Origin of the sequence: Paenibacillus sp. YPG26 (assembly GCF_023704175.1) — a bacterium.
Classification (GTDB): Bacteria; Bacillota; Bacilli; order Paenibacillales; family Paenibacillaceae; genus Fontibacillus.
On the sequence record NZ_CP084530.1, the window covers coordinates 297,843 to 355,513 of the forward strand.

45 protein-coding genes, 1 pseudogene and 1 riboswitch (2 of these 47 cut by a window edge) are annotated in these 57,671 nt (G+C 51.4%); of the genes and pseudogenes, 31 read left to right on the forward strand and 15 right to left on the reverse strand.

Annotated elements, in window-relative coordinates; all coding sequences use genetic code 11:
- The 6 genes from LDO05_RS01420 to LDO05_RS01445 all read left to right on the forward strand — a co-directional run.
- A protein-coding gene (locus LDO05_RS01420; protein WP_251377118.1) for an alpha-galactosidase crosses the window boundary here: on the forward strand, window positions 1–542 show its end. 1,633 nt of this gene lie to the left of the window's left edge; the window shows 542 of its 2,175 coding nt (coding positions 1,634–2,175); its start codon lies beyond the left edge, outside the window; its stop codon occupies window positions 540–542.
- 124 nt (window positions 543–666) lie between these two features.
- Window positions 667–2,457, forward strand: coding sequence for a sensor histidine kinase (locus LDO05_RS01425; RefSeq protein ID WP_251377119.1), 1,791 nt, complete (start codon window positions 667–669; stop codon window positions 2,455–2,457).
- Entirely contained in the window at window positions 2,445–4,001 is a 1,557-nt protein-coding gene (locus tag LDO05_RS01430) for a response regulator transcription factor (RefSeq protein WP_251377120.1), read from the forward strand. The genes LDO05_RS01425 and LDO05_RS01430 overlap by 13 nt, the downstream gene beginning before the upstream one ends.
- An 85-nt stretch (window positions 4,002–4,086) precedes the next feature.
- The gene (locus tag LDO05_RS01435; RefSeq protein WP_251377121.1) at window positions 4,087–5,043 is read left to right on the forward strand and encodes an ABC transporter permease; all 957 of its coding nucleotides are present in this window, start codon (window positions 4,087–4,089) and stop codon (window positions 5,041–5,043) included.
- A gap of 14 nt (window positions 5,044–5,057) precedes the next feature.
- Window positions 5,058–5,996, forward strand: a complete 939-nt coding sequence (locus LDO05_RS01440) for a carbohydrate ABC transporter permease (RefSeq protein WP_251377122.1) — start codon at window positions 5,058–5,060, stop codon at window positions 5,994–5,996.
- Window positions 5,997–6,069: 73 nt separating this feature from the next.
- Window positions 6,070–7,764: an ABC transporter substrate-binding protein gene (locus LDO05_RS01445; protein WP_251377123.1), complete on the forward strand. Its 1,695-nt coding sequence runs from the start codon at window positions 6,070–6,072 to the stop codon at window positions 7,762–7,764.
- Between the two features lie 415 nt (window positions 7,765–8,179).
- On the opposite strand, the gene LDO05_RS01450 is transcribed toward LDO05_RS01445, so the two are convergent.
- The 3 genes and pseudogenes from LDO05_RS01450 to LDO05_RS01460 form a co-directional block, all read right to left on the reverse strand.
- Window positions 8,180–10,351, reverse strand: coding sequence for a PAS domain-containing protein (locus tag LDO05_RS01450; RefSeq protein WP_251377124.1), 2,172 nt, complete (start codon window positions 10,349–10,351; stop codon window positions 8,180–8,182).
- A gap of 698 nt (window positions 10,352–11,049) precedes the next feature.
- Window positions 11,050–11,214 (reverse strand): annotated as a pseudogene (locus LDO05_RS01455) (VOC family protein); the annotation flags it as partial.
- Between the two features lie 21 nt (window positions 11,215–11,235).
- Window positions 11,236–12,624: a stalk domain-containing protein gene (locus LDO05_RS01460; RefSeq protein WP_251377125.1), complete on the reverse strand. Its 1,389-nt coding sequence runs from the start codon at window positions 12,622–12,624 to the stop codon at window positions 11,236–11,238.
- 168 nt (window positions 12,625–12,792) lie between these two features.
- Here LDO05_RS01460 and LDO05_RS01465 point away from each other — a divergent pair, with 168 nt between their 5' ends.
- The gene (locus tag LDO05_RS01465) at window positions 12,793–13,929 is read left to right on the forward strand and encodes an NAD(P)/FAD-dependent oxidoreductase (RefSeq protein WP_251378569.1); all 1,137 of its coding nucleotides are present in this window, start codon (window positions 12,793–12,795) and stop codon (window positions 13,927–13,929) included.
- Window positions 13,930–14,205: 276 nt separating this feature from the next.
- On the opposite strand, the gene LDO05_RS01470 is transcribed toward LDO05_RS01465, so the two are convergent.
- Both LDO05_RS01470 and LDO05_RS01475 read right to left on the reverse strand, forming a co-directional pair.
- Entirely contained in the window at window positions 14,206–14,655 is a 450-nt protein-coding gene (locus tag LDO05_RS01470) for a carboxymuconolactone decarboxylase family protein (protein ID WP_251377126.1), read from the reverse strand.
- A gap of 68 nt (window positions 14,656–14,723) precedes the next feature.
- Window positions 14,724–15,404, reverse strand: a complete 681-nt coding sequence (locus LDO05_RS01475) for a Crp/Fnr family transcriptional regulator (RefSeq protein WP_251377127.1) — start codon at window positions 15,402–15,404, stop codon at window positions 14,724–14,726.
- Window positions 15,405–15,698: 294 nt separating this feature from the next.
- Here LDO05_RS01475 and LDO05_RS01480 point away from each other — a divergent pair, with 294 nt between their 5' ends.
- The gene (locus LDO05_RS01480; RefSeq protein WP_251377128.1) at window positions 15,699–18,083 is read left to right on the forward strand and encodes a polyprenyl synthetase family protein; all 2,385 of its coding nucleotides are present in this window, start codon (window positions 15,699–15,701) and stop codon (window positions 18,081–18,083) included.
- Between the two features lie 67 nt (window positions 18,084–18,150).
- On the opposite strand, the gene LDO05_RS01485 is transcribed toward LDO05_RS01480, so the two are convergent.
- Together LDO05_RS01485 and LDO05_RS01490 are read right to left on the reverse strand one after the other, a co-directional pair.
- On the reverse strand, window positions 18,151–20,475 hold the full coding sequence (locus LDO05_RS01485) for an ABC transporter permease (RefSeq protein ID WP_251377129.1): 2,325 nt from the start codon (window positions 20,473–20,475) through the stop codon (window positions 18,151–18,153).
- Between the two features lie 2 nt (window positions 20,476–20,477).
- Complete coding sequence (locus tag LDO05_RS01490; RefSeq protein ID WP_251377130.1) at window positions 20,478–21,182, reverse strand: ABC transporter ATP-binding protein; 705 nt, start codon at window positions 21,180–21,182, stop codon at window positions 20,478–20,480.
- 371 nt (window positions 21,183–21,553) lie between these two features.
- Between LDO05_RS01490 and LDO05_RS01495 the strand changes: the two genes are divergently transcribed.
- Window positions 21,554–22,345 (forward strand): hypothetical protein, encoded by a 792-nt coding sequence (locus LDO05_RS01495; protein ID WP_251378570.1) that lies wholly within the window; start codon window positions 21,554–21,556, stop codon window positions 22,343–22,345.
- Window positions 22,346–22,462: 117 nt separating this feature from the next.
- Complete coding sequence (locus tag LDO05_RS01500) at window positions 22,463–24,127, forward strand: DUF6138 family protein (protein ID WP_251377131.1); 1,665 nt, start codon at window positions 22,463–22,465, stop codon at window positions 24,125–24,127.
- Window positions 24,128–24,452: 325 nt separating this feature from the next.
- Here LDO05_RS01500 and LDO05_RS01505 read toward each other — a convergent pair whose 3' ends face one another.
- Complete coding sequence (locus LDO05_RS01505; protein WP_251377132.1) at window positions 24,453–25,841, reverse strand: SMI1/KNR4 family protein; 1,389 nt, start codon at window positions 25,839–25,841, stop codon at window positions 24,453–24,455.
- A gap of 301 nt (window positions 25,842–26,142) precedes the next feature.
- On the opposite strand from LDO05_RS01505, the gene LDO05_RS01510 reads away from it, so the two are divergent.
- The 6 genes from LDO05_RS01510 (at window position 26,143) to LDO05_RS01535 (ending at window position 31,428) form a co-directional block, all read left to right on the forward strand.
- Complete coding sequence (locus tag LDO05_RS01510; protein ID WP_251377133.1) at window positions 26,143–26,589, forward strand: LytTR family DNA-binding domain-containing protein; 447 nt, start codon at window positions 26,143–26,145, stop codon at window positions 26,587–26,589.
- Window positions 26,586–26,996, forward strand: a complete 411-nt coding sequence (locus LDO05_RS01515) for a hypothetical protein (protein WP_251377134.1) — start codon at window positions 26,586–26,588, stop codon at window positions 26,994–26,996. Before LDO05_RS01510 ends, LDO05_RS01515 begins: the two co-directional genes overlap by 4 nt.
- A gap of 168 nt (window positions 26,997–27,164) precedes the next feature.
- Window positions 27,165–27,704 (forward strand): sigma-70 family RNA polymerase sigma factor, encoded by a 540-nt coding sequence (locus LDO05_RS01520; RefSeq protein WP_251377135.1) that lies wholly within the window; start codon window positions 27,165–27,167, stop codon window positions 27,702–27,704.
- 3 nt (window positions 27,705–27,707) lie between these two features.
- Window positions 27,708–28,691, forward strand: coding sequence for a DUF4179 domain-containing protein (locus LDO05_RS01525; RefSeq protein WP_251377136.1), 984 nt, complete (start codon window positions 27,708–27,710; stop codon window positions 28,689–28,691).
- A gap of 357 nt (window positions 28,692–29,048) precedes the next feature.
- Window positions 29,049–30,041, forward strand: coding sequence for a DUF3995 domain-containing protein (locus LDO05_RS01530; RefSeq protein WP_251377137.1), 993 nt, complete (start codon window positions 29,049–29,051; stop codon window positions 30,039–30,041).
- 220 nt (window positions 30,042–30,261) lie between these two features.
- A complete protein-coding gene (locus tag LDO05_RS01535) occupies window positions 30,262–31,428 on the forward strand; it encodes an acyl-CoA dehydrogenase family protein (protein WP_251378571.1) in 1,167 nt (388 codons plus the stop codon).
- A 236-nt stretch (window positions 31,429–31,664) separates the two neighbouring features.
- On the opposite strand, the gene LDO05_RS01540 is transcribed toward LDO05_RS01535, so the two are convergent.
- Entirely contained in the window at window positions 31,665–32,450 is a 786-nt protein-coding gene (locus tag LDO05_RS01540) for a YheC/YheD family protein (protein ID WP_251377138.1), read from the reverse strand.
- 183 nt (window positions 32,451–32,633) lie between these two features.
- Here LDO05_RS01540 and LDO05_RS01545 point away from each other — a divergent pair, with 183 nt between their 5' ends.
- From LDO05_RS01545 to LDO05_RS01570, 6 genes are all read left to right on the forward strand, one after another.
- On the forward strand, window positions 32,634–33,863 hold the full coding sequence (locus LDO05_RS01545) for a phenylacetate--CoA ligase family protein (RefSeq protein WP_251377139.1): 1,230 nt from the start codon (window positions 32,634–32,636) through the stop codon (window positions 33,861–33,863).
- 18 nt (window positions 33,864–33,881) lie between these two features.
- Window positions 33,882–34,877, forward strand: coding sequence for a 2,3-diaminopropionate biosynthesis protein SbnA (gene sbnA / locus LDO05_RS01550; RefSeq protein WP_251377140.1), 996 nt, complete (start codon window positions 33,882–33,884; stop codon window positions 34,875–34,877).
- Window positions 34,865–35,833: a 2,3-diaminopropionate biosynthesis protein SbnB gene (locus LDO05_RS01555; RefSeq protein WP_251377141.1), complete on the forward strand. Its 969-nt coding sequence runs from the start codon at window positions 34,865–34,867 to the stop codon at window positions 35,831–35,833. Before sbnA ends, LDO05_RS01555 begins: the two co-directional genes overlap by 13 nt.
- 121 nt (window positions 35,834–35,954) lie before the next feature.
- The gene (locus LDO05_RS01560) at window positions 35,955–36,182 is read left to right on the forward strand and encodes a helix-turn-helix domain-containing protein (protein ID WP_251377142.1); all 228 of its coding nucleotides are present in this window, start codon (window positions 35,955–35,957) and stop codon (window positions 36,180–36,182) included.
- A gap of 195 nt (window positions 36,183–36,377) precedes the next feature.
- On the forward strand, window positions 36,378–37,709 hold the full coding sequence (locus LDO05_RS01565; RefSeq protein ID WP_481857009.1) for a glycosyltransferase family 2 protein: 1,332 nt from the start codon (window positions 36,378–36,380) through the stop codon (window positions 37,707–37,709).
- 170 nt (window positions 37,710–37,879) lie between these two features.
- Window positions 37,880–38,818: a hypothetical protein gene (locus LDO05_RS01570; protein ID WP_251377144.1), complete on the forward strand. Its 939-nt coding sequence runs from the start codon at window positions 37,880–37,882 to the stop codon at window positions 38,816–38,818.
- Between the two features lie 210 nt (window positions 38,819–39,028).
- On the opposite strand, the gene udk is transcribed toward LDO05_RS01570, so the two are convergent.
- Window positions 39,029–39,664: a uridine kinase gene (udk, locus tag LDO05_RS01575; protein WP_251377145.1), complete on the reverse strand. Its 636-nt coding sequence runs from the start codon at window positions 39,662–39,664 to the stop codon at window positions 39,029–39,031.
- A gap of 209 nt (window positions 39,665–39,873) precedes the next feature.
- Here udk and LDO05_RS01580 point away from each other — a divergent pair, with 209 nt between their 5' ends.
- Both LDO05_RS01580 and LDO05_RS01585 read left to right on the forward strand, forming a co-directional pair.
- Complete coding sequence (locus LDO05_RS01580; RefSeq protein WP_251377146.1) at window positions 39,874–41,067, forward strand: cytochrome P450 family protein; 1,194 nt, start codon at window positions 39,874–39,876, stop codon at window positions 41,065–41,067.
- A gap of 83 nt (window positions 41,068–41,150) precedes the next feature.
- On the forward strand, window positions 41,151–42,086 hold the full coding sequence (locus LDO05_RS01585; protein WP_251377147.1) for a hypothetical protein: 936 nt from the start codon (window positions 41,151–41,153) through the stop codon (window positions 42,084–42,086).
- A gap of 131 nt (window positions 42,087–42,217) precedes the next feature.
- On the opposite strand, the gene LDO05_RS01590 is transcribed toward LDO05_RS01585, so the two are convergent.
- Window positions 42,218–43,237, reverse strand: coding sequence for a Gfo/Idh/MocA family protein (locus LDO05_RS01590; RefSeq protein WP_251377148.1), 1,020 nt, complete (start codon window positions 43,235–43,237; stop codon window positions 42,218–42,220).
- Between the two features lie 27 nt (window positions 43,238–43,264).
- Window positions 43,265–44,038, reverse strand: coding sequence for a sugar phosphate isomerase/epimerase family protein (locus LDO05_RS01595; RefSeq protein ID WP_251377149.1), 774 nt, complete (start codon window positions 44,036–44,038; stop codon window positions 43,265–43,267).
- A gap of 140 nt (window positions 44,039–44,178) precedes the next feature.
- Between LDO05_RS01595 and LDO05_RS01600 the strand changes: the two genes are divergently transcribed.
- The 4 genes from LDO05_RS01600 to LDO05_RS01615 all read left to right on the forward strand — a co-directional run bounded on the left by LDO05_RS01600 (window position 44,179) and on the right by LDO05_RS01615 (window position 47,719).
- Window positions 44,179–44,976, forward strand: coding sequence for a helix-turn-helix domain-containing protein (locus tag LDO05_RS01600; RefSeq protein ID WP_251377150.1), 798 nt, complete (start codon window positions 44,179–44,181; stop codon window positions 44,974–44,976).
- A 159-nt stretch (window positions 44,977–45,135) separates the two neighbouring features.
- Window positions 45,136–45,780, forward strand: a complete 645-nt coding sequence (msrA, locus tag LDO05_RS01605) for a peptide-methionine (S)-S-oxide reductase MsrA (RefSeq protein WP_251377151.1) — start codon at window positions 45,136–45,138, stop codon at window positions 45,778–45,780.
- A gap of 97 nt (window positions 45,781–45,877) precedes the next feature.
- Complete coding sequence (locus LDO05_RS01610; RefSeq protein ID WP_251377152.1) at window positions 45,878–46,066, forward strand: hypothetical protein; 189 nt, start codon at window positions 45,878–45,880, stop codon at window positions 46,064–46,066.
- 177 nt (window positions 46,067–46,243) lie between these two features.
- Window positions 46,244–47,719, forward strand: coding sequence for an HD-GYP domain-containing protein (locus LDO05_RS01615; RefSeq protein ID WP_251377153.1), 1,476 nt, complete (start codon window positions 46,244–46,246; stop codon window positions 47,717–47,719).
- Between the two features lie 132 nt (window positions 47,720–47,851).
- Here the strand turns inward: LDO05_RS01615 and LDO05_RS01620 are convergent, their stop codons facing one another.
- Complete coding sequence (locus tag LDO05_RS01620) at window positions 47,852–49,675, reverse strand: APC family permease (RefSeq protein ID WP_251377154.1); 1,824 nt, start codon at window positions 49,673–49,675, stop codon at window positions 47,852–47,854.
- 125 nt (window positions 49,676–49,800) lie between these two features.
- A riboswitch (cyclic di-AMP (ydaO/yuaA leader) is annotated at window positions 49,801–49,947 on the reverse strand.
- Window positions 49,948–50,260: 313 nt separating this feature from the next.
- Complete coding sequence (locus tag LDO05_RS01625) at window positions 50,261–51,388, reverse strand: hypothetical protein (protein ID WP_251377155.1); 1,128 nt, start codon at window positions 51,386–51,388, stop codon at window positions 50,261–50,263.
- A 139-nt stretch (window positions 51,389–51,527) separates the two neighbouring features.
- On the opposite strand from LDO05_RS01625, the gene LDO05_RS01630 reads away from it, so the two are divergent.
- Window positions 51,528–51,764: a DUF6953 family protein gene (locus LDO05_RS01630; RefSeq protein ID WP_251377156.1), complete on the forward strand. Its 237-nt coding sequence runs from the start codon at window positions 51,528–51,530 to the stop codon at window positions 51,762–51,764.
- A 52-nt stretch (window positions 51,765–51,816) separates the two neighbouring features.
- The gene (gene rnhA, locus LDO05_RS01635) at window positions 51,817–52,506 is read left to right on the forward strand and encodes a ribonuclease H (RefSeq protein ID WP_251377157.1); all 690 of its coding nucleotides are present in this window, start codon (window positions 51,817–51,819) and stop codon (window positions 52,504–52,506) included.
- Between the two features lie 121 nt (window positions 52,507–52,627).
- Here the strand turns inward: rnhA and LDO05_RS01640 are convergent, their stop codons facing one another.
- Window positions 52,628–54,130 carry an alpha/beta hydrolase family protein gene (locus tag LDO05_RS01640; protein WP_251377158.1) on the reverse strand — a complete coding sequence of 501 codons (1,503 nt, stop codon included), beginning with the start codon at window positions 54,128–54,130 and terminating at the stop codon, window positions 52,628–52,630.
- A gap of 258 nt (window positions 54,131–54,388) precedes the next feature.
- Between LDO05_RS01640 and LDO05_RS01645 the strand changes: the two genes are divergently transcribed.
- Window positions 54,389–57,671: the 5' portion of a copper amine oxidase N-terminal domain-containing protein gene (locus LDO05_RS01645; RefSeq protein WP_251377159.1), read on the forward strand. Its footprint extends 128 nt past the window's final position; 3,283 of the gene's 3,411 nt are visible here — the first part of the coding sequence; the start codon lies at window positions 54,389–54,391; its stop codon lies off the right edge, out of view.

Below are 57,671 nucleotides of genomic sequence, written 5' to 3' on the forward strand. Positions count from 1 at the left end.
GTCTCAAGATTCAATACGGCACCAGCCTGGTGTATCCGGTTAGCGCCATTGGGGCGCACGTGTCGGCTGTGCCGAACCACCAGGTTGGTCGGATAACCCCTCTGGAATTCCGGGGAGATGTCGCCATGTCCGGGAACTTTGGCTATGAGCTGGATCTGACGAAATTCACCGAGGAGGAGAAAGAAACGGTCAAGCGCCAGGTCTCTGCCTACAAGGAGATTCGCGGTTTGGTTCAGAAGGGGGACTTGTACCGGCTTAAGAGTCCGTTCGAGGGGAATGAGTCGGCCTGGATGATTGTGTCGGAGAATCAAGAGGAGGCGATCGCCTACTATTTCCAAGTGATGGCCGTGCCGAACGCGCCTAAGCGCAGCCTGCGCCTTGCGGGACTGAATCCGGAGCTTGAATACGAGGTTCAGTCGGGTCATAGTGGCGAGACCTCAATTCATGGAGGAGACAGACTCATGCAGCTGGGTCTGCCCCTTGCCTATGAGCAGAAAGACTATGAGAGCGGATGGTTCAGACTTCGGGCTGTAACGCATTAAGGTACCCGAGCCGAGGTCCAGGAACAGGCAGTTCCTGAACATTCAATTGATTGAGCTATACACGGCCCCTTTGCATTCAAAGGGGCTTTTGCGCGTAGCCGCTGACGGAAGGGGAGGGTCCACCATGTTTTTTGTCCGAATGATGAATGACATGAAAATGAAGAAGAAGCTTGCGTTCACATTCATTACAGTCGCCGTTCTACCCCTGCTACTGAGCGGTCTGTTCCTAATGGGGAAGCTTCGCGGGATCGTCATTAACGATGCATTCAAGCAGGTCTCGGCCAATGTGGAACGAGTTCAGAAGCGTACGGAGGAGCTGATTAATGTACCGCTTGATATTTCCTACCGGCTGACGAATGACAACCGGATGAAGCGGGTCGCCAGCCAGCATTACAGCGATTATACGGAGGTGATAAAGACCTACCGGGAGTATACGGATATCCGCGACTATCTGCAGTTATACAAAGAGATCTCGGGCATCCGTGTCTACGTGGATAATCCGGGTGCTCTTAACAACTGGGAGTTCATTCAGCCTGGCCCCAATATCACAACCGCCAAATGGTACAAGGAAGCCATCCAGCAGAAGGGTCTTGCAGGCTGGAACCTTATCGAGGACGAGCGCAGCGGCGCCGATCACCTAAGTCTGATTCGTTCTTTTTCAGTGGATTCCTTAGGACGGGAGGGAGTTCTCGTTATTAATGTAGCCAGGCAGCAGCTGAGTTCAATTCTGGATCAGGAGTCATTTCCCACCTTGCTTGTGGACACCCGGAACCGGATCGTCGCGGCTAATGAGCCCGGCTTGTACGGGAAGGATCTGTCTGAGATCCATGCTGACGAAAATATACTTTTCCGGAAGGAGGGAAGTTACGACACGCTGCTGGATGGCCGAGCGTCCAAGGTGGTGATCGCGGATCTGAATCCACAGAACAGCTGGAATGGGCTTCGCATCATCTCGATCTTCTCTGTGTCTGACATTACCCGCGATGCCAACCAGGTGATCCGGCTTGGCGTTGTCGTCATTACGGGCAGCTTGATCTTTGCCATCGTACTGATCTATGCATCTGCTTCGCTGTTATCCAGAAGGCTTCTTCGTCTAAGCCGGCATATGTCCAAAGTAGGGGCGGGCTCATGGGATACTTTCCTTCATATTGATGCCAAGGATGAGATCGGCGTGCTGTCCAGGCAGTTCAATGCGCTGGTCAGGAACGTGACCCAGCTGGTGGAGGAAGTTCAGGAGACCAATCGTCAGAAGAGCCTGGCCCAGCAAAGACAGAATGAGATGAAGTTCAAAATGCTGGTCAGCCAGATTAATCCCCATTTCCTCTTCAACTCGCTGGAATCGATCCGGATGGAGGCTCATATCCGCAGACAGGATGATATTGCGGAAGCGGTATGGCTGCTCAGCAAGCTGCTGCGCAGCAGTCTGGAGGCGGGCAACAGCAAGATTCCCTTACGCGAAGAGCTTGAGCTCGTGCGCTGTTATCTCGACATTCAGAAGTTCCGGTATGAAGAGCGCCTAAGGTACCATTTGGAGGTCGATCCGAAGCTTGCGGAGATGCTTGTTCCCTCCATGATCATTCAGCCTTTGGTGGAGAATGCCATCATTCACGGTCTGGATCACCGCGCGGAAGGAGGCCTGATTATCGTGGAGGTGAAGGAAGTGCAGGAAGGAGTCCGGATCAAGGTATGTGACAACGGTGCCGGCTTCCCGTCTGAACGCCTTGCCCAGGTGCGGAAGGAACTTGTCTCACCCGTTAGACAGCATGAAGACAGAAGTATCGGACTGCGGAACGTGAATGATCGGCTTGTTCTGCTCTACGGGGAACCGAGCGCCTTGGTTATCACAAGCGAGTTCGGTTCCGGAGCTTGTATTACGTTTGTTATTCCAGGAGGTGAGCTCCATTGCTCAAAGTAGTCATTGTCGACGACGAGCCTAAGCTCCGTCAAGGTCTTCAGACGCTGATTCCGTGGGGACAGCTTGGCTTCGCCGTTGCAGCTGCGGCAGCCAATGGACAAGAAGCGCTTACGGTGATTGAGGAAGAGGATCCCGATCTTGTTATTGCCGATATCCGTATGCCGGTCATGGATGGGCTGCAGTTGATTCAGCACCTGACAGCCGCCCGGCACCGGACCCAGTTCATCATACTCAGCGGTTATGCCGACTTCGAGTACGCCAAGCAGGCCATCAACTACGGGGTTGCCGGTTACCTGCTTAAGCCGGTGGACACCAAAGAGATGGTGGCAAGGGTAAAAGGAGTGCGCGAACGCATTGAAGCGGAGCAGCTTCAGCGGGAGCGGCATCAGGCAGAGATCAGGGACCGGGACTGGCTTCTACACCGTCTGCTCGTTCCTCAGGATAGAGCCGGCGACCCGGCAAGGCTCAGGAGCATGGCGGCAGAAGCAGGTCTGCTCTGGAGCAGCTATGAGGTCATTGCCGCTCTCCCGCAGGCAGCGGGACCGGGCCATTCTGATGTGCTGCGCCAGCTTGCAGATGCATGGAGGCCCATTATTGAGGGAGAGTACAGAGGAGTTATCACCCTACATCCCCCGTATGTGGTCCTGCTTCTACAGGAGCCGCTGCGAGGAAGGCAGCGCCGGGAGAAGCTGTATCTGGAGCTGAAGAGCGCCGCGAACGGGCTCAGGTTCACAGCAGCAACCGGAGGAGGGACCGCGGCTGCGCCTGACAAGCTTAGTCCTTGTTATCTGAAAGCCCGGGAGTCCATAGAACAAGCCTTCTTCGGCGAGAAGGGCCGGCTGCTGGGGCCGAACCCTCCGGTGTATCCGGTGCCGGATCCGGAATGGCTGTCTGGCGGCAGCAGTGCCGGAGAGAGAATGGAGCAGCTTATCTTCCGCCTGTATTACAGCCTGGATGCCGGCAATCATGCGGGGGTGCGCCCCTTGATAGGCGAGGCGGCAGCAACCTTTTTGCTCCAGGGACAGGATGAGAGGGGGGTGAAGGAGTCCTTCTTCTTTCTCTCGAATGCCGTTATTCACAAACAGATCGGGAACTCCTCCAGAAAAGGGATAGGGACAGAGGCGGTATCGCGCTTCTTGAATGGAATCTATCAATACGAATATTTGGTCGATCTGCTGGAGGAGACCCACCAGTTCCTGCTCGCCTTGGCAGAAGACGGCGAACCCGGAGGGAAGGAGCAGGAACTGAAGAAGATGATCAGCTTCATCCACAGGCATTATGCCGAGAATCTGCGACTTGATACGCTGGCTGGACTGCTTAATTACAGCACGGCGTATCTGGGACAGCTGTTCAAGAATAAGACAGGGGAGTACTTTAACACGTATCTGGACAAGGTCCGGATCGAGAAAGCCAAGGAGCTGCTGGGACAGGGAATGAAGGTATATGAGGTAGCTGAACGTGTCGGCTACGCGAACGTCAATTATTTTCACAGCAAGTTCAAGAAGTATGAGGGCCGTTCCCCGTCTGATTATAAGAATCCGTAATTTGTAGATGATTTTCTCCGAAATCTGTTGTATGGGCTGCGTGTGCTCCCTGATCTATGATGGAAACCAAGGGAGGGGAGAAATTATGAAAGCGATATCAGTTAGAAAGGAAGGCGCTTACAGAGAGAGAAAGAAGAAGGCCTGGAAGGTATTTAAAAATCAGAAGTACCTGTACTTCATGTCCGTTCCGTTCGTTCTCTGGGTCTTCGTCTTCCAGTACCTGCCCTTGTGGGGCTGGACCATGGCCTTCCAGAAGTATAAGCCTGGCGTAGGCTTTTTCGATCAGAAGTGGGTAGGATTCGAGCACTTTCGCGCCTTGTTCCAGGATGAGCATTTCTACCAGGTGTTAAGAAATACGCTTGCCATGAGCTTCATGGGCCTGATCGCCGGCTTCATAGTCCCTGTTGTCTTCGCGCTCCTGCTCAATGAGGTTCGGATTCAGGTGATGAAGCGGTTCGTACAGACCATTTCTTATTTGCCCCACTTCGTATCCTGGGTGGTTGCGGCAGGGATTGTCACCAAGATGCTCTCGACCGACGGCGGGGTTGTGAATGATATCCTCATGGGCCTGCACCTTATTGATCAGCCTATCCAGTTCATGGCACAGGGACATTGGTTCTGGGGCATAGTAACCGGCGCTGACATCTGGAAGGAGACAGGCTGGAACGCGATAATCTATCTGGCTGCGATCTCCGGAATTGGTCCTGAGCTGTACGAAGCCGCCCGGGTAGACGGGGCAAGCCGGCTTAGACAAATGTGGCATATCACCCTGCCGGGGATTCGTCCAACCATCATCGTTCTGTTAATTATGTCCATCGGCCATCTGCTTGGAACGGGCTTCGAGAAGCAGTTCCTGCTGGGCAATCATATGGTCATCGATTACTCCGAAGTGCTTGATTTGTATGCGCTTAACTATGGTCTGGGGATGGCACGCTACTCCTTCGGGACGGCGATCAATATCTTCAATTCGGTGATCAGCCTGATCCTGTTGTTCGCGGCTAACGGTATCTTTAAGCGCTTCACCAAAGAAAGCATTATGTAAGGAGGAAGGATGATATGGAGGCTGTCAAAAGCACCAAGCCTGTCGGCGGATTGAAGGCCAAGCTTCAGTCCAAATCACCGCAAGACCGCATCCTGGAAGTATTCGTGTATTTCTCCATGACGGTCGTCACTGTTCTAACCATCTATCCGTTCTTGAACGTGCTGGCCATTTCCTTTAACGATTCGGTGGATACCGTTCGAGGTGGAATCACCATCTGGCCAAGGGAATTCACGCTCAAGAATTACGAATTGATCTTCAACTACGGAGGACTCATCACCGGATTCAAAATATCTGTCCTGCGGACCCTCATTGGTACGGTGCTAGGCTTGATCAGCGGTTCGATGCTGGCTTATGTGCTTGCGCGAGCCGACTTTCAAGGAAGAAGATTCATCTCTGTCTTCCTGGCCATCACCATGTATGTGTCCGGGGGCCTTATTCCGGGATTCATCCTGATGAAGGATCTTCATTTGATTAACACATTTGCCGTGTATGTTCTGCCTGGACTCGTAAGCGCGTTCAACGTCTTCGTGATTCGATCCTTCATCGACGGTCTTCCCTATGCTCTGCAGGAATCAGCCAAGCTTGACGGGGCTAACGACTTTACCATCTATTGGCGAGTCATCCTGCCTCTGTGCAAGCCGGCGCTTGCCACCGTGGCGCTATTTCTGGCGGTAGGACAATGGAACTCCTGGTTCGACACCTATCTGTTCAACGGGTCTAATGAAGCGCTGACGACTCTGCAATATGAGCTGATGAAGATTCTGCAAAGTACAACCACGAGCGCGACCAACGCCCAGGATGCGGCCAATATGGCAGAGCGGATGGCACAGGTCTCGCCGGAATCGGTCAAAATGGCCATCACGATCATCGTAACGGTGCCGATCCTTATCGTGTATCCGTTCTTGCAGAAATATTTCGTTAAAGGTATGACGCTAGGCGCAGTCAAGAGTTAAACGAATGCAGGGCTGGTATTCATATGTACCGGCCTGTATTATACAAAATCAGCTATTATGGGAGGTTTTCTTCATGAAGTCTCGTAAAAAAAGAATGTTTACGTCTCTACTGGTGTCGCTGACTTTGGTGGGTGCTCTTGCTGGATGTAGTGGAAATGAGAGTTCGCCTGCGGCTGGGGGGACTACTACAAGCGGGGACAGTCTGGAGCCGATTACACTGACTTATTTCTCTGAAGATCCCAGCACCAACTGGAATAACATGAAGGACGAGGTCGGTAAGCTTATTACTCAAAAGACCGGCGTGACACTGGATGCCGAATTCGCGGTTGGGGACCCGGTTCAGAAAATCTCCCTTATTGCCGCAACAGGGAACTATCCGGATTTGATCGCCGCGAAGGCGGATGTCGGCAAGCTGGTGGACGCCGGGGCGGTCATCGACCTTACGGAGCTCATCGACAAGCATGCGCCAAACATCAAGAAGATGCTGGGGGACAAGATTGTAAGAACCAAATACAGCCTGGACGATCCGTCCATCTATGCGATTCCGACCTGGTCCGCTGTCGATGAGAAGAAGATCAAAGCGGATGAGGGCTTCGAGCTTCAGCACCGTGTTGTGAAGGAAGCGGGATACCCGGAGATCCGTACGGTACAGGATTATGAGAAAGTGATTAAGGATTATATCACGAAGCACCCGACCGATGAGAACGGGAACAAAAATATCGGCATGTCCCTGAACGCCGACGATTGGCATATGTATCAGGTAACGAACTCGGCATTTCTGACAACCGGAGGACCCAACGACGGGGAATACTTCATTGATCAGAACACACACCAGGCTACCTATCATTTCCGTCGTCCCGAAGAGAGAGAATACTTCCGCTGGCTGAACCACATGAACGCGGAAGGACTGCTCGATCCTGAGAGCTTCGTGCAGAAGACGGATCAGTTCAAGGCCAAGATCGCTTCAGGCAGAGTGCTCGGTCTGGCAGACCCTGAATGGGACTATGGCGACGGGCAGAATGCACTGAAGGCAGCTGGCAAATTCGATCAGACTTATGGTCATTATCCGGTTACTATGAGCAAGGAGTATAAGGACACCAGCTTCTGGCCAGCCGGCTTTGATGGCGGGTATGGTATATCGATCTCCAGCAAGTGTAAGGATCCGGTACGCGCGATCAAGTTCCTTGATTTTCTGGCATCAGAAGAAGGACAGATCCTGAACAACTGGGGAATTGAAGGCAAGCACTACACGGTGGAGAATGGCAAGCGCAAGATCATTCCTGCTGTACAGGAACGGATGGACAACGACAATGCAGCGTTCACCAAAGAGTCTGGTATGGGTCTGTACTGGAACATGATGGTCCACTACGGCGATGGTATCAAGGACTCAACTGGCAATTACTTCACCCGCAACTATCCGGAACTGCTGGCTACAACTTACAACAAGGCAGAGAAGGAGACTTTGAAGGCCTATAAGGCTGAGCATTGGAAGGACCTGTTCCCTAAAGAAGAAGAATTCACACCAAGAGCTTATGGAGCTGCTTACACCATGTCTCTGCCTAACGACGATCCTGCTGTTATTCTGGGCGCCAAGATGAAGGACATTACATGGAAGCGCATTCCTGAGGCGGTTATGGCCAAGCCGGAGAACTTCGACAAGATTTGGGACGCATATATGGCTGACCTCGAGAAGGCTGGAGTTAAAGAGATGGAAGAAGCCTATACCAAGCATATTCAGGACCGGATCAAGCTGTGGTCGACAAACTAAGATTGATTAGCGAGGGTAAGTAGAGTTGAGGGATAAGTTGTCTTAAAGCTCTAAGCACGCCGAAGATCGGTTAGATACCTGTATAGAGCCGGCCTGGCCATTTGTGAATTCCAGTTATATGTAAAATTGAACCGCTCTTTCCCTACGGGAAGAGCGGTTCTTGATGCTATGGCTATAAAATTTCCCATGCTTGGAGCGCTCGCTATTTCGCATTTTTATCCGGCTGAATATAAGTCAAACGTTAAGCCGCTATCGTTCGATTTTTGCCGCTTCTCTTTGCCTCGTACAGCAATTTGTCCGCTTGAATGAACAGCTCTTCCTTCGAAACCGCAAAATCATATGCCTTTAATCCAAGGCCTTCACTTTTTGGGCATATGAGGTGCTCATATTCAGCGGTACGAGTCGCAGTCCGCGGCTAATGAACGTTTATGCCAAACTGTTCATCTGCTCGCTCGATGGGGAAGGTGATTGTGACCGATGTGCCAACGTTGACTGTGCTGGTGACCGAGAAGGTGCCGCCGTGGCTTTGGATAATGCGGCGGCTGACCATAAGCCCGAGTCCGGTGCCTTTTTCTTTGGTGGTATAAAACGGCTCGCCGAGCCTTGCCAGCCGGTCCTTTGAGATCCCGCACCCCGTATCGCGAATCACGATCTCGACTGCCGCAGGGTCTAATCTGCGGACGCTGACTTCAATGACGCCTCCGCTTGTGGTCGCTTCGAGCGCATTTTTAATAAAATTGATCATCACTTGCTTGATTTGATTCTCGTCACACAAGAGCAGCGGCAGTTCGTTGTCAGTCAAAACCTTGACCTCGATGCTGTTCAAAATCGCCTGCGTACTGAGTAGAGTGACGGTTTGCTGGATTAATTGCCCGATATCCTTGGGCGTACGCTTTGAAATCTGCGGTTTAGCGAGCACAAGCAGCTCGGATAAAATCCCTTCGATCCGGCTCATTTCTTCCGAAATAATCTGGAGATACTCCTGCTTGGCTGGCTGCCCGGACTTCATGAGCTGCAAAAATCCTTTGATCGCGGCGAGCGGATTGCGGATTTCATGTGCGATCCCGGCAGCAAGCTGGCCCGAAACGGACAACTTCTCCGAGTTGATCAGCAGATCCTGTGTCTTTTTACGCTCTGTGATATCACGTATGACCGTGTAAATGGCAGCTTCTCCTTTAAAGACAGTCGGCATTGATTTCGATTCTACATGGATAACTTTCCCGTCCGCACGAATTAGATTATGTTCAATCAACTCGACGGTTTGGCCGCCGGCCACCTCAAGCAGTCTCGCTTCGATCAAATCCCGATACTTCGGGGCTATGTATTGGATGAACGGTTTTTGCATGACCTCGGACTTATCGTTGCAGCCAATCAGTGCTGTGCCGGCTTCATTAATAAACAGCCATTGCTGCCCGCGGGTTATGATGACCATATCCGGGGAGTCTTCGACAATTCGCCGGTATCCTTCTTCTGCTGCCAGCCGTTCTGTAATATCGCGGGCGATCGCAAGAAATTGAACGATCTCCCCCTGCTCATTGCAGATCGCTCGTATTTTGTTCTCCATATATACGATATGACCGTCTTTATGCAAGTTCGGGGCGGTTACGAGTACCTCAAGCGAGTCTTGGAAAGGTGACGAATTTTCAAATTCCCGTACTTCGTTTTGCTCCCATTGATTTCCGCCGTAAAGACCGATCACTTCTTCCGGCTTATAGCCAAGCACTCTCGTAATCGCGGGCGAAGTGTACTGGACGATTCCGGACTTGTCGGTAATTGTAATAATATCTTGCGAGTTCTCCGAAATCAGGTGATACAAATTTTCTGCCCTTTCCAGCTGTTCGCTCTTCAACTTCTCGTTCGTAATGTCTTTCACGATACAGAACAATGATTCAATCTTGCCGCCACACATAATCGGAACAGATGTAACATTAACGTACAACGTACGCTCGTCTCTGTGAAAATAAGACATTTCGAAGCTGAGCGGCTCTCCTCGTAATGCCCATTCAAACTGCTGTTCAATAGAAGGTAAGTTGTGCACCTGGATCGCGTAAGGATTCGAGAGCAGCTCGTCCGCCGTATATCCGGTTAATTTCTCGCATGCCGGACTGATATACACGAGCCCGTCCGATTCAGAATATAAGAGGACGAGTTCGGGATGATTCTCAAGGATCGAATGGAATCGTTCTTCATATTCGCGCAACTGCTGTTCCAGCCGTCTCTGTTCCGAAATTTCGTGCATCTCAACGAGAAAATGCTGCGTAACGCTATCTGCGATAGTGATATGCAGCTGCATCCATACCATTCGGCCGTCTTTGCGGACGAACGGGTGCTCCAGGCGTTGCGGCTGCTGTCCATCTTGTTTGATTTGGGCAAGCAGCTCGCTTGCTGCGGCCGCTTCACCGAATCGCATAATCTTATGAAAAGACAGTCGCTGCAGTTCATTCTCCGCATAACCGAGCATCCGGCAAAAAGATTCGTTAACCATTAGAAAAGCGCCCTCGTTGGTAACGACCGCCAAACCGGCCCCGGCATGTTGGAACCAATGGGCGAATAAGACTTCCCTATGTATCTTTTGGTCTGCGGACATGACGTACGTGACCCCCCTCACTTAAGCTTCATCTTTGAGGCTCATCGTCACTTCGAAAGCGGTAATCGTCGATTCTCCTGAGGCTATAACCGATGTGGGATCACAATGCGCTGCAGCCCATCTGAATATAAGCCGAGATCAACTGAACAGAGAGGAGACGTAAGTTTCGAAGGACGATGTTATTAAATCTGATTACGGCAAGATCTTGTGGAATAAGGCAGCCGAGCTTGGGCATTTGACTCATGACATAGAGAGCGCTACCATATCAACGGTCACGATCAGCGCCGTCGGCTGCTCGGGCAAGCTCAATGAAAATGAAATGGCGCGCAGCGTCGTACGCCGGCGGCACAACTGTAAATGCAAATCGACATAAGATAGATTAGGGCGAACTCTAGATTAAAGAGTTTCTATTGAAAGTGAAGTAACAAAGTTGCAAGTTGGTGCAAACGATTGCGCCCAGCTATCAAAAGAATCGAATGGGGAAGTTGAATGGATTTTTTTCATAGTATCCCATTTCAAAAAAATAGGCAATCTTTACAATTTTGGGAGGGGAGGCATCTGCCGATACCCATTGAGGAACAAATCTTTGTTGGTCAAATCAGACTGGATAGGCTTGATGAGTTAGAGTTATTATCTGAATTTAGAATCAGGCACTTCTCCTATTCAAGGGAAGTGCCTGTTTATTTGCAGTAGTTCAGCTATTTCGCATTCTTATCCGGCTGATGAATCCCGAAGGTATTCCCTTCGGGATCTACATAATACCCCTGCCACGCCATACCGGGCAGAGCGTACTTTGGCAGTGCAAGCTTGCCTCCGTGCTTAAGAATTTGTGCCTCAGTGGAGTCGTAATCTTCAACTCCCATGATCAACAATCACCCTCCTTATTACTTATTCAGTACGATCGACACATCACCCTGTGCGGCCTTCCACTCCACAGAGGCTCCAAGAGCCTGAGACAAAAACCTCAGCGGTACGTAGGTCTTGCCATCCACATAGGTTGGTGCTGTGCTCATCAACGTCTGCTTTCCATTTACGATTGCTGCCTTGCTGTACACGGTCAGCTGAATGGTTCGCGCTTCTCGCGTTGCGCTGATTCGGCCATTGTTGTAGTCCACTTTGGCCCCGAAAGCCTCGAACAGCTCCCTCATCGGTACAAGCAGCGATCCGTCACGCAGTACCGGTGCGGAGGTGAGCGGTAGGTTGGTACCGTTCCAGCTGACAGTCAGCTCATGCTGCACAGGCAGCACCTTGGGGGATCCGTTAAGGGGACTAAAGTTCATAGTCAATTTCGTTTTGCCCCATTGCCATACCTTGCCGCTTTTATCCATGGCCAAGCCGCTGTTGATCGACCGGGCCACAGCTTTCACGATATGGCTCAGTCCCTTTAGCTTAATGGAAGAGCTGGTATTGTCGGGGTTCCAGGAAGTCGTTGCCCACACCTGCCCCTTTGAATCGGTCACGAGACTGTCCAATTGCGCCTCGTACCCTGCATCAATGGAACGGAAGGCAGAGTTGTGTGCGATCTTCTGCAGATTGCCGCCATTAAAACCATACCAAAGACTTCCATCACCCGCGAGTACGAACACGGCACCGCGATTTGCAGACATCGCGTTCTCGGATATAGATACCACTTTGCGGTTACCTGGAAGTCGGTAGCTATTCGCCCCAGAATGTACATTATCCCCGTAATAAAACTGCTCAATAAGACCGTTCTTGCGGGCGAAGGCAAGATCTGTATTGATATCAGCATCAATGATGTCATGGGCAATCAGGATAGGCTGATCCAGCAGCGGATCCCGAGCCCGGTAATCAGAGCACATATCTTGGACAAGCTTTGAGTTCGCCGCGATGGCCACCTGGCAGCTCTGTCCCCAAGCCCACAGATTGCCGGTGTTATCCAGTGCAAGGCTGCCGGCATTGCTGCTCGAAATCTTGCGAATACTTGACAAGCCCTGCACCTGGTAGCTGGTAGAGGAACCTGGTTTCCATTCCCATACAGTTCCGTCCCGCTTAAGCAGCAGCTTGGGGGTTATCTTCACAGCACCTGGGACGCTTGGTCCGCGTTTGGCTGGCTCGTTGCCGTGCCAATACCAGACTGTTCCATTCTTGTCCAGCGCAAGCCCGGTTCCATCTCCCTCAGCCGTAAAGTCAATGTCTACAATTCCGCTGAGTGCCCTTCCTTCACCGGGTGCGGGACTGGCGGCATAAGCGTCGGATGCCGATGAAGCTAGTAACATGAGGCTTAGTGTCAGATAAGTTAGAAATTTCCTCACAAAATTGAACCTCCTCTAAGTAGTAGTATCTATATAGACTTCGGCATATGGTAAAAGTTTCAATTTGTTTGACAATTTTCTCGACACCAAGAGGGTGTAGACACTTTTTATGAAGATCTAGTTATAATGATAAGACTGAGAAGTGCGATCCGCAGGAAGGAATGAATCATCATGAAAATTATCGTTATTGGCGCGGGAATCGCCGGCGCATCTACGGCATATCACCTGGCGAAGCTGGGAGCGGACGTGCTCATTATCGACCGGCAGGATCAAGGGCAGGCTACGGATGCGGCAGCAGGAATTATCTGTCCCTGGCTGTCGCAGAGACGGAATAAAGCCTGGTATCAGCTTGCCAAGGCCGGTGCGCGATATTACCCTGCTCTGGTTGAGGAGCTTGAACGGGAAGGGGAGAGCGAGACTGGTTATGCCAGGGTCGGCGCTCTCAATATACATACGGACCCCGAGAAAATCGGCAAAATAGAAGAACGTGCATACCAGCGTCTCGAAGACGCACCGGAGATTGGCGCGATTACCCGGATGGATGAGCACACAACCCGGGAGCGATTCCCCCTGCTTGTGGAAGGGTGCTCCTCTGTTCACATTGGTGGTGCCGCCCGGGTTGATGGCCGTGCGCTGCGGGATGCACTGCTTCGGGCTGCCGTAAGGAATGGGGCTGAACTCATCCATGGGGATGCTCAGCTGGAATTTCAACCGAACCGTGTAACGGGCGTGACTTGCGGGGCCACCCGCTACTTGGCTGACGCGGTTATTGTGTGCGCGGGAGCATGGGCTGGGCAGCTGTTGGAACCTTTGGGTGTTAATTTTGAGGTGAGGTATCAGAAAGCGCAGATCATGCATCTGCAGCTTCCAGACCCCGCACTCAATACGGGCGAATGGCCGGTTGTGATGCCGCCTTCGGATCAGTACCTGCTTGCCTTTGGACAGCAGAAGATTGTTGTGGGGGCCACGCATGAGAATGATATTGAAGGCTACGATACGAGGATTACACCAGGCGGCATGCACGAAATCATCAGCAAATGCCTGACCTGGGCGCCTGGACTCGCGGACAGCACATTTGAAGAGGTAAGGGTGGGCTTCCGCCCGTTCACAGCCGACTTCCTTCCGGTAGTTGGAGCAGTACCCGGCTGGGAAGGACTATTCGCGGTAAATGGTCTCGGCGCCTCAGGACTAACGATGGGTCCCTTCATCGGAAGCCAAATGGCCAAGTTAGCACTTGGCATACAGCCGGATATTGACCTGACCGATTATGATATCGGCAAGGCTGTCCAGCACCGCGCACTGTAGCAATTGCTTGGGCACTGCCTTCGAACTCAACTTAGCTGCTTGGGCACTGCCTCGAACATAACAGCAACTGCTTGAGCACAACCTCGAAATTAACAGTAGTTACTTGAGCACTGCCTCGAACAAAACATTAGCCGCCAGGTGCCTGCCCTCAGACTTTACAATAACTACAGGGCGATTGCCTCGAACCTAAGAACCCCCGCCGGGTAAGGCCGGGCTTCTTAGACTTGCGCGGGCCCTAAGCCTGCTTGATGATGTTGGCGAAGCTCCGCTAAAGGCCTAACAGAAACAGCCGGGGCTGCCAGAACCGCCAGAACCGCCAGTTCCGCCAGAACTGCCGGGAGAGGGAGGCCCCTCGGCCGGCACCTGATCTTGGAAGCTGTCATCTTCATAGGCAAGCAGCGATTGGGTGGCGTGGCTGAGTACCGCCCCGGCCCGGGTGGAGGTCGCTACCAAGACGGCTTCAAAGATTTCTTCACGGGTCCCGCCGAGCGATTTGAATCTTCGGGTGTGGACATCGATGCAGTAGGGACAGCCCGTCACATGAGCAACGGCGAGGGCAATGAGTTCCTTGGTCTTTAAAGGAATGGCGTGCAGCCCATGATATACTTCCTTTTCGAATGTTAGGAAAGACTCTGCGGCCTGCGGAGCAAGCTGAATGAGTTCAGGCAGCTTCTTGAGATTGGAGCTGTCATAATAACTTCTGCTACGGTCACCGGAGTTCTTCATACAAGTTCACCTCAACATTGAATTTGTATCAAGCTTAACAGTCTCCGGGCACCTCATCCGTGACAAAGTCACATTGACCGTTCATTATGGATGACCCCCAGCAATTGATCGCGGTCGAGAACTTGTATACAGCCTCTGCGGGCTGCAATGATCTTCTTACGGACAAGCTCCTTCAGGGAACGGCTGATCACCTCTCTGGCTGTACCGAGCTCGGTGGCTAGCTGTTCATGGGTTATATGCACAATTTGATTGTTGTTGGTATCTATCTGCTTCAGTAAAAATTCCGCGATGCGATAAGGGATCGATTGGAAAGCAATATTCTCCACGAGCTGGGTAACGGATGTGATTCTCTGGATCATTTGCTTGAAGACATACTGCTTGAGCGGCAGATACAAGTCCATCCATGTCCTGAACAAGTGGATTGGAATTAAGAGAACCTCGGTGTCAGCTTCAATAGAGACTGAGGCCTCATACGGGGTCTCTCCCAAAATGCTGGCCAACATGAGAACGCAGCTTTCTCCGTTCCGCACACGGTACAGGGTGATTTCTTTTCCCTGCGGGGTAACTTTATAGATACGCACAGCTCCTTGCAGAATGAACATGGCATGCTGAAGGATATGACCCTCCCGTATGAAATGCGGAGTATCAGGGGTAACCGTCCTGATCTCGGCTTCGGCCCAATCCTGTTCAGGGACCAGGGATAAGCTGGGGAGCGCAAGAGAGACACGCTTAATATCGGATTGGAGCAAGGGTACAGCCTCCTTGTGTATGTTCTGGGTACATATCTCGCTTCTTATACAATAGACTAGCTAGAGCGGACTAGCCATTCCCCTGGTTAAAGCTGTTGACTCGGCAACGGGTACCGACTTATCATCCATTTCCCCTTGTAACTAATCGAATCCTATGCAAACCTTATTACTATAGAAAGTAACTAAAAAGGTTTTTTCACGTACTAACATGTATAACATAACAAAGCAACCTTTCTCCCCCTATTGCATATAAGTATGACAATAATAGAAATAGAAATTGAGGTAGCACACCCTATGAATGACGAATTTATCCATCATGCAGATACAGGTTACCGGCTGGCTGAGGAGAAGGCAGCAAGGTATTTTGCTTCACTCTATGCGCAGGTTATGGACAGGAGGTATGTGTCCACGCTGACCGAAGATATCCGGTTGTGGAGACGAGGCCGCGCTTCCCGTCGTTCATGGCTGCCTTTTATAACGCCAAAAAAGAGAAAACCGGATTCCCGGGATTACCATAGATACATTGGGTGGCTGGAGTATACAGGTAATTTGGATGCTTATCTGGACCGAAGCGTGTCCTACATTTATATGCGGGATCTGGGACAGGTCCTGGATTCGCCTGACACACAGGCACGGATCAGACATATAGCCGGCTTCATTAAAGGCAACCTGACCCATTTCATCTCATCCAAGAAAGGCGAACAGCCGGAATTCATGAGTCTGGCGGGGGCATACCGCTGGGCACAGAGGGAAGGCATAGAGACTACCGTAATCTGGCTGATTAACAAGCTCAAGAGCGTAGCTTCCCACCTTCCGGAAGAACTGAATGCCGAACAAGCCCAGCGCAAGCTGATGAAGATTATTCTGGGAGTTATACTGCATGTCAATGAAGATATGAACGACCAGACCCCGCCTGAGGAACGGACGCGAAGACTGGATGAAGCCATCCGGCTTGGTTATTCCTATGGACTTACCTACCCTTTCATTGATGATCTGCTGGACTCGAAGGTCCTGACCGCTCAGGAGAAGGAGCAGTACTCCCTCATGATCCGCACGACGCTTCTTACCGGCTCGGTGCCCGAAATGGGCGAGTGGTCTGGGCGTAACATGGATTTGCTCAGGTATGTACATACGGAGCTTAGAGAAGCCTTCGAGTATATCAAAAGCCATCAGCGGGCGGAGACACACCACACGTTTTTTGAACAGGCTTATGTATTCTTTCAGTCTCAGGAGCTGGACCGTCAAAAGGATATTTCGGATGCAGCTTACACGAATGAAGAGCTGTATATCCCCATTATTCTGAAATCCTCCTCATCCCGGCTGATAGCCCGGTCGGTGATCAGCGCTCCTGTAGATGAGGGCTTCGATGACCGGACCTTCTACTATGGCATCTACAATCAGCTGGCAGATGATTTCGCAGATATGCTGGATGATATGCGCGACGGGGCAGTCACCCCGTACACCTACTATTTGAAGTACCACAAGCAGCGTTCAGATCTGGTTAATCCTTTTGAATTATACTGGACGGTAATCTCTCACCTTATCCACAATGTGTACCATTCGGATGCCAAGACCCGCGAGGTTATACTGGGCCGGGCCATTAATGGCCTCAAGCGTTACAGGGAACGTGTCGGAACGGATAAATATCAAGAGATCATGGGCATATTTGCTTCCGGAAATGCGGAGTTTGCCCGTCTCATCAAGCAAATCGTTCGGAAGACGGATGATGTGGATTTCTTCGATAAGCTGCTTCGTGATCAGGTTGTGACGATTCTGAGGAACGACCGGGAGGAGCAGGAGCGATTCACGGAGACAATCGAGACGGTCCGGCGGGAGATCAACAGCACCCTGCCAATACCCAAGCAGGACGGGGTTCAGGCGGTGAAAGAGCCGATTATTGAAGCGGCCAATTACAGCCTTGAGGGGGATGGCAAGCGCCTGAGGCCCATATTGGTGTGGGCTATGGGGGTTAACGAATATGGACTGGATAGCTCGGCCATCCTGCCGCTTATGAGATCACTTGAATATATGCATACGGCATCCCTGATATTTGATGACCTGCCGTCCCAGGATAACGCTTCAACCCGTAGAGGACGCCTCACGCTGCATCAGATGAGAGATACGGCCACGGCAGAGCTGACCGGTCTCTATCTGATTCAGAAGGGAGTTCAGGAGCAGGCATCGCTCCATCAATTCCGCGCCGAGACTGTGCTTGCCCTGATCCGGTATTCAGCTGAGAAGGCGGAAGATCTATGTATGGGCCAGTTGATGGATCTACAGGCCAGAGGACAGGCTTTGACACTGGAGCAATTGAATACAATCAGCTTCTATAAGACGGGAGTTGCATTTGAGGCTTCATTGGTTATGCCCGCTATTCTCGCTGAGGCTGCAGAGGCGGAGATTGCAGGCCTTAAGAAATTCGCTTATCATGCGGGGATTGCCTTTCAGATTAAGGATGATCTGCTTGATTTGGAGGGAGATGCGCTCCTTATCGGGAAGCCTGTAGGCAAGGATGCCGAGAATAACAGCTCCACCTTCGTATCCATCCTCGGTCAGGAGGGCGCGGCCAAAGCGATGTGGGATCACTATTGTCTCGCTCTGGATGCGGTAAAAGGAATACCGCGCAGCATGACCTTCCTAAAGCATCTGCTCAATTATATCGTTCACCGGGACAAGTGAGGAAGCTTGGTGACCGTGTCATCCGCAAACCAGCCTTAAGCTCCCAAGAGCTTAAGGCTGATTCTGGTTACTCTACGCTCTTGAGTGACTCGGTCATATTAATTCGCGTTACTTTTCTCCTCAGCAATAAGTTAGCCAGAATGGTTAGCAAGTACGCAAGGATGACAGAGAGCACCAAGCTGGAAATACCTAATGTACCGGGAATTTGTTGATGGGTACTGGATAGCGCCTTCACAACAAGACTATATACATAACCACTTGCCGGTATCGCTATAATTACCGCCAACGTGGTTAAGATGATGTTCTCAAGAAATATAAGCCGGTGTATCTTATTCCGCGGATAGCCCAGTACCTTGAGTGTTGCAAGCTCGCGATTCCGTTCATAGATGTTAATGGAGGATATCGTGAATATGGCGCCAAAGGACAATATGACGGCACAAATGATGAACAGGATGAACACAAAGCTGTTCTGCTGCACGATATACCGGGCTGACTTCTTCAAGTCATCCTTATCCGCCAGAGCATCTACACGAGGATCCTGTTCGAAGAAGCTGCGAAGGCTGCTCAGCTCTTCGGGACTAGCTGCTTCAACTACAAGTGAGGTTGGATTGTAGAGGATCCCCATAGCCTCAAGATAAGCCGGGGTGCAGTAGAACACCGGATTGGAATACTGTGTAGATATGCCCAGCACCGGCATGTCTACTGTTTTGTTCCGGAGCGGGGGGGAGGTGAACCTCAGACGGATTGTATCTCCTTCAGCAATACGGTATTGATCAGCGTAAGACTTCGGTACCAGCACGCCGTTGTTTTCCAGCTGAATCCTATTGTTATTGTCGTCAAAGAAATGAATGAGCTTGTTCTCTGATGGGGTAACCACCAGCGTGGCACTTTCTTGCTCGTCCTGTTGAATGAATTCAACGGGCAGGGTGGATGAGTCATAACTGAACCTGATGCCGGAGGGAAGTGCTGCGCTGTCTGGAAAAGTTCCTGCCGTGTAATCTACCCTCAAATCGTAGGTATGGACCTTCTCGATTTGGTTGGCTACCTGCATCAAGGCCGTCTGGGTGCCAAAAGCCGTGATTAATAACACGGTACTGATCATAACACCAATTGAGCTCGCTACAGTCTTGTGTTTATTTAGAAATATATTTCGCAAAATGAGCTTGTAACTATAGGAGATACGGTTCCAAATCCCCGGAATTCTTTCTATATAGAGCTGTCTCATCTGCCTTAGAGGACGGGGACGCATAGCGTCGGCTGCACGTTCCTTGAATATGACCCGGCCGCTTAAGTAACAGGACAGGAGTCCACAGGCGCTAGAGAAAATGAGGGGAGGGAAGAGCGAGAAGGCGGAGAGTGAGAACTCAAGACCAGGGAGAGAGTAGGCTCTGGCGCTCGACGCAGTGACCAATGGAATGAACACACTGGCGGCGACAGCACAGCCAATGATTGAACCGATAACTGAGGCCATCACAGGAAATCCCATGTAATGCAGCATAATGGTTCTGTTCTTCACCCCCAAGGCTTTCATAATCCCGATCTGGTTCCTCTGGGAATCTATAATTCTCGACATCGTCAGGAACAGGATGATTGCTGAAATGACAAAGAGAACGAAGGGGATCACCTTGCTCATGAGTCCGTTGTTAAATATCGTCTCTTGTATTTTGGAATAGCTGAAGGACCGTTCTTTGCTAACTTGGGTCAAATAGGTAAGCGGATCGGATCTCGCTTCAATAGATTGAGCTAAATTGTCAATATTATAGCCTTCATCGGCATCAATCATGACTTCATTATACTGGAGGCTGCCCAGGATCTCGGGTAAGGCCTCTTCAGCGATATAGGCCACTCCGTAGGCGTGATGATCTTGTGTCTCGTTCTTCTTGGCATGCTCCACATTCTCACCCAGGCCGCTAATGGTGAATTTGAGGCTTTTCCCATCTGTAGTTACGCTGATTGTATCCTCAACTTGGTAGTCGTGTGCCTGGGCATAATGGGAATCCAGCAAGATCTCGTTCTTGTGCAAGGGGATACGGCCCTGGATCAAGGCAGGCGTGTTGATCGTGTTATTTGCAGGGATGGAGTGAATGGTTAAGGAGGCTTTGGCATCCTCGGAGACTTGCGTGGCATCAAAAGTATACCGTCCCTCTATCTTGTGAATCCCCTTGATCGTGCTTAGACCCGCTGTATCTTCCCTGGAGATCTGGGTGTAAGATATATTCAAGTCGCTTAGATTATGTTCTCTGAAATAGACTTCGCTATAGGCGCTAAGCCTGTCGCTATAAGTGACCAGCCCCGCATAGAAAAAGGCACCCACAGCGATCACCATAACCAGGGCTATAAATTGGCCTATCGACTGCCGGGTATCCCTTAATAATTTGAGAAATAATTTCATGATTACCACTCAATCCCTTCAACGCTTTGAGCTGCTTTATTGATCGTAACGCTCTCAATTCTTCCGCTTTTCACTCTTATAATTTTGTCAGCCATAGGAGCAATGGCCGAGTTGTGTGTGACTAGCACAACGCATTTGTTCGTCTCGTTGTTCAGGTCTTGCAGAAGCTTTAATACGGACTTTCCTGTTACATAATCCAGAGCTCCGGTGGGTTCATCACACAATAATAGTAGAGGGTTCTTGGCAACAGCCCTTGCTATCGCTACTCTCTGCTGCTCTCCTCCAGAGAGCTGGGAGGGGAAGTTCTTGACCCGGTGATCCAAGCCAACTTTATGTAGAATTTCCTTTGCATCCAGGTGGTTAGTACAGACTTCAGTGGCAAATTCAACATTCTCCAGCGCGTTCAAATTCGGAATCAGGTTATAGAATTGAAACACAAAGCCGACCTTCTCAGCGCGGTATTGGGTTAGCTTTTTGTCGCTGAGACCTGTGATTTCCTGATTCCCCACAAATACTTGACCTGAGGTGGCTGTATCCATCCCGCCAAGAATATTCAGAATCGTGCTTTTACCGGCACCGCTTGCCCCGAGAATAACGACGAACTCCCCCTCCGCAATGGAGAAATCAACACCATCAAGGGCTCTAATCGGTACTTCCCCTATTGTGTATTCCTTCGTTACTTTCCTGAATTCGATTAACGTTGTCATTTCTTACATCTCCTCGTGACGTTTGTTTTTTGATATCCGTTAGGCTCCTTCTTAACTCCTTGCTCTTATTGTATGGTTTTCCATAATTGGGAAATCAGCCTTGCGACTGCTTTTACGACTGGACCCAGGTCGCAGGGGCGGTCCGTCTGAAGAGGGAGTGCGCTATGATCACCGTCCAGTGTACTTTGGTGAAGGCAGCAGTATAGAGTGCAGAAATGGCTGGCCCCGCAAGTGCCAGCAGCAATCTGAGGGTCTTAAGCAACTCTGTGAATTATGCATATCTTCTTCCTTTTGCTTCCGGGCTCGTCCATTGTATGATGAAGATGCGAGAGATGAATCGAACTCATCCCATGAGCAGGAGGCAGATTATGTTGGATCCGAAGGCCAAGAAAATATTACTACACACCCACTGGAGTTCCGGCTGGAGAGAGAAGTTCTCATGTTCAGACGAGGACTTCCAATATGCGAGGAGCAAGGGTCTCATGTTCGACCCGGTGACGATATCCCATGATGAATGCGTTCGGAGATTGAGGGAGCTACACGAGCAGAGCATTACGAGAGAAAAGGTGGCCCGCGCCTTCCTCCATAGTCTATCTACACGCCAAGTTCATTGGCGGAGCTCCTTGTCCAGCTATGCGCTTACGCATGACTTAACTATACATACCTATGCGCAGCGGCAGCCCGAAGGGCCGTCTTACTCCGCCTGCGGGGTGTGCAATGATCATAGATTAATGGCAGATGAACAATACACCGACGAAGATTGGAACGTGATGAGTTTCGAGCGGGTGAAGTGGGGAGGTGTCCGCCTCAACTACTTGACCTACTGCTTGATGGACCTGGAATTCCTCAGCAGGGAGGAAGATTTCGAGGTTGGCCAAGAGGACATCGTCATTCTGCGGCGGATGCTGGAGGCTGTTCAGGCCTGCGGCGATCAGGAGGCTGCCCGGCAGCTGGAGAAGCGGTGGAAGGATGTTCTGCCATCCAATCAATATGAACGGGATGCCATAATGGAGATTTGGGGGTTCGCCGGATTGCTGCAGCCCAAGGATGAGAATCGCCCGCAGCGCGGGCGGGGAACCGACCTCGTGTCAGTGGCAGACTGGAGAGGTGAGGATAGCTTTTCCGATGAGAAAGTGCAGTTCTATTTCGGGGAGTATTTATAGCATACTTTATGCTTAGAGATAAGAAGAATCATCCACCAGAGAGCTTAGTCTATCTATCATGGAGAGATAGATTCATAGCGATCTATAACTATCTGTAACTATCGGGAGGCGTTGCCGTTGATCCAAGCCGTGGAGCTTTTTCTAGATGAGATATGGAACGAGGTTATGGCGATATATGCCAGAGAGAGTCGCAGTATGGGCAAGAGCAAGAATCGGAGCAGACTGCAGGCCGGAATGAAGGATTACCTGCGGGTGGCCTGGAGGCGGGGCAAGTTCAACTGGGAGCAGGGCCGTATTCACATTGATGTGTACGAACCGTTCTCTTGGAGCGATCATGCCTATCAGATCGAAGCGGGTGATTATATCACGGAATTGACTGACGAGCAGCTCAGGGAGGAGTTTTTCCCGGCATTGTGCGGGCGTGTGGATGAGCTTATACGCTCGGAGGAGTTCGGTGCTCACTTCTTCGATTACCAGTTCAACGTCGTGTTCGAATTCGAACGGGAACATTCAGTTATTACGTTTCAGCGCAGGCTGGTGAACGAGCCTAAGCTGGTTGAACTCAAGAAGATGCTGGGGCAGTTCATACAGACCAAAATCATGTCCGGGCTGCCGGTGCTGCCGGGCGAGCACGACCTGGTCTTCTTCGCCCAGCATCTGGTCAATCCTGATCTGATGAAGCAGGAGGAGAAGGAAGTCGACCCGTTAATCCGCCAGCTGTCGGACAAGCTGCGCCAATTCCCCAAACGTAGAGATGAGTGGATCCGGCACTATACCTCGGCATTTAAGCACTGGGCACAGGAGCAATTTCTACCTCGGTATTTTGATCCTCTCGGTGATTATGGACTGGAGTGGATGATGAAGGAAGGAACGGATCTCTCCGCTGTAGACTCAAGTGAACTCGATTTCTTCCTGTATGCGGCACTTCAGATCGGCTTCTCCGATCCGGACACCCGGCAGAAATATCTGGGGCTCGCGGTTCTTCTGGGCTCTAAGCGGGCTCAGGATTATCTGCAGACGGGCAGTGGGAAGTTCGACAGCACTTACCGGGGAGAGCGGATGGAAGGCAAGAATAACGATGTGACGCAGACGATTGAGATCCGTATCCTCGCCGAGGAGGAGGCGGCTTACGGGGAGGCGCTTGACTATATCACCGGCCTGCTGCGGCAGGGATTCCCCAAGGGTTATCAGCTGAAGCTGAAGAGCAGCCAGAAGCATCTCCTGCCCGTTAAGAAGCTGGCGAAGTCCAAGCTGCATCAGTTTTTTGCCAATGCGCTCAGCTACCCGGGGTTATACCCTAAGCTTGCCGAATATGCGGACAACGCAATGGAGGAGTTCGCCTGGTACGGGGATGTGGAGCCGGGTGAGAAGTCAGTCATGCCGGGGACTTACGCCGTGATGGGCCTTGGCCTCTGCAGCGAAGCCTACTTTCCCTTGGTCTGCCGTTATATGGAGCTGGTGGATACGGAGCATCAGATGGTGCAGGATGGGTATGCGGAGGCATTTGCCGATGCCCATGGGGTACAGGCAGAGCATATGCCGGTGATCGTATCAATTCTTCTGGGCGGGAATGAGGAAGGAACAAGGGTCAAGAACATCACGATCGACCGTCCCGAGCTTGCTGAGGCGCTAGTTCAGGCGCTGCAAGGCAAGGAGGATCATCAAGTGGAGCTGGTGCTCAGCCGGATCTTCGGGAATGCGAAGAAGCTCTCCACAGCGGCCAAGCAGGCCCAGCCGCCGCTCAGGGAGGGACTGGAGCAGCTGCTACTGCTGTGGAGATAATCTAACGCGAAGCAGGATTATAAATTCTTTATTGGTTATTAGAGAGATTCCCGATCGAATCTTTTTCGGATTTCTTCGAATTTTTCCCTGGCGTTACTAGACTCCTCTATATGAATCAAAGAAAAGCCTGCCGTGGAATCAATGGGAGTGACATCTGCAAGAGAATATAACTTATATTTTCTTCTACTAGGTGGATGAGTTAGAAAAGCTATATGTTTCGCAGTTGGCCTGAGGCCCATTGTTCTGAGTTTAGCTCTGGTGAACAAATGATCTGGAACACTAGATGTATAATCCTCATCATCATTCCTCCTTCCTTAGCATGAAGTCAGGCCATCTCCAGCTGCCGGATCAGTTCGGCTGCCGCCTCATCCGTGAGGCGTAGCCGTCCCTGCTCCTGCAGGATGCGTCCATCGCTTATGCGCTGGTCGAGCCAGTCGGTTATCCATCCAGGCGCATAGCCGCCTTGGCCGAATTCACCGCCAAAGGCAATCATGTCCTTATACACTTCCAAATAATGCTCGCGTCCGGTATCCGGATAGGACTTCGTGTAGAGCCAGAACTGCACATCATACATCAGATAGGACAGCGGATCGGCATGGAATGAAAAGTGGCCTTTCTCTTCGACGATCCGGGTACAGATCCGGCGGATCTTCTGCTCGAGCTGATCCACCTCCGTGACCTGGGCACACAGTTCCTCCAGTAAGGGAGAGAATTGACCATGGGCTACCCGGTGAAGATCCGTTTCTTGGTCTTCTTCGAAGGTGTCGAACTCTTCCTCGCTGACCAGACCTCTGATAAATGCCTCGAAGTTATCGGCAAGGAAGGTAATCTCATAGTCGCTCTCCTGGTCCACGTGGACCACTTCGGGTTCCCCGTCTGGTCCGCAGGCCCGGTAGTCCAGCATGACCACGTCATGGCCAGCCGAAGGGCAGTCGCAGATGACGACCCCAATATCGGGATAGCCCCAATCTTCGATCATGAACTGGCTTCCGGTGTCGCCGCAGAGAGAGTAGCTTTTCTCCCGGCCGATGCCCATGATGCTTGTAATGGCGATATGATCCTCAGCCCACGAGGTCGCCTCCTCGGTCGGAAAGCAGGTATTCTTCGGAATCCCGCCGTTCTGCTGCTTCATCAAGGCGATATAGGAAGCGGGAAGCTTGTATCCCAGCTCTTCCTCGACCGAGGCGATCATCTCATCCGTTGGCGGTTCGCTGACATAGGACTTCCTGGCATAGTCGCTGTCTTCCCAGAATTCGCTAAGGAACTTGTCCGTAAAAGGAGCCGCATCCCCACTCGGACCCGTAGGCTCTAGCGCTGCGGCTGCCCGCTTGGCAGCTATCCGCTGCTCATGCTTCCGCTGCTTCTCCGCTCTCCGCAGGCTGGACTTCAGCAGCCATAAGGTATCCGAATCGCCGGGCTCAAGCTTGTCCGCTGTGACAAAGGCCTTCGCCGCTTCTTCATACCTGCCCAGATAGTACAGGGCGTAGCCGACCCGGTAATGCCACAGCGGGTCCTGCTGCCCGGCTTCAGCTATGAATGCAAATTGTTCAAGAGCTTCTTCATAGCGCTCCAGGTTGTTATAAGCCCTTGCCAGCCGGCCGATCGCATCATAATCCCGTTCTTCATCGGGAATGACCAGCAGTGCATCGACGATCCGCTGATGTTCATTTGCCTCGTGCCAGTGGGTTAATTGATTGAGTAGTGTCTGGTCCATAGGTGTGCCTCCGAAATATAGATTTAATCTTAAAAAAGCTTCTTGGGATGGGCCGTAATAAGAATCAGTAATCCATGTGGCTCTTTATATTCATACCAATTAATTACAACAAGCCTATTGTACATGCTGGTAACATAATACTGTCAACTTTCGAGTCGATCGGAGAGCGATATGCTGTACGGAATCTGTAAGATACATACGCTTTTTGCAACAAACCTGCAGAAAAATGCAAGAAACCGAATAGGAGTGGCATAGGCGTTATTTTGCCTATAGTATGGACCTTGAGAGGAGGGAGCAACGCTTGAAGGTTATTTTTGAAGCGGACTCAACAATCAATCGCAACACTACCAAAGTCACTACCCACCCCGAAGAAAAGGGATCCTGGAGAAGTATTGAGGAAGCTCTCCGTGAGTGTGACAGACAAATCGTAGTCATTAACGCCAAAAATGACCGAAATGTTCAAATTCCGTTAAATTCCATTGCAGCCATTCAATCCGAGGATCGGATGTGCTGTGTACATGTTCTTAACGGGGAGATGTATTTGCTGAGCAGACGGCTCAAGCTTGTGGAAGAAGAACTCGATGAATCCGACTTCATGAGGATCAACAACCAGACCATCATCAATACGAAGTTCATCAAGGAATTCTTCTCAACAGAGCATGCTAGGATAAAAGTAGTACTGACTAACAATTCCAGTTATTTTGTGAGTCGCCATTACATCAAACAATTCAGGGGGAAATTCAAATGATCAATCAATTGAAACAAAACTTTTTCCAGGTATTCACGATTACATCACTATGGTTAACCTTTCTCGCGACGCTCTTTCTTAAGGATCAGACGATCAGCATGCTGTATTTGTGGAATATTGCAGGAATTGCGGTCATCTCGGCGGGATTATTCGGAGTCATGTACAACGCGCTGTGGAACTATTTCTCTCTGAAGCCGGTGTGGAACATTCTTATCTCATCTGTTCTTAATACACTGGGTGGACTTGCTGCTGTATGGTTGTTCTCCAAAGAAATGTTCGAGATTATCCTGCCTTGGGTTCCGGGAATGGTGGTATTGTCAGTAGTGCTGCATACCATTGCATTTTATTTCTACGCCAAAATGGAAAGTAAAAAGACCGCTGAGGAATTGAACAAGATTCTGAAGTAGGCTTTATTCATACAGTGTGATGGACGGGGCTGTCTCTTGGAGACAGTCTCTTTGTTGTCCGGAAGGAGGCAACTTTAGAAAGATATATAAGGGTTGTGATAGGTTTATACCTTCTCACTCGTATTACATAATAGGTACCGGGTACAAAGGAAGGGAGGGCAGCTTGTCTTGAATACAATATCTGAGGACGTCCTTGTAGAGAAAATCAAGAACCGCGATGAGAGAGCGATTGCTTCTATTATTCAAGCCTATGGAGGGCTGCTATCGGCCATTATCAGGCGTTATGTCCATTACAATCAGCAGGAGTATGAGGAGTGTCTGGACGATGTGCTGCTGGCGGCCTGGCACAATATCGGCTCATTTGACCCCGAGAAGAACTCGTTCAAGCAGTGGATTGCGGCAATTGCCAAGTACCGTGCTATAGATTATCAGCGTAAAATATTGAGGAACCAGAGCCAAATTAGTCACATTGAAATAACGGATGATTTACTCAGAGTAGAGCCGGTTCCGCCGCAACGGGATGTTGAAGAGGTGCTGCGCCACTTGTCCCAGCTAGAAAGGGATATTTTCGTGAAATATTACTTGGAGGGCGTACCTTCCCGCGAAATGGCCACCGAGATGAAGGTACAAGAATCCTGGATCCATAACAAGCTTTCGCGCGGACGCAAAAAACTGAGACAGCTGTTCATTTCAAATAAAGAGGTGTAGTAGATGTCCTTATATGATGAGTTAAATAATGTACGGATCGATGTATCGGTGTATGAGGAAGAGATACTGACCGAGATGGAGCAGAAAAGGTGGGAAAAGCGCGTGCTCCGCAAGCTCCCTAAGCGTAAGTCTCATTCCATGATCAAGTGGGCTGGACTGGCAGGTGCCCTCATCTTGGCAGTAAGTCTAATAATTCCGCTGAGCGGTACGGCGCTGGCCAAAATGCCATTGATCTACCGATTAATCGAGAGCTTCATCCAAGTTGATAACCCGCCCGATCTATCCAATTATAAGACAGCTGTTGGTGAGACCGCCGAGAACTCCTATGGCAGGATGACCTTGAACGAAGTGTTGGTCGATACGGATCGTGTATTGATCAGTGCCACATTGGAGCCCATTAAAGGTGTGAACATGGATGAGGTGTCAACCTTGTCTCCCAGCATCTTGGTTAATGGAGAAGAGGCTCCCCATCCCTTTTCTAGCCAATCATTTGGAGAAGAGAACAATGGAACCTACACAATAACCGGGGATGTTCCGCTAAATACCTTGCCTCATACTCCCAAGGGTAATCAACTTCAGATTAAGATTTCCTATACAATAGACAGCAAAAGGGTAGTTCTAGATAAACCATGGGTGTTCGATGTCAATGTATCCACCCAGCAGATGCAAAAGGATACGGTCACCTATGAACTGAACAAGCCTCTTCCACTCAAGCATGGAGGAACGGTTACAATTAATAAGGTCGTAAGTTCACCTGTCTCGACAATACTCTATTACGATGTGAGTCAAGCTGAGCTAGGATCCTTCTGGATCAGACTTGTATCCAAAGGCGGAAAGATAAAAGAACTTCAATATTATGAATCCATATTTAGTGGAGAACGCACTTATCATCGTTATGGCCCCTTGGATCTGAAGAAGGAGACCTATTGGATTGTGGCGGAGGATAAGAATGGCAAAGAGATTAGTCCTCGTGTTCCAATCAAATAAGCTCAAAGTGAACCCGCTCATACAGCGGGTTATTGCTTTTCGTTCGAATTTAGTTACTTTTCTCTCCTTGTCATATTATTCAATTGTTACAATAATTCTCATCTCTTTGATGCACCTCGGACACTAGACTGTGATATATTTGGTTTGTAAAATGTTGGGAGGCTGGAGTGTTGAGTGACTACATAGAGAAGATTCGATACCGATGAACATCTACCGTTGTATTACAGGAGATCAAGAAGACCTTTGATAGGTATATGAATAAGGTAAAAGCAATCTATCATAACCAGTCCGAATACCTCAGAATCATAAATACATACCTTCAAATCCTGGAACAAGACTACCTCAGGGGGAACTAATATGGCAAAGCGCCGCACTGTCTTTATGGCTGTAGTATTTATTCTTGCACTCATACTGGGCTATTCCAATAAGGGTGTCATTTCATTCCGGCTCTTTAAGCCTCAATTGGAGGAGCTCCATACAATCATCACGCCCGCCGCAAATGACAGACAAACCTTCAATGCAATGAAGAAACTACCTATAGATGGATGGCCCCCGGAGCTTAATGTGGTTCAGGACCCTGCGACGCTGGGTGATCCGTCAGGATACACCTTCGTAACCCTCACCCTGACAATAAAAAATACAAATTATATGAAAATGAAGAACCTGTATATCGACCTGGATCCTGTCCTGGCGAATAAGAATCAGATCATCCTATATACCAGAGACGCGCAATATATTGAAGTATCCCCCTTCGGGAGTTCCTCGTCGCTTAACTTCAATGTGTTATTGAAGACCAATAGTCCCGATCAAGATGAGGCTCTTCAAATTTTGAGTTACAGCCATTTATATTTGAGATGGGATGGTGATCATAGCACAACGATCGATTTCCCTGAGAAAGCAAGCTTTTACAATTATGAAAGGGGTACGGTCATGGAGATTCTGAGCTGGGCTATTGGCATGATTCTATTTATATTAAGCGCGCTTCATATCTATTGGATTTGTGGAGGCCGATGGGGTGCAGCAGGTGCGATTCCCAGCAGGGGAGGGGAGCCGCTGTTTCGCCCATCCGCAGTAAGTACGGGAGTGGTAGCCATTTTGCTGGCTTTGGCGGCTTGGCTGGTGTTAGAGCTGGAGGCGATTAAGCCGGTCTTGTTCCCGGAAGCCTTGCTGTGGATCGGTGGATGGCTGCTTGGAGCGGTATTCACTCTACGTGCTATTGGAGATTTCCGCTGGGTTGGCTTCTTCAAGAAAGAGAAGGGTACGGTATTTGCCCGCCTGGACAGCCGTTTCTATTCCCCGCTGTGCTTGTTCCTAGGGGTGTCCATTCTGCTAATTATGGTATGGGGATGACTCTTGTCTCCATAAACAATAACCGCCTGCAGCAGCCTAGCCAGTCTATCCGCACTATATTTGGTAGGTATAGTCCTCGTGCAGCTCTCCTCAGGAACTGACGGGTGCGCTCCTCTTTAGGCCTATAATTCCTTGACAATGTCCTCCGATGAACATAACATCTATTTCATAAAAGTCTATAGGTTTTATCGGCTAACAGACCATAGGGGGCGGACATATGTTGAATTTATTCATAAGAACGGATGCTCAGCGCGAATGGCTGGAGAAGCTGAAGCAGAAGGAAGCCGCATTTAAGGAGAGAGCGGACCAGATCGACAAGCTCGGAGTTTTCCCTGTAGAGAATATTCAGGAATTAACCGGGCTTGGTTATACACGGTCAACCCTTCCAGCCTCCTATGGAGGGGACGGGCTGCGGGTATATGATATGATTCTGCTTCAGGAGACACTGGCGAGCTTCGATGCTTCCACCGCACTATCGCTTGGCTGGCACCTGTCAGGTGTGGGGGAGCTGTTCGAGAAGCGGCTCTGGTCGGAGGACAAGCTGGAGTTTATTGCGAAGGAAGTTCAGAAGGGGGCCCTGCTCAACCGGGCAGCCAGCGAGGCGCAGACCGGCAGCCCGACAAGAGGCGGACGCCCTGGGACAACCGCGGTGAAGCAGGGGGACAGCTGGGTGATCACAGGGCGCAAAATTTACACAACCTTGTCCCCAGTGCTGACTTATTTCATTGTATCGGCCTGGATTGAGGAGGAGCAGACGGTTGGGCAGTTCCTGCTGCATAAGGATCTGGAGGGGCTCCGAATTGAGGAGACCTGGGACACGATCTCGCTGCGGGGAACGGGGAGCCATGATCTTGTCCTGGAGCAGGTCACAGTCGGTGCGGATCAGCTTGTTGAGCTCGGCAGGAAGGCTGTCCCTGCGGGTCCGGGAGGGCTGCCGAATGCCTGGCTGCTTCATATTCCAGCGTGTTACCTGGGCATTGCCCAGGCTGCCCGGGACTATGCGCTGAAGTTCGCCAACGAGTATACACCGAACAGCATCAGCGGTCCGATCAGCCAGCTTCCGAATGTGCAGCATCTGCTTGGAGAGATTGATCTCGAGCTAATGAAGGCAAGACATTTCTTGTATAGTGTAGCCGCAGCTTATGACGATGAATCCCGCAGGGATTATCTGAGTACGGAGCTTGGCGCCGCCAAGCACATCGTTACCAATTCGGCGATCACCATCGTGGACAAGGCGATGCGGGTAGTTGGCATTCGCAGCCTGCAGAATGATAATCCTCTCCAGCGCTATTACCGGGATGTTAGAGCCGGGCTGCATAATCCGCCTATGGATGATGCAACGCTGAACAAAATCGCCCTATCTGCCATCGAGCAGGCAAAGGGATAAGCTAACTGGCCAAACTCCCTCTCTTTGGCTGCTTAGAAAGAAGAAGGCAATTAGTCTATGAGGGACACATTCCAACCTTAACAAGCATTCACATTCTAAATGGTTCCCCAGGAGCCGTCCTTCAAAGGGGCAATCCCATCGTCATTCAAGGATGACGTACGAGATTGCCCCTTTGTGTGCGACATAGAACTATGATATCCAAGCTGTTCTGCCCTTCTCATAGGGGGCGGCAAGGTCTACCTCGCAGAACGCGCCTTCCCGCAATTAAGCGGGTAGCTCCTTCCGTAGGCTCTACCGTAGGCGATAATACGCCTGATCAGGGACTGGTCAGGCAGCAGGGTGAAAGGGCAGGGATCCGGCCGGGTGTTCACTTCGAGAATCCACGGCTTCAGCTTGCGGTCCACCGCAATGTCCAGCCCCAGCTCGTTCATGAACGGATAGCGCCTGGCCATCTTGGCCGAGGTAAGCAGCGCCATACGATCCATTCGCCGGAGCAGTCTCTTTGCTCTGCGCTTGCCCGCCGGGCGGCGCAGCAGATCTATAGGATCGTAGATCGTGCCTCCCTGACTGCCGTTCGTCACCGCTCGGCGGGGATGCGCTAATCTTCCGGCTATTCCGGTAGGCTCCCAGACCCGGTCAGGTCTGCGTTGAATCATGACGCGGAAGTCATAGGGTCTGCCTTTGTGCCGAAGCACATGAATCCCCTTTTGGATCAGATAGCGCTTACGCCGGATAATTCTCCCCAGACGCACAGCGAGTTCCCTAAATGAACGGCAAGTCACAGGCCGGGTCCCTTGATGGAAGGTGTAATAGCCCTTGCGGGCTTCAACCCGGATAACCCCCACGCCCATTGAACCGTTGTCCGGCTTCACATAGACCATTCCATAGCGGTGAAGCATCTGCAGCAGCGCCCTCGGTGAATAAGGCCGGATCGCCGGAAGATGACGGGCAAGCCTGCGGCTGGAGAGTAGAATACGGTGTTTCAGCAGCTTGCTCCTTACACGCCTTCGTGTTGTGCTCAACAACTTCAGCCCCTTTTCTAATCTTGATTATGATCCTTCTTAAGTTGGCTTATGTGGCTTGGATTTCTGACCATTGTTCATCTTATGGAGGCGGCAGCTCGTATGTGTTAGACCAGAACCTAGCGGGATAAGTCTGCATACGCTACAAAGTGAACGAAAGTGACTCGTAAGGAGTGTGCAGATATGAACATGCCCGCCTGGGTGGTGGAGACATGGAACAGGATGAATGCGGCGTTCCCCTGGATTCAGGCGCGCAGGGGGAAGACTGAACTGGAATCCAGTCCACTTAGTGAGTGTAATCCGCCGCTGTTGATCACAGCGGAGGACCTGGAGCTGTACTACTACAGCTCAGACTGCCCATTCCCGGAGCAGAAGCAGCTGCATCTGTACCAGACGTCCGGCACAAGCTCGGGACGGCGTAAGCGGATTTATTATTCAGATGCCGATGAAGCGGCTTATTTGTCCATCAAGGAGGAGGTATTTCGGGCTGTATTACAGGGTAAGGGCTTGCGAAGCGCCCTGTCGGATATGGGGACAGGTCATGCCGAGGCCACGGCTCTTGCGGTCTTCAAGGGACTTGGACTGGAGGCCGACTCCATCTCCTTCCGGCTGCCCGTAGAGCGGCATCTGGAGAAGCTCTCGGCGATGAAGCCGGAAGTCCTGTATACGATGCCGTCCATTCTTGACCGCATTCTGGGGGCATCCGATGATCCCGGTTCCTACGGAATCCGGCAGGTCATCCTGGTCGGGGAGATCGCCTCGCCGGGCTGGATTCGTAGAACCGCCCAGCAGCTGCGGATCCCGGTAGACCGCATTACCGATACTTACGGCTCTATTGAAGTCGGAACGATCGCTTATTACTCCTATGACTATGGCCGTTACATCGTGACTGACGGGTTATGGGCGGAGGGAGTCGGGACGGAGGAGCTGGGTGAGGATCTGGAGCCTCTGCCGGAAGGCGAGCAGGTACTGGTTCTGACATCTTCGGTGCGGGAGGCTTTCCCGGCAGTGCGGTATGTAACCTACGATGTGGTCCGCGATCTGAGGCCTATTATGGTGGACGGGCGCCTAAGGCAGAGCTTCAAGAGCCTGGTCCGGCGAATCGGCCCCGACCTGAAGCATGGGGAGAAGATCAGCATCTATGACATTGAGAATGTGGTATACGCATATGCGGGTAAGGCGGGGCTTGCCGTGGAAGTCGCGGGCAATGCTCTCCGTCTTCACATTGATAGTGATGAGCTTAGCCCGGCTCTCATGGAGGAAATCCGCCGTGAGGTTGAAGGCCGTATTCCCGAGCTTGGACAGATGATAAGGTCAGGGATTCTAGGCGGAATCGAGGTGCTTCACGGCAAGGGGCCGGGCGGTGCAAGCAATCACAGTGCGGTGAAAAGCAAACGAATCTGGTACAGCTAAAAAAGGGGGCTTTGCATCATGAAGCTGAGTGGAGGGATTGCCGATATCATTGGCGGTACACCCCTGATTCATCTGAATAGGCTGTTCAATACTAAGCCTTATAAGGTCTATGGCAAGCTGGAGTGGATGAATCCGGGCGGAAGCGCCAAGGACCGTCCCGCATTATTTATGCTGAGAGAGGCGATTCTCCGCGGGGATCTCACCGGACAAAGTGTAATTATTGAATCGAGCTCGGGCAACCTTGCGATCAGTCTGGCCCAGCTGTGCGGTTATCTGGGGATCAGGTTCATCTGTGTGGTGGACCCGAGAACGACAGAGCAGCATAAGAAGATTATTCGCGCGCTGGGCGGGGAGATTGATCTGGTTACCCGGCCCGATCCGGTCACAGGGGAGTATCTTCCGGCAAGACTAAATCGGGTACAGGAGCTGCTTGCACAGATTCCTCATGCATACTGGACCAATCAATATGCGAATCCGGATAATGCGCTGGCCCATTTCCAGACTACGATGAAGGAGATCGCGGACCAGATTGGGCCTGTCGATTATCTTTTCTGCGGTGTGAGCTCCTGCGGAACGCTTCATGGATGTGCGGATTACATCCGCGAACAGGGATGGTCCACCCGGATCATTGGGGTGGATGCGCGGGGCAGCGTGATTTTTGGCGGGGACAAAGCTCCCCGGAAATTCCCGGGCCTCGGATCAGGCATTGTACCGGGTCTGTACCGCAGTGATCTGGCGGACGAAGTGGTGTACGTATCGGATCAGGATTGTGTGCGGGGCTGCCGGGAACTGGTGTCCCAGGAGGCCATCTTGGCCGGAGCTTCGTCAGGAGGCGTAATCTCAGCTGTCCGTAAGCTGAGTGCGGGTATTCCTGACGGAGCCAGCTGCGTGTGTATTCTGCCTGACCGGGGAGAGCGTTATCTGGACACGGTATTCAACGAGGAGTGGGTACAGAAGGAGCTCGGCATGCCTCCGGCTGGGCCTGAGGAGGCGTGCGGCTCATGCGCTATCTAAACGATGAACATATCCAGGAGCTTGGACGGGATTGGATCAGGCTAACAGACATTATCCGTCAGGTGATCACCCTGCAAGATGCAGGGGAGACCGTGCGTCCCTTGAAGCCGTACCTTCGATTCGGGGATCCGGCTAACCGGATTATCGCCATGCCTGCCTATGTGGGAGGCGATCTGCAGCTTGCCGGAATCAAATGGATTGCCAGCTTTCCGTATAATCGTAAGGCGGGTCTGCCCCGTGCCCATAATTCAATTATTTTGAATGATACCCGTACCGGCAAGCCGCGGGGGTTCCTCAGAAGCAGTCTGCTGAACGGGATCCGTACCGCTGCCGTCAGTGGGGTTATGCTTCAGAGTTATTTGGAGGTACGGGATCCTGCAAGCGTCAGCGTGGGGATTGTGGGATGGGGGCCGGTGGGACGGCTTCATCTGGAGATGAGCGCCGCCCTGCTCGGCAGCCGGTTGAAGCAGGTCTATTTATATGACATCGAGCAGGTTCAGCTGGACACCATACCCGCGGACCTTCGTTCCAAAGTGATTATTGAACAGGACTGGCGTCAGGTCTACCGGAAGTCGGATGTGTTCATTACCTGTACGGTGTCTGACCGGCGCTATATTGACGAGCGGCCAAGGGAGGGCTCGCTGCTGCTTCATGTATCGCTCAGAGATTACCTGCCGGAGAGTATCCGCCATCTTAAGGTCCTGGTTGTTGACGACTGGCAGGAGGTATGCCGGGAGAATACCGATATTGAACAGCTTCATCTGCAATGCGGGCTGCAGCAGCGGGATACGGTGAGCCTGGCGGAAGTGGTTCTGCACGGGGCCTTAGGCGGGCACAGCGAAGAGGAGCCGGTGTTATTCAGTCCTATGGGGCTTGGGATATTTGACCTTGGCATCGCGGGGGATTACCTGGAACAGGCGGAGGAGCGTGGACTTGGCACGGTTCTGGAGGATTAGCGGCATTCGCTCACTCGTATGGTCTGTATGCTCGGACTGCATAGGTAATCCCGTATTGTTCTGATATACTGGATGTTCAGCCAAGAATTGTATTGGCCCGGATAAGGAAGGTTGATCATCTATGCAGGTATTTCAGGATTTCAATCTAAAGGTGAAGAAGACATTTAAGGCGACAAGCAAGGAAGATGTTCTCACCGTGACCGAAGCAGGAAGCAGGCTAGGTCTCTCCAAAGATCAAATGAAGGCATACGCCGACAAAAACAAGCTGACTAAAGTTCCGATTATGCGCAGCGTGCATAGATATCTTTTGCTGAAAAGTGAAATTGATGAGATTGTGAAGAACCAATAATAACGGGGAATTAGATAAGAATGGGACGCCTCGGGTCTCATTCTTATTTTTTTCCAAAAAAAGTATAGAAACATGTCGAAAGATAGAATAATTTGTAATATAATGATTTTTATAAATCTCCTCTAGCAACAAGTATTGGTATATAGGAGCTCTATTAAATTAGCAATCAGATCGGGGAAGAGCAGGCAGATGCGTGTGAAGAGAAAGTCACGGATTCATGGACGTCCAAGAAGGTATATTTCCGTACAAAAGAAGTTTTATTTCAGTCATATTCTCGCCCTGATCTGGATGGCAGCCTCCATTGTGCTCTCCATTCCCTGGGTGCAGGACCTGGGCCTGTTATTCACACTGCCTGTTGCCTTATTCATAGTCATTGGCATCTCCTATATCCCCGGATATATGAATGCCTTTATGATCTCAAGTCTCTTATTTGACAGACAGCCAAAAATGAAAGAACAGAATCCGGCGGAGCCTATCACGATTCTGGTAGCTTGTTATAACGAGGAGGCGGGTGTCGCAGATACCCTGCGCTATATTGCAGCCCAGGATTACCAGGGAGAGCTGCAAGTCATCGTCATTGATAACAATTCCGCTGACCGGACAGCAGCAGTTGCCGTGGAGACGGGCGAAAGCCTTGGGCTTAGTCTGAGGGTGATCCATGAGAGCACGCCGGGGAAGAATCACGCTCTTAATTCCGCACTAGAGCATGTTCATACTGAACTGATGATTACACTTGATGCGGATACTTTGCTGCATAAATCAGCCATCAGATATCTGGTTGGGAGATATGTCTCTTCTCCAAGCGATGTCTGTGCGGTTGCAGGCGCTGTGCTTGTCCGCAACAGCAGAGGCAAGTTCCTGGCGAAAGTCCAGGAGTGGGATTATTTCCTCGGAATCGCAAGCATCAAGCGCCTGCAGGGACTATTCCAAGGAACCCTTGTGGCGCAGGGAGCCTTCTCGCTGTATAGAACCCGCAGCGTCATTGAGGTGGAAGGCTGGCCGGATGCGATCGGCGAAGACATTGTTCTGACCTGGCGCTTTCTGGGGAGGGGCTGGAAGGTGTACTTTGAGCCTCTGGCCGTAGCCTTCACGGATGTGCCGGAGAACCTGCATCATTTCTTCAGACAGCGCAGCCGCTGGGCCCGTGGGATGATTGAGGCTCTGAAGGTGGTCAAGCCCTGGCAGCAGCCGTCTCCTTATACCCGGTATCTGACCTTTTGCAATCTGGTCATGCCGTACCTGGATGTGGTCTATACCCTGGTATGGCTGCCGGGTCTGATCTTGGCCTTCTTCGGATACTACTGGATTGTCGGAATTACGACGCTGCTCGTGCTGCCGCTAACCTTCTGCGTGAATTTCATTCTCTATATATACCAGCGGGGTGTATTCAAAAGGCTGAACCTCAGAATACGCAAAAATGCTCTTGGCTTTATTGCCTATGTGCTCCTGTATCAGATTATCATGAGCCCGGTATCGGTATGGGGGTATGTACAGGAAGCGTTCAAATTGAACCGGGTATGGAAGTGAACCTGAATGCCCAAGCAGAGATCAGACACCTTTTCAGGTGTCTTTTTGCTATATCCGGCAGGACTTCCGAACATTTCCTGATTGAACCTGTATATTTTCGGTTATTCTCATTTTAATACTGTGTTAACATTTGTAACGGGTGGATAAGCAGACAGGGGGGAAAGATTGAGTTGGAGTTCAAGAGAATAATGGGGCAGGCTGTAATGGGATTGCTAAGTCTGACTTTAATATGCGGAACATTTATGGGAATGGGTACGAAGCCGGCCGCGGCCGCCGACCAGTACAGCCAGTTCAGGAATTCAGCCGTCAAGGGGCCGCTGATCGCCGGGCTTGAACATGGAAGTGCATGGGTGCCCCAGGGCCTTGCTCTAGTCCCGTCGAAAGATTGGGTGATTACCTCCCATTACAGGGGCCAGGAGAACAGCTGGCAGGTCTCGGGTCTTGTGATTACAAGCACGAAGACGCAGAAACGGATCAAGACATTGTATCTCTATGACAACCTCATTATTCCGCATATGGGGAACGTGGGCGGCCTTGCGGTAAGCAAGAACCACTTGTGGATTGCCTCGGGATATACGGTATATAAAATTCCGCTAAGTACACTTTCGGAGAAGAGCGACATGAGCAGGGTAATGATGACCGGTTATCAAGTGCATCATAAAGCTTCTTATGCCGCCTATTCGGACGGAATATTGTGGGTAGGTGAATATACCGATGGGAAGGATAGCGGCAAAACAACGTGTGACGCCGGACCCAGTGGCAGGGTGTACGGGTATAAGCTGAGCTCGAGTGACGACCTTCCTGCTGACCGCAAGGCCGCATACTCCCGGGTCACCCCCGACCGGATCCAGGGCCTTGCCATATCAAAGGACTACACCGTATATAGTCAATCCTGCGGAAGGGACGTATCCAGCAAGCTGCTATTCTATTCGGGAGAGACGCCAAGCAAGAAGCTTGGCTCGGTGACATTGCCGCCGATGGCCGAAGGCATCGCATTCTCGGGCAGCCAGCTCTATACTCTCTTTGAATCAGGTGCGGCTAAATATAAGGGAAGTCATTACCCTCTTAAGAATATATATTTAATCAATGTGAAGAAGTTGAAAATATAGATATGCTAATCTGGTTGTTGTCCTACGGAAGTCTGGCAATGAACAACCAGGCACAATAATAGCCGCAGGGACGTCATCATGACGTCCCTGCGGCTTGTTCTGTATCAGGCTATCCTCCTGAGATGTCCTGGAAATGCCTGAACAGTACTACAGGAATGGGGTCTGCCGGAGCACACTCAGGCATCTTCCTGCCGGATTACTCCTTAGGCATCAGGCATCGCCCCAGGAACGGTCTCCCGTAAGGTACTTCTCAGTCAGCACGGACAGCAGCTGAATGCCGACTTCGTTCTCCCCGCCCTCGGGAATGATCAGGTCGGCATATTTCTTGGAAGGCTCAATAAAAGCCTCATGCATAGGCTTGACCGTAGCCAAATATTGCTGGTGAATTGATTGAATCGTCCTGCCGCGCTCCTCGATATCCCGGAGGACCCGGCGCAGGATGCGCACATCGGGGTCGGTATCGACGAATACTTTAATATCAAGCTGCTCGCGCAGCTTCTCATCGGACAGAACATGAAGCCCTTCCAGAATGATGATGTTATTCGGCGTGAGCTCTACCGATTCTACGGTGGAACGGGCATGAACTGTGAAGTCGTACACTGGAGCCTGGGCGGGCTTGCCCTCCTTCAGCAGCAGCAAATGCTGAATAAGCAGCTCATTATCGAAGGCGAAGGGGTGATCGTAATTGATTGCCTCCCGTTCGCTCATGCTGAGATAGGAATGATCCTTATAGTAGTTATCCTGAGATATGAACGTGACTTTACCTGAGCCAAGACGGTGAATGACAGAGCGGGCAACGGTTGACTTGCCAGAGCCGGTGCCGCCGGCGATACCGATAATAAGCATGGTGATTCGTTAAGCCTCCCTATGGTTGCTGCAATTTCAGTATTGTAGCATAACGCAGAGCAATTTTCATCCCCGGTAGATCCAAGTGAATCTGGAAGATCTGGTGTATCTTTGCATTTGCCTGATTACCCTGACTATACTAGTTATACCCAGCCTTAGCAGGCTTTGGGGCTTAGTATATCATTCGTATTCGGAAGGGGCTATGAACGTTGAATTCCAATGAATCCGTATCCAGTTCTCTATTTACGAAAGAATTTACGAAGAATCCCTATCCGGTCTATGCCCGGCTCAGGGATATCGATCCTGTCTACAAATGTGTGCTGCCAGACGGTAACCAGGGTTGGATGATTACGAGATATCAGGATGCTGTAGACGCCTTCAAGGACCCGCGGCTCAGCAAAGATCCAGTCAAGCTGTTCGGCGGAGATCCGGCACATCAAAGTGTCTTTACCCGGAACATGCTGTTCTCCGATCCACCAGATCATAAGAGGCTGCGTGGACTTGTGCAGAAGTCCTTCACACCCGGCATGATTGAGGAGATGAGAGGGCGGATTCAGGAGATTGCGGACGAGCTTCTTAATGGATTTAGCGGCAGAGACCAGATCCGTCTCATTGATGAGTTCGCATTCCCGCTTCCGATTATTGTGATCTGTGAAATGCTGGGGATTCCAGCTGCGGACCGGGATAAATTCCGCCTCTGGTCCACCACCTTAATCGAAGGCTCCAATGGAGAATATGCCAGTGAGATGAAGCAGCATATGGAGGAATTCATTCAGTATTTGGGTCAGATGTTCGGCCGCCTAAGGCAGGAGCCGGGACAGGATCTGATCAGTCAGCTTATTGCAGCTGAGGAAGAAGGGGACAAGCTGACTGAGCAGGAGCTGTACGGCGTTGTCACCCTGCTGATCATCGCAGGTCATGAGACGACGGTGAATCTGATCGGCAATACCCTTCTGTCTCTGCTGGAACACCCGGATCAGCTTGAGCGCTTGATTCAGGAGCCCGAACTTATTCATAATGCGATTGAGGAATCGCTCAGATTCAACGGTCCGGTTGAATTCAGTACTTCGAGGTGGGCAAAGGAGGACTTTGATTTCAAGGGGAAGGAATTCAAGAAGGGCGACCTTGTTATCCTGGCGCTGAATTCAGCCAATCATGACCCAAGGCAGTTCGAATCCCCTGACGTATTTGATATAACCAGGGAGAAGAGCGCTCATCTGGCGTTTGGCAAGGGCGTTCATCTGTGTCTCGGAGCCCCGCTTGCCCGTCTTGAAGGTGAGATAGCCATTCGCAGTCTATTGCAGCGTTATCCCCATATTAAGCTGAATGTCCGGCCTGATGAACTGGAGTGGAGACCGGGAATGGTGGTAAGAGGGGTAAAAGAAATTCCGCTGTCATTATAGTACTTTCTTCTCAATAGTTCCTTTTGGCCTGTTTAGAATCTCCCCTTCCGTATTAAATATAGTAAGGGAAGGGGAGAGAAATATTGACAACTAAGAAGTGGATTAGACTACAGCTGGCAGGATTGCTGTGTATCGCCTTAAGTTTGGGGGGACTCAGCACTTGGCCAAGCCATCAAGCGGAAGCAGCGGGTAAATACAGCTCCTTCGATAAGGTGTCTGTGAAGGGTCCGGCAATTCCGGGCTTGTCAGGGAATAAGGAATGGGTGCCTCAAGGACTGGCCGTGGTGCCGAGCAAGAACTGGGTAATTACGTCTCATTACTGGGGTAGTGGCGGAAGCACAGCTTCTGCGATTGCCATTACCAGTACAACAACCAATAAGCGGCTCAAGACCTTGTATCTCTATGAGTCCAGTACCAAAAAGCATACCGGCCATGCAGGCGGACTTGCAGTGAGCAAGAGCCACCTCTGGATTGCAACCGGCAAGACGGTATATAAAATTCCACTCAGCACTCTGTCCAGCAAGAAGGACTACAGCAATGTGATCATGAAGGGTTACGCCCTGGGCCACAAAGCTTCCTATGCGACTTATGCGGAGGGTGTCTTGTGGGTTGGTGGATACATGGACGGCGAGGATATCGGCAAAAAAATGTGTGATCCCGGCCCGAAAGGCCGTGCCTATGGATACAAGCTGAGCAGCAAGGACGATCTGCCTTCGAAGCCGAAGGCCGCCTATTCGTGGGCTACGCCTGACCGTGTGCAGGGGATGGCGCTCACGAAGAGCCGTGCGCTGTACAGCCAATCCTGCGGACGCAACAATTCAAGCAAGCTGCTGGTCTACACGCGGGGTGCCTCGGGCAAGCAGGTCAGCTATCTGACCATGCCTCCGATGTCAGAAGGGATTGCCTTGAGTGGAAGCCAGCTGTACACACTTTTTGAGTCAGGCGCGCGCAAATATTCGAATGGAAGCCTGCCGCTCAAGAATATGTACATCATTAACACGAAGAAGTTAAAGATGTGAGCGGAGGCATTATGATTCGCAGGGGCAAGATTATCCCCAAAGCTGGAATATAGAACCTCCGAAGCTTTAGACCAGAATGCACAATAAGCAGGCAATTCCCGGATTAACCCCGGAATCGCCTGCTTATTTTATTACAATTTGATAATCCGTCCGGTGGCCTGGGACTCGAATGCCGCCAGTATCACCTGGAGTGAACGAAGACCTTCTTCTCCCGAAATAGCCGGAGGGGTCTGACTTTGAATGGATTCCACGAAAGCATCAATAATTCCGCTTGGCACCTGCTTCTCGTTGGTAGCCATGGCGCCGACCTTGTAGGTCTCTACTGTGCCGTTGGTCAGCTCCACGATCACCTCGTCCCCGTCTACGGTGCCGATCTTCATCACACCGTTCTGACACCATAGCACGGTACTGTTATCTCCGCCCTGATACTGGGTCCAGCTGGCTGCGAGCGTACCGATGGCTCCGCCCTTCATGCGAAGCAGGCAGGCCGCATTGTCATCCACTTCCGTGCCTTCCTTATCGAGGGTGCTGATGAATGAAGCCACTTCAGCCACTTCGTCGCCGAGCAGGTAGCGGATGAAGTCGGATTTGTGGACGCCGAGGTCGCCCATCGCACCAAGAATCGCTTCTTCTTTCTCGAAGAACCAGCTCTCCCGGCCGTCCACACTCCATGCATCCGGGCCAGGGTGGCCGAACGCTGTACGGAAAGTCAATACTTTACCCAGCCTACCTGAATCCAGAATCTCCTTAGCCTTCACATGCGGGGGCATCAGGCGCTGGTTGTGCCCAACCATCAGGTAGACCCCGTTCCTCCGGGCCGCCTCAATCATCTGCTGTCCTTCTTCTTCCGTGGTTGCCATTGGCTTCTCTACAAGTACATGCACCCCAGCGTCCGCAAAAGCAATTGTCATGGGAGCGTGAAGATAGTTCGGTGTGCAAATACTGACGGCATCGATCTGCTCGTTGGCTAGAACTTCTTCATAGCTTGCATAAGCCGTACCCCCATACATATCCGCCATTTCCCGGGCCCGCTCAAGGTTTGGATCCGCTAAGGCCACGAGCTCCACCTGCTCATGGCTTGCATACTCGGGAATATGGCGACGCTGGGCGATGGCTCCGCATCCGATAACTGCTACTTTGATTTTACTCATAGATTGGGTAGTCTCCTTTGTCCTGAATTAGAATTGGTCAAGATAATTATGCTTCAGCCAGTCCAAGCTGTTCCGGACACTCTGAAGCGGTGGAATCTGGCAGGAATCCTGCTCTACAATCAGCCACTTCACTCCGGCATGGGCGGCTGTATCAATGACAGCTGGAAGATCGACTATGCCCTTGCCAAGCTCAAGGGTAATCAATTGGCCCTGTTCGTCCGTGTTGAAGTCCTTCAGGTGCAGCAGCGGCAGACGGCCCGCGTAGTTGTTAATGTAGGCGATGGGATCGTGTCCGGCATATTGAACCCAGCATACATCAAGCTCGGTCTGAACCGACTCCGGGGAGGTCTCCTCGAACAGCGCATCAAAGGCGGTCCGCCCGCCAACGTGATCCTGAAATTCGAAATCATGATTATGGTAGCCAAGAATCAGCCCGTGCTTGCGGGCCTCGGCTCCTACCTCCTGAAGGAAGGAGAACAGTTCCCTCCAGCCGTCTCCTTGCGGACGCTCTTCAGGCGCGAGGTAAGGGCAGATCATATATTCGGCGCCGAGGGTTCTGAGATAGTCCATTTCCTTGTGAAGGTCTGTACGCATCGCTTGAAGCGGAACATGGCTGCTGATTGCTTTGAGTCCAAGCTCGTCTAAGAGCGCTTTCATCTCATCGGCAGGAATATCGCCGTAACCCGCGAATTCTACACCTTCATAGCCAAGCTCTGCCACCTTACGAAGCGTTCCGCGGAAATCCTCAGCTGTCTCATCACGCAGTGTATACAGCTGCAAGCCAATTCCTAATCTTCTCATTTCACACACCTCATTCTGCAGGGATGTAATAAGTGCTCTATTTGATTCCAGAATAAATGAATATAGGCTAAAATGAACATACACAATCTACGCACAACCTGAACTATTTGATTATATTTTGAGACCGGGGGCGGCAACATATGGAGACAAGCCTACTCATCTGTGACTATTCCTATCATTCCAAGCCCTTCGTTCAGAACTACCGGAGTGGATTAACCAACTATCTGTTCAGACTGCAGACGGAAGGCTCCTGCAAGGTATATCTCCGGGGGCGGGAGTACCATGTACAGGCCGGAGATCTGATCCTGCTCAGACCCGGGGAGGATTATGCTCTGGAGGTGAAAGACCAGGATCACAGCGGCCGTATGTCCAGTGGGGACTATTATATTTTTTGCGAGGGGACATGGATTGATGAATGGTGGAGCCGCACGAACAGACCGGTGGTGAACCGGATCGGGGTTGATGAGAAGCTGCTCCGGCTGTGGCAGAATCTTCTGATCGAGAAGCGCCGGGGGCCGATGGAGGAAAACGCGGAGATTATGGATTATTTGCTAAAAGGATTATGTCTGTATATTGACCGTGCCATTGCCGAGAATACGCAGTCCAACCGGACAGTCTTCGCAGCCTTAAGGCTGAAGCGGTTCATCGAAGAGCACGCGACAGTGACCTTCAAGCTGGAAGAGGCGGCTACATATGCCGGACTAAGCCTGTCCAGATCTGTCCGTCTGTTCAAGGAGCATTACGGCATGACCATGATTGGATACGCCACCGAGATCAGACTTAATGCGGCTCTGGAGCGGATGAGATACAGCTCGATGACACTGGAGCACATTGCGGAGACCTGCGGATTCTCCAGCTACTCATACTTTCACCGGGTGTTCCGCGCGAAATTCGGGGTATCCCCGAGCGGATACCGAATGGAGGAGAGAGGAAGCTAACGCGGAGCGTTGGAGGGGTAGCGCCCGTGATAAGTTTAAGCCAAGTGGATGATGCGTCATGGCCACACCTGCTTCCTCTGACGATCAGGCCATAGACCATAGATGGAATTAGCTCGAGTAGACCACACGTGATTACTATAATCGAAGGAGAGGTGTACCATGTCTTCTGAAATTTCTAAAGCTATCCAGACCGCGACCTTGGGCATGGGCTGCTTCTGGAGTCCTGAGGCATTATTCGGTCAAATTCCCGGTGTAATCCGAACAAGGGTTGGTTATGCCGGAGGAACAACGGATCAACCCTCATACCGGGAGATGGGGGATCATTCCGAGGTGGTTCAATTGGACTTCGACCCGGGGATTGTCAGCTACGAGGATATTTTGCGTATCTTTTGGAATCATCATAATCCGGTTAACATCAACGATTACAAAGGGCGGCAGTACCAGTCTCTGGTGCTGTATCACAATGAGCAGCAGAGGAACGCGGCCGGGCAGGTAATCAGGGAGATGGAACTGGAGGGAAGAGCGAAGCCGGACACGGAGGTATCACTCTGTGTCAAGTTCTATCCAGCTGAGACACGGCACCAGAAATACTATCTTCACCGCTATCCCGACGCGGTGGAGAAGCTGAGCTTCGTCTATCCCTCCCAGGAGGAGCTGCTGAACTCTACTCTGGCGGCCCGATTGAACGGGTTGGCGAAGGGGTACGCGAACATGGCCCAGATTAAGCAGGAGATTGCCGAATGGCCGATAGGGAAGAGTCAGTGCGAAGGGCTGATTAACCTGATCTCGAAAATTAAATGGTAAGAAAAATGTGATTTTCGTCATATTGTGAAATAAATCACAATTTAGCTTCTTGGCGTGTGATATATTTAACTCGTAAAGAAGATAAGGAGTGATTAAGATGAGAACAGTCAACCAAGAAGTCGTAACCAGAAACCTTTTGCAATTCTGCTATACCTGTGAGGATGCGCACCTGTGTACTACCGAAGAGGCTTGTGAGGCATGCTGGGCAGCTAAGGGGCTGCTGGATTTGGAAGAAGAGAATGGCGCTGAAGAGACTCGCGCACTGCTGTTTGAATACTATGCTTGATCCGTTATCATCCTCACAGTCTATGAACAGACGAACCTGATCTAATCCCGTGGAGGGAGAGGTCAGGTTTTGTTTTTTTCTATACAAACAAGGAATATTCTACCGCTGCATTTTATGGTACACTGAAGTGACTTGAGACTAATTACCTACCTTTAGTATTGAAGGGGATACTTTTGAATGAGAAATCGTGATGTTGTCGGTCCGATCCTGGCTGTAGCTGTGCCGTTTATACTATTTGAGCTCCTTAGGGCACATCCTTCATGGGATGTCTCCCTTGTTGCACTCAAGGGGCATTTCTATGTTGTCAGCTCGGTCGCCATGCTGTCCATGATGGTAGCCATTGCAGTAGGAATCGCGGGACATCGCGTTAGAAATATAAAGGTAAGCTTCCTCGCCCTGGCATTCATCTCGTTGGGTGAGACTTTCACGGTTCACGGGTTGTCCACGCCCAATCTTATGATCCACGCTTCACACCTGCCGGCCGTTGCGGCCCAGGCGAGCACCCTGCTTGCGACATTCTGGCTGTGGCTGTCTTCGATGTCATCTGACTCGGCGCTGATTGTGAAGCTGTCCGGGCTGCGGGGCAGATTGATTCCGATCTGGCTGGTGCTCATTCTTATACTCAGCATCGTAAGCTTTATGAATCCGCATCTGATGAGTCTGATCCCTTTGAATCAGAGCCCTTTGCAATGGCTGGTGACCGTTCTTGTCGCTGGAATGAACCTGATTACCATTTACCGCTATTATCAGTCCTACCGGTATTCACGGTTCCCGCTCCAGAAGGCCATCATATACAGCTGCTGTTGGCTGATGGTGGCCCAGTACATTATGGCGGCAGGAGAGTTATGGCGTATCAGCTGGTGGATGTATCATTTCCTGCTTCTGGCCTCGATGATCGTGATGATTACCGGTCTCATCAGGCAGTATGCATCCAATCCGTCATGGAATATGACCTTCAGAGGACTATATTCCACAGATCCCATGGAGCGGATTACCAGCTGCTTGTCTCCTAGTGTGAGGAATCTGATTCAGGCTACCGAGGAGAAGGACCTGTATACGGCTGGGCACAACTTCAGAGTTACAATGTATGCGATGAAGCTTGGCGAGGAGATGAAGCTGTCCCCCGAGGAGCTCCGGGCGGTCTCCCAAGGGACCATTATCCATGATGTGGGTAAGATTCATGTGCCTATCGAGATTCTGAACAAGCCGGGGCGTCTGACGCCTGAGGAGAGGGATATTATTGAGCTTCATCCCGTCAAGGGCTATGAGATGTGCCGGACACTTGGATTCATGAAGGATGAGCTGGATATTATCCGGTCTCACCATGAGAAGTGGGATGGCACGGGATATCCAGACCGGTTAAAGGGAGAGCAGATTCCTCTGCTGGCCAGAATCGTAGCTATTGCGGATGTCTACGATGCGCTGACATCGACCAGGGCCTACCGGAAGGCTTGGACCCACGATGAGGCGATGAAGCTGATTATCGGAGATCAGGGGACTCATTTCGATGCGGAATGTGTGCAGGCCTGGATCCGGGTATGCGAGCAGAACCCGGAGATCCATGAATATCCGGCCCATGTGGTTGAGAAGTGGGGCCACAGAAAGATGCTGCTTCAAGCGGGAGAGCCTGAAGGGGCTGGCGGCATCTGTTAAGTTAGAGGGGAAAGACACGCGGAGTGTCTTTTTTTCTGTACCAGAACAGCATTAGATTGCGTCAGCCCGAAATACAAGGGGAAGTCTCACACAGCCGACATGGCTTAGTGGGACTTCCCCTTTTGATTTATTTTATTTAGTTAGATGGTAAGGCACAGTCGTAACAATGACTTTTCTCCGGTACAGCAGCTTGGTACGAATGACTAGTCCTGACTGGTTATGAAGGATGTTGTGCCAGCCCTTCTTGGGAATGAACTGGGGAATCACCACGGTGACCTGATAGTTCGACTCGCTTGCCTTGCGCTGCACGGTATCCACAAACTTGAGCAGAGGCTGAATAATACTGCGGTAAGGTGAGTACAAGGTGACCAGTCTGACATCAGGCTGCCACTTCATCCATTTGGCTTCGAACTCATGCTCAGCCTGCTTCTCAAAAGGCACATATACGGCAATGACCTGATGCGGATTAAGCGATTTGGCATAGTTGAGTGAATTCTCCACCACATGAGTGATCCCGGCAACCGGAACGATGATCACATTGCCTTCAATCGGCATGGAGGGCTCACAGGTTGTAAGTCTGAGCTGGTCTCCGACCGCCTCATAATGCTTCCTGATCCGGTAGAAAATATAGATAATAAGCGGCAGGAAGATCAATACAGGCCATACCTGCGCGAATTTGGTTAAGAAGAACATGATCGTAACAATCAGGCTGATCAAGGCGCCGACGCTGTTAATGATCAGCTTCGTTACCCAACCGCTTGGCTTCTCCCGGACCCACTTGAAGATCATGCCGGTCTGGGACAGGGTGAACGGAATGAACACGCCCACGGCATACAGCGGAATCAGGTGCTCCGTCTGTCCTTTGAACAACAGAATTAACAGAATCGAGCAGACCCCGAGAATAATAATCCCGTTAGAGTATCCCAGCCGGTCTCCCCGGACGGTGAACATTCTTGGAATGAACTTATCCTTGGCCAGATTGACAGCGAGCAGCGGGAACGCGGAATACCCGGTGTTGGCGGCAAGAATCAGGATGAGAGCCGTCGTTCCTTGAATGAAGTAATACATGAAGTTCCGTCCAAAGGTATGTTCCGCAATCTGCGAGACCACGGTGACCTCTGTTCTTGGCGAAACTCCGTAGTAATACGCCAGAAATACGATGCCGGAGAACAGTATGGCCAGCAGTGCCCCCATGGCCATTAATGTCTTGGAGGCATTGGTAGGGGCCGGGTCTTTGAAATTGGGAATTGCATTGGATATAGCTTCCACACCCGTTAGTGCCGAGCTTCCCGAAGCAAAGGCCTTCAGAAGCAGGAACAGGCTGATCCCCGCTATAGGCGTGCCTACCGGCGTATGGAGCTCTGGGGATACATGCCCTGTCAGCGTGTTGTAGATGCCTACAGCGATAAGAATGAACAGAGCCAGAACGAACAAATACACCGGATAGGCAAGGATGGAAGCGGACTCTGTTACCCCTCTCAAGTTCAAAGTCGTAATGCACAGTACAAATACGATTGCAATGGGCACTGTATAAGGATGCAGGCTCGGAAAGGCCGAAGTTATGGCATCCGTACCAGCTGATACGCTCACCGCAACCGTAAGGATATAATCGACTAACAGGGAGCCGCCGGCCACCAGGCCGTAATTCACACCCAGATTCTCCTTGGATACGACGTATGCTCCGCCGCCATGCGGGTATGCGTAAATAATTTGACGATAAGATAAAATCAGTGCCGCAAGCAATACCAGCACACCCGCCGCAATCGGGATGGAATACCAGAAGGCCGCCGCGGACAGGGTAACGAGCACAATCAGAATTTGTTCGGGACCATAGGCTACGGATGATAAAGCATCGGACGAAAGGATAGCCAGGGCCTTGGTTTTGTTCAGCTTTTGTTCACCCAGTTCATTTGACTTGAGTGGACGTCCAATAAGGAATCTTTTGAGAGCGGACAATCGTTTCACCACCATTTAAGTGAATAAATTCAACAACCATCAATTGCGCGTACGAAGTATAAAATGCCCACTGACTTAAGCTCCAATACTGTGGACACGAGAAATTTCACTTACCTGGCCTCCACCTTCCTTCTCAAATAACGCTTACGGAGTTAGCTGTCGGATTCGGGCCCTTGAGTAGCCCTACCTTATTAGGATTCACCCCTGGATTGCTGCGGCAATCCGCTTGAACGGTTCCCCCGTACTTATACAAGTTTCAGCGGTATGGAATTTGAAACCGATGCTTATGATACTCCCCTGTTTTATTCTTGTAAACAACTTTTCATCCCTATCAAACGGGGCGCCGGGACAGGAAATTGCCGACGAATCAAGGGAAGCGATTACATTTGTTGGTAGACAAGGAGGCTTGTCCCTTGTGTTCATTTTTATCATAAATAAGCGGCGAGCCCCCTTCGGACTTCCGGAGGAGGCTCACCGCTTCAAGTTAGATTAGTTCCTTATCTTAATAATGCTCTGCTGTATCGCATCGGCATCCCTGCACCGCATACCGGAGCGGCATGGCTGAACTAATTGGCAGTGGCCTTCTTACTGCTGCTCCTTCTCCTTGTCACCGCCGAGTTGAATGCCCAGATGGCCGCTGTGGCCTGCCAGGTTCCCCCCAATATCAAAGCCTACGCCTTTGCCGCCGCCTAGATGAGCGTCGCTGTGAAAGCCTACGCCATGCTTGCCGCCTACCTTGCCGCCCACGTCATAGCCGACACCCTTGCCGATGCCAAGGTGTCCGCCGGCATGTGCGCCAATCCCGTGCTTGCCGCCCACATTGGCACCGGCATCAAAGGCAAGGCCTTGCTTCAGGCTTAAGTCTGCACCGGCATGAGCGCCGAGGCCGTAGGTGCTTCCGCCCAGATGCCCCGCAGCTGACGCGCCAACTCCCTGCAGACCGAGGTGGCCCTCGCCCTGAAGATCGAGTCCGTGGCTCCCGCCAATGTTGGCTCCCGTATCTACCTTAAGTCCTTGCGCGCCGCCGAGGCTGGCATCGGCATGGACGCCTACGCCGTAACCGCTGCCGCCCAAGTGCCCGCTGGCCTTAAGGCCCGCTCCCTTGCCGCCGCCTAGATGACCGGCGGTCTGTAGACCAACCCCGTGTTCGCCGCCGAGGCTCCCAGCCGCATCGAAGCCGAGCCCCTGCCCGCCGCCTACGTGGGCATCCGCATGGGCATCCAGCCCGTATTTACCGCCATACTGGGCTTTGGACTTCAGGTTCAGCTCGATATCTCTGGGGTTATTCTCCGGGTCTACAGTTCGGCCCTGGTGGTGTCCCCCGCCTTGGTGGTGTCCCCCGCCTTGATGATGTCCCCCGCCTTGATGGTGTCCGCCGCCCTGATGGTGTCCGCCGCCCTGATGGTGTCCGCCACCTTGGTGGTGTCCGAACCCGCTTCCTTGGTGATATCCCGGAAATCCCCCGCCTGGGAAGTAACCCGGATAGCCGAAATAAGGGGGAAACGAAGGATAAGGATAAGAATACGGATACGGATAAGCATAGGAGTAAGGATAAGGATAAGGATAAGGATATAGATAAGGATTAGGGTAGGAGTATGGGTAGGGGGATGAGGATGAGGATGGGTAGACGGAACGGACATTCGGATATCTATTAGGGGAACATGGCGGATACGTCACCTGGGTATTCAGGTTGGCACTCACATCTCTTGTCATTCAGAAGCCCTCCAATAATATTGATGATATAGCCTATTCACAAATGAGCAGGAATGACACCCGCTGAGGAATTGAATGATAACCTTAAATCGGATACGATGCTGTATAGGACTAGATCAGTTAAGGAGCTGGAAAGCGAATGGAAGTCTCAGAGCAGCAGGTTGCAGAGTGGATGGTTCAGGAGATCAGACACAGGGGCATCCTGCATCAGGAGGAAGCGACCCAATATATCCGGAGTTATTTCGGAGAACAATATGTATTTATAAATGAGAACCGCAATGTCTCGCTGTCCAAGGAAGTGAAGAAGGCGTTCCGCAAGCTGCATGGCGGCCGGGTAGCCTGGGATCGGGACGGGTTCTTCTGGGCATGGACCTAAGGGTCACAGGACCGCAGGAAGATTGCATAATTAAGGAGAGAGAATAGAAGCTATGGCGAGTCAGAAATATTATGTGGTATGGGAAGGCACAACTCCCGGGGTCTACGCAACGTGGGCGGAGTGTAAAGCTCAGGTCGATGCTTACAAGGATGCCAAGTACAAATCCTATCCTTCCAAGGCCGAGGCCGAGAAGGCTTACCAGGAAGGCTGGAAGAAGCACTGGGGCAAGTCAGCTTCGTCCGCGGGAGGCGGCCCAAGCGGGGGCAGGCAGAAGACTGCGAGCTCAGGCGCCTCGAAAGGGAAGGGCTCGGCAGCTGGAGCCTCCTCCAAGGACCAGATTGATTATGACAGCATCTCCGTGGATGTGGGCACAAAGGGCAATCCCGGGCCGATCGAATACCGGGGAGTGAGCACGCGGACAGGAGAAGTGATCTTTGAGCGGGGGCCAATCCCCAACGGAACGAACAACCTGGGCGAGTTTCTTGCGATTGTCCATTCGCTGGCCTACTTGAAGCAGAAGGGCAGCAAGATGACAGTGTACAGCGACTCAAGAACCGCGCTCAAATGGGTCCGCGAGAAGCAGGTCGCGACGACACTTGCGCGCAATGAGTCCACCCGCGAGGTCTGGGATCTGGTTGACCGCGCGGTGGCCTGGCTGAGATCGAACAGCTATGATAACAAGCTGCTCAAGTGGGAGACTCAGGAGTGGGGCGAGATCAAGGCGGATTACGGGCGCAAGTAAGGCCGGGGTGGCGTGGCGTGGCTTTTTAGGCATAGGCAAGCTAATCTTCAAGCAGAGGTGTACGAAAGGCACCTGTCTATTTGAAGGGGAGCCTGCCCTAATCGCCAGCCTGTTCCGCTGCCTATAGCAGCGGGGTTGCGAATTTCACCTCCGGATAACGGTGATCCGGCCCTTTCATTAGGATTCCCCCTTGGTTCTTCAAATACATATCGAAGAAATCCAGCATATAGGCATGAATAATAGAGTTGGCTCTTCCGGGGGCAATTTCCCCTGTAATGCCCAGCAATTTGAATACCGGAGATACGAACTGTACATCGGTAAAATTAAGATGCTCCGTATCATCGAGATAGAGGACTTGGCCCCCTTCATCAGCTGTCCCGCGCATCCGTTCCAGCTCCAGCCTTTTATCTTCTGTGACTTGATCCTCCCATTCTCTTGTTGAGCCCATACGCTTAAGCTCCGCATCCGTGTAGTCGCGATTATCCAACACCCTTTTTAATCGATCGAAATAGCTGTCCGAGGTAATGAACAAAAACGGCTTTCGCAGAGCCTCTCTGTCACGCAGACGATACAGCCCTCCATCAAGGTCTATTCCAGCCGTGATTCGCGGATCGTAAGCAGCGTCATAGGCCGCCGCTCCGCCAATGGAATGACCGAACACCCCGATATGACGGAGATCCATCCTGCCTTGGAGAAGACTTGGGATATTCCCCGATTGAATGAGCTCGAATTGATCCAGCACAAATGACACATCGTCAGTCAAGACTTGTCCCAGCTTATCCCGGTTATCCCTTCCCGTCCGGTAATCATCGCCGGGGGAGAACAGCTCATCAGTTGTGTTGGTCGTGATCCGACCGTCCGGGAACTCGGTGGCAAATGTATTGTAGGTGTGGTCGATAACGGCCACGATATATCCATGACTCGCGAGATATTCGGCTTGCGAGGTATGGAGGAACCTGGAGGAACCATTGCCGGGATTCCCAAGGATTAGCGGGTATGAGGTCTGTGCCGAAGAGACTGCGGCCTCCGAATAAGCATGACTGGATACGTACTTCAGGTGCTGGAAAGTAAACCCGGGAAGGCCATAGGCCGAAGCCATATCACGTAAGATGCGGGTATCTGGTATAAAGGGAGCGTGCCTGCCTGTGCCAGCTTGAGCTGGATACCATACTTGAACCATCAGTTCCCTTTTACCTTGTCTAGACTCGCCGAAGGTCTCTTTCCTATTGGGATCCACGAAATGGAAAGCCTGCGTGCCTACCTTAAATTTGCCTGTCGGTTCGGGTAATTTGAATACAGGAAAGGCATACATGAGACCCGCCGTTACGACCAGCATGACCGCTATAGCAGCATAAGCTGAACCCAGAAGGAATCGCGGGGCTTTTGCTGGTCCAGTTCTTCTAATACAGCTATAACCTGCAACGGCTGCACTAACGATTGTCATGGCATACGGGAAAAACAGCTGAATTCGGTACCCTTCCACCGCCCAGTGAATCACTAGTACCAGTAGGGCGAGCCCGCTCGCCATGAATACCGGAATTCTACTTTGTCCTCTTTTTAATAGGACGGTCAGTGCTAACAAGCCGGTGTTTGCCAAAATAAGCAGAAGTTCAAACAGCCTCATCCTGATTCTCCTTTTTAGACATCACTTTTTGATATGATCCCATCTTATTCCCTCAGGTTTGGCCCAAGCTATCGATTTGCCTTTCATCTACCTTACAATTTTGTAATTTGACTAGGAAATAATTTACTGTTATCTGCATAATTATTCTATAATTGATAGAGTGGCAAATAAATTTCCCTATAGAGGAAACTTTTAACAACGGCCTGCGTCCAATATAAGCGAACAAGCAACTATAGGCTTTGATAGAGGAGGATACATATGAAAAGGGTCGTTTCTCTGCTTACGACTATGGCTTTAATTACTTCATTATCTTGGCAGACTCAGGCTAGCGGGGCTTCACCCATCCGTATCTATATGAACGGAATCAAATTAGCCGTAGATCAGGCGCCGATTGAGCAGCAGGGGCGCGTTCTGCTTCCGCTCCGGGCTATCTTCGAAGCACTGGATGCCACTGTAGTCTGGAACGCCAAGACGGGCGTGATTACAGCCAAGAAAGAGGGCACCACGGTTACCCTTAAGGTGGGCTCGAAATCAGCAACTATTAACAATCAGAAGGTAACCTTGGATGTGCCTGCCCAGGAGATAAAGGGCCGTACACTGGTACCGGTAAGGTTCGTAAGCACGGCGCTGGGAGCCAATGTGGATTGGAAAGCATCTGCACGCAGTGTGTACGTGAAGTCGGATCATACAACCGATCCGGGACAGTCCGGGTTAAGTCCAGTGGCGTATGTCACTCCAAGGATTATAAGTCAGTACGGGGATGGCCGGGATCTGAATGTCAGCTTCTCCAAATCAGCGAATGAGTCCCAGGTGAATCAATATCGCGTGCTTATAGTCAAATCAAGCAAATCAGGCGGGTTTGGCGAGACTGCGGCGAGGCAGGTATCCTCAGCGAACTATACAGCCGTAGGGCTTCAAGGGTCAGATCGCTCAGTGAATCTATCCTCCCAGGCCCGGGATACGGACGGGGAGCTGCTTCGCTCCGGTCTTTCCTATAACGTGTATGTCCTAACGGTCGGCAGCAATGGACACAGTGTTCTCTCCGGAGCATCCTCGGCTGTAACCTTGGGATCGGGCAGCGCCGCAACGTCTGTTAAGGGTACGGACATTGCCGATTACGGAGATGGAAGAGACTTGTCCGTCAGCTTCACCAAAGCACAGAGTGAATCCAATATTGCGAATTACCGGATTTTTGCCGTGAAGACCAAGGACGCGGGCAGCTTCAATCTGTCCTCGGCCAGCAGCGTGGCAGCATCGAACTATACTACCGTGAGTAAGACGGGGGCTTCGACTCTCAGCGCTGTACTGGGCTCCTCGGCCAGAGACACATCGGGTGAGTATCTCAGGAACGGAGTCTCTTATACCCTTTATGTCATGTCGGTCAGCAGCAACCTGAGTACCGCCTCCCATCAGTTATCTGCAGGATCGCCGGCGATTACGTTGAACAGCGGGACGGTTACGGCTCCGTATATTACGGCTGTAAGCGACATCAGTGACTACAGCGATGGACGCGACGTGAGAATCAGCTTCAACAAGGTCTCCGACGAATCCCGTATTAGCGGATACCGGGTATTTGCGGTCAGGGAGCAGAACGCCTCCAGCTTCACCCTGTCCTCTGCCAAGGCTTTATCCAGCAGCTACTACACTACCATTAACAAAAGCGGATACAATATCAGCCAGCAGCTGAATTCCAATTCCAGAGATGTGAATGGCTCTCTTCTTACGAACGGGGTAGCCTACCGTTTCTTCGTTATGGCTGTAGGCACAGGAAGCTACTCGGGTACGGATACTCTGTCCTCGATGTCTTCCTCTCTCACCTTGTGGAATAACACCAATGTGAACGCCGTTACGGGGTTAAGTGTTAGTGATGTGTCGGATTACAATGACGGGCGTGACCTGAGGGTGTCCTTTGCCCGGGCGGGCAGCGAGTCCAATATCAGCCACTACCGCATCTTTGTCGTCAGAAGCAATGTTGCAGGGAGCTTTAATCTGTCTGCGGCAAATAACTTGTCCAGCAGCTATTACACGTATGTAAGCAAGACGGGCTTCAATATTAATCAGGTACTGCCTAGTGAGGCTAGAGACACGGACGGGTACCCGATTCGTAACGGGATTAGCTACCGCGTCTTTGTCCTTTCTGTTGGAACCAGCGGTTATGCGGGCAGCAACGCTTTATCCAGCTATTCTTCCGCCATTATTCTGAATGACAATCTGAATGTCAGTCCCGTCACAGGTGTCAGTGCGGCGGATGTGAATAACAACAATAACGGCACCGATTTAAGGATTAACTTTAACAGAATCAGTGATGAATCTACGATTTCGCATTACCGTGTATTTGTCGTGAACAATGCTTCCGCCGGCAGCTTCAACCTGTCTAGTGCTCTGACCAGCAGCTACTACACGCAGGTGAACAAGACAGGGTCCAATCTGAGTCAGATTCTGGCTGCCGGAACCAGGGATACGAACGGCAATCTGATTCAAAATGGAACAGCTTACCGGGTATTTGTACTCTCGGTGGGAGGAGGCTACTACGCCGGCAGTAACGCGCTGTCTTCCGCTTCACCTGTAATTACGCTGGCCAACACGAGCAGTGTAGGAGCAGTGACGGACGTTACCGCCGTAGACACCAAGGATTACGGGGATGCTCGTGATCTAAAGGTAACCTTTAGCAAAGCACCGGATGAGACGGCACTTACGGAATATCGTATCTTTGTGGTCAAGAGCGAGTATGCCGGGAACTTTACGAAGACGGAGGCGAACTCGAATACCAATTACACCTCTGTAGGCAAGACAGGAGCCGCAATAACCAAGAGCCTTGCCTCGGGAGCCAAAGACACAGACGGGAACACGATTCGCAGCGGCATCAGCTACAGAGTGTTCGTCCTGTCTGTTGGCAATGGAACCAGCGCGCTCTCTGCCAGCTCCCAGCCTGTGACACTCACGGTTAACACCAAGGTTGAACCGGCAGCCAACGTCACGGCTGCCGTGTATAAGGACGGAGCGGGGAAGGCCACGGGGGTTGGGGTAACCTTCAATCTCTCGGCAACCCCTTCGAATGTCAAGGAATACAGAGTTTTTGTAGTCCCTTCAGGTTCGGGAACGTTTGATTTGGCGGCTGCCAATGACAACCCGAACTTTACGAAGAACGTCAGCGGGCAGCTCACGATCCCGATCACATCGAAGGATACATCCACCAATCCCATTTCTGCAGGGAAATATAAGGTGTATGTTCTGACAGTGTCCTCACTCCCGGAGGTACCTAATGTACTGTCTGCTCCATCGGCCGAAATAACTGTCGGGGAGCCGCCTTCTGTGGAGCCTCCTGCCGCGGAGCCGGTGTCTGTTAAGCCCGTCACCGGCGTTACGGCCAGCCTGGATCCATCCAAGCCCAAGCAGATTGCTGTCACCTACACAGAGCCGACCGACACCCATATTGCATCGTATACAGTGGCTTTGGTGCCTGAAGGGGAGACCAACGTGACGGCAGCTAACGTAGCGGCAAAGTCAGCCGCAAGCCAGAACGTGAGCAAGGAAGCCGCTG

Bases quoted from the DNA above. Each gene is read 5' to 3' on its own strand.
- LDO05_RS01425 (WP_251377119.1), top strand. From the start codon at position 667: ATGTTTTTTGTCCGAATGATGAATGACATGAAAATGAAGAAGAAGCTT.
- LDO05_RS01435 (WP_251377121.1), top strand. From the start codon at position 4,087: ATGAAAGCGATATCAGTTAGAAAGGAAGGCGCTTACAGAGAGAGAAAG.
- LDO05_RS01440 (WP_251377122.1), top strand. From the start codon at position 5,058: ATGGAGGCTGTCAAAAGCACCAAGCCTGTCGGCGGATTGAAGGCCAAG.
- LDO05_RS01445 (WP_251377123.1), top strand. From the start codon at position 6,070: ATGAAGTCTCGTAAAAAAAGAATGTTTACGTCTCTACTGGTGTCGCTG.
- LDO05_RS01450 (WP_251377124.1), bottom strand. From the start codon at position 10,351: ATGTCCGCAGACCAAAAGATACATAGGGAAGTCTTATTCGCCCATTGG.
- LDO05_RS01470 (WP_251377126.1), bottom strand. From the start codon at position 14,655: ATGAAGAACTCCGGTGACCGTAGCAGAAGTTATTATGACAGCTCCAAT.
- LDO05_RS01480 (WP_251377128.1), top strand. From the start codon at position 15,699: ATGAATGACGAATTTATCCATCATGCAGATACAGGTTACCGGCTGGCT.
- LDO05_RS01485 (WP_251377129.1), bottom strand. From the start codon at position 20,475: ATGAAATTATTTCTCAAATTATTAAGGGATACCCGGCAGTCGATAGGC.
- LDO05_RS01490 (WP_251377130.1), bottom strand. From the start codon at position 21,182: ATGACAACGTTAATCGAATTCAGGAAAGTAACGAAGGAATACACAATA.
- LDO05_RS01505 (WP_251377132.1), bottom strand. From the start codon at position 25,841: ATGGACCAGACACTACTCAATCAATTAACCCACTGGCACGAGGCAAAT.
- LDO05_RS01515 (WP_251377134.1), top strand. From the start codon at position 26,586: ATGATCAATCAATTGAAACAAAACTTTTTCCAGGTATTCACGATTACA.
- LDO05_RS01525 (WP_251377136.1), top strand. From the start codon at position 27,708: ATGTCCTTATATGATGAGTTAAATAATGTACGGATCGATGTATCGGTG.
- LDO05_RS01530 (WP_251377137.1), top strand. From the start codon at position 29,049: ATGGCAAAGCGCCGCACTGTCTTTATGGCTGTAGTATTTATTCTTGCA.
- LDO05_RS01545 (WP_251377139.1), top strand. From the start codon at position 32,634: ATGAACATGCCCGCCTGGGTGGTGGAGACATGGAACAGGATGAATGCG.
- sbnA (WP_251377140.1), top strand. From the start codon at position 33,882: ATGAAGCTGAGTGGAGGGATTGCCGATATCATTGGCGGTACACCCCTG.
- LDO05_RS01555 (WP_251377141.1), top strand. From the start codon at position 34,865: ATGCGCTATCTAAACGATGAACATATCCAGGAGCTTGGACGGGATTGG.
- LDO05_RS01560 (WP_251377142.1), top strand. From the start codon at position 35,955: ATGCAGGTATTTCAGGATTTCAATCTAAAGGTGAAGAAGACATTTAAG.
- udk (WP_251377145.1), bottom strand. From the start codon at position 39,664: ATGCTTATTATCGGTATCGCCGGCGGCACCGGCTCTGGCAAGTCAACC.
- LDO05_RS01590 (WP_251377148.1), bottom strand. From the start codon at position 43,237: ATGAGTAAAATCAAAGTAGCAGTTATCGGATGCGGAGCCATCGCCCAG.
- LDO05_RS01595 (WP_251377149.1), bottom strand. From the start codon at position 44,038: ATGAGAAGATTAGGAATTGGCTTGCAGCTGTATACACTGCGTGATGAG.
- LDO05_RS01600 (WP_251377150.1), top strand. From the start codon at position 44,179: ATGGAGACAAGCCTACTCATCTGTGACTATTCCTATCATTCCAAGCCC.
- msrA (WP_251377151.1), top strand. From the start codon at position 45,136: ATGTCTTCTGAAATTTCTAAAGCTATCCAGACCGCGACCTTGGGCATG.
- LDO05_RS01610 (WP_251377152.1), top strand. From the start codon at position 45,878: ATGAGAACAGTCAACCAAGAAGTCGTAACCAGAAACCTTTTGCAATTC.
- LDO05_RS01615 (WP_251377153.1), top strand. From the start codon at position 46,244: ATGAGAAATCGTGATGTTGTCGGTCCGATCCTGGCTGTAGCTGTGCCG.
- LDO05_RS01625 (WP_251377155.1), bottom strand. From the start codon at position 51,388: ATGACAAGAGATGTGAGTGCCAACCTGAATACCCAGGTGACGTATCCG.
- LDO05_RS01630 (WP_251377156.1), top strand. From the start codon at position 51,528: ATGGAAGTCTCAGAGCAGCAGGTTGCAGAGTGGATGGTTCAGGAGATC.
- rnhA (WP_251377157.1), top strand. From the start codon at position 51,817: ATGGCGAGTCAGAAATATTATGTGGTATGGGAAGGCACAACTCCCGGG.
- LDO05_RS01640 (WP_251377158.1), bottom strand. From the start codon at position 54,130: ATGAGGCTGTTTGAACTTCTGCTTATTTTGGCAAACACCGGCTTGTTA.